Here is a 57,671-nt window from a genome sequence, read left to right as displayed (position 1 = left end):
CGGCCTGGGTTGAACCTGTGACGCGTGAACGTGTGGAAAAAGCCATGCGTGAACTCAACTATCGACGCAATGCAGCGGCACTGGCACTGGCCAGACGCAGTGGCAAAATGCTGGGGTTATTAACGGGAAATCTGGCAGATCCCTTCTTTGCTCATCTTGCTAAAGGTGTTGAAGCTGTTGCGCGCAAGCATGATTACAAACTATTAGTTTGCAGTGGCGGACACGATGCCAGAAAAGAAAAAGCCGGTCTGGATTTTTTAATCAACCAGGGTTGTGAAGCGATGGTGGTGCATGCCAGCCAGCTAAGCGACGCAGAGTTGATTCGCTATAGCGCGCACTTTCCCGCATTAATAATACTTAATCGTTATATCGCCGCATTTTCGCATCGTTGTGTCTGGCTTGAAAACTACCAGGCTGCGCTAACCGCGACTCAGTATCTTCTTGACAAAGGACATCGCTTTATCGCGTGCGTGACCAGTGATATTCCTATTACGGATCGGCAGGAAAGGCTTAATGGCTATATTGATGCCATGAACAGGCAAGGCATCACACCTGAAAAAGAGTGGATCATCAGCGCGCCTTTTACAGAGAAAGGGGGAGAGCAGGCCGGATATCATTTGTTAAATAGCCACGTCCCGTTCACTGCTGTATTTACCTTCAATGATGTTATGGCTGCCGGTATTTTGCGGATATTGCATCAGGAAGGCTGGTTATTGCCGGGTCAGATGTCGGTGATGGGATTTGACGATGTGGCACTTGCCCGATACTTATATCCGGCGCTGACCACGATGCATTATCCGATTGAATCAATGGCCCGCCGTGCAGCATTACTGGCTATTCGTTATAGCCAACAACTGACGGTCAAGCCGGTCATGAATGCCTTTACCGCCAGGCTGGTGCGCCGTCAGTCTGTTTGTGACATATCCCTGAATTAAGCCTAAATATGTGATTTACATCTCGACTTTTAATCTCATGTAAGCGCTTACATGGGGTGCTTGCCGCCATCACGTTTATTTCGGCTTAACGTCTTTAATCTAAAGTCTCCTTTCTTATCTGGAGAGTTAATATGAACGTAACGCAACCCAGGAAGACGCTAACCTTTGGCCTGGCTTTAATTCCAATAGTGTCGATGCTTACATTACTGATTATTGGTTATGGCGTCATGGGATTAAGGATTGAACCTTTACTTCTTTTTTCTGCTGCAATCACTGCTGCTATAGCCTTATGGCAAGGTTACGGATGGGAAGACATTATCAACTCTGTCGTTGATAAGCTGGCTAAGGCGATGCCGGTTATTCTGATTTTAATCTGTGTAGGTGGATTAATAGGGACCTGGATGTTTAGCGGTACGATTCCTTATATGGTTTATTGGGGGCTGAAACTTATTAGCCCGCAATACATCCTTATTGCCGCATTTTTTCTGACCAGCGTGGTGTCGGTCTGCACCGGAACTTCATGGGGCTCAGCCGGAACGGTAGGGGTGGCACTTATGGGGGTAGCCGCTGGCCTGGATGTGTCTTTGGGCGCTGCTGCTGGCGCGGTGGTTTCAGGTGCCTATTTTGGCGATAAAATCTCTCCGCTATCTGATTCAACTAATTTTGCCGCCATCGTAGCGGAAACGACTTTATTTGAGCATATTCAGCATTTGCTCTGGACGACGATCCCTGCCTTTATTCTCGCTGCCATTGTTTACCTGATCGCTGGACACAGTGGCATAACGAGTGAAATCGCTACCCCGCAGCGGGTGGCGGATATTATTAATACGTTGGAGAACTATTATAGTTTCAATTTGTTGTTAATCATTCCTCCGATAGTGGTTTTATGGGGGGCAATTCGCAAGATGCCAGTTATCCCTTTAATGCTGAGCGCCTGTTTGCTGGCCGTTGTTCTCGGGGTGATATTCCAGGGATTTAGTCTCAAACAGGGACTGGATGCGTTCATGGGGGGCTTTGCGATGAACATGTTTTCAACTGACCATTCACTTATCGTTGCTGATGTTCCCCGATTACTTGAGCGTGGGGGGATGTTGTCGATGATGTCTACTATTCTGCTGGTCTTTTGCGCCTTCTCCTTTGCGGGGGCGCTGACATTAACGGGGGCGTTAACGGTCATCATTACACGTTTGTTGACGGTGATTCATTCTGTTGGTCATTTAATTGCAGCCACCATTGCCACCACCATTTTGGTTACCGGGGCCACGAGTGATGGAAAATTGGCTTTACTGGTACCCGCTGAACTGTTCAAAGATGCCTACCGTAAAATGGCGTTGGATACTAAAAACCTGTCCAGAACCATCGAGGATGCTGGCACCGTAATAGAGCCTTTGCTGCCCTGGACATCTGCCGGCGTTTACATGGCGACCACCCTCGGGGTAAGTACGTTAGAGCTACTGCCTTGGGCTGTTCAGTGTTATTCCGCTCTCTTTTTCGCGCTGTTTTATGGTTTTACCGGGATAGGTATTGCCAGGCTGGCTGGTCCATCAACTGGCGATACTGAGGCAAAAAAGGAGAATAGTGATGCCATTTAACCAAATAATAAACCGGCGAAATACAGGTTCAGTGAAGTGGGACTTTGCCGCAAAACATCTTGGTGAAGACGCTGAAGAAATGCTTCCTATGTGGGTTTCAGATATGGATTTTGCTGCTCCGCCGCAGGTCATTAATGCGCTGGTGCAACGTTGCCAGCATGGTGTGTTTGGATACAGCGACCGTGATCAGACTTACTTTGACGCAATGCTTAACTGGTACGCAACCCGACACCATCTTCATCTGAAGCAGGAGTGGATATGCACTACGGAAGGCGTGGTTCCCGGATTATCTCTACTGGTACAGATGCTCAGCAATGAACAAGATGGTGTAGTGGTTCAGGGGCCCTTTTATGGCTCGTTCGAGAAAATTATTAGTCTGAATCATCGTCAGTTACTGAATAACCCGTTAATCAAGACGGGAGAATCAGAATACCTCATGGATTTCGAGCACCTTGAGTCGCTGTTTAAACAGCATCGGCCACCTTTAATGATTCTGTGTAATCCGCATAATCCTACGGGACGCTGCTGGCGCAAAGCAGAGTTATGCCAGTTGCTGACGCTGTGTGAGGCTTACAACGTTATATTATTATCAGATGAAATCTGGGCGGATTTGGTGTTACCGGGCCACCAATTTACCTCAGTTTTACATCTTGGCGCTCGCTGGCATAGCCGGGTTATCTCGGCCACTTCTGCCAGTAAAACGTTTGGCCTTTCCTCGTTACGGCTCTCAAACTTTGTCATTCCCGATGCGCAGATACGTGACAGGTTTGCTGCGCGTCTCAACGCCCATGGCCTTGACGTGTTTAATGCCCTGGCATTATGCGCCTCAACGGCGGCCTGGCAGTCAGGTGCTGACTGGCTTAATCAATTGCTTATCTGTATTGCCGCAAATCGCGCGTGGTTTGCCGAACAGGTGGCAGAGCATCTGCCCTGGGCAAGGGTTATGCCCGCTGAAGCAACCTATCTGCTGTGGATTGACTGCAATGGGGCAGGACTGGATGACCAGCAGCTCAGAGCGGTAATGATGCATACCGCAGGGATTGCCCCCTCCATGGGCTACCAGTTTGGGCCGCAGGGTAAGGGATTCATCCGGTTAAATCTCGGCTGTCCACGAGATTATCTGCGGCTGGCGCTGGAAGGATTAAAGAAAATCCGGCTTTGACATCCCGTCAGGCCAGTGGTCATCATTAATCCGCTGGCCTCAACCTCGCCTCACCCAGACCGCCTAAAAAAATTGTCCTGCCGTTTCTTCCCGACCACCGGCGACTGGCGTAAAATCGGCGAACCAAAGTGGATTGTCTTGCAGAGTGGGCATTATGCTAATCAGCACGGAAACCGAACGGACGTATATCGCTGACAGCCGTCTCGCCTGCACCCTTGCCGCCGTGGCGGGCGCGTTAAACACCGCAGCATTTGAAATTGTGGGATTCTTTTCCGCCAATATGACCGGCAATGTCTCTTCGCTGTCCGATTTTCTGGCGAAGGCAAACCTCCACAGCGGCCTCTTTTTCCTGTTTATCCTTTGTATGTTCATTGTGGGGGCGCTCGTTTCCACAATGATTATCAATGCCGGGCGCAGACGCAAAATTCGCACGATTTACGCGGTGAATATCCTGATAGAGGGCATTGCGTTGGTGGCGCTGGGCGTGATTGAAGCCCGCTTCCCCATTGCCGCGTCAGGCGTCCTGCTTATCCTGAGCCTGAGTTTTTTGATGGGGCTTCAAAATGCGGTCGTCACGCGCATCTCCAATGCGCGCGTCAGAACTACGCACGTGTCCGGTACCTCCACAGATATCGGTATCGAACTCGCCATGCTGTTCGATGTGCTGCGGCGCAAAGAATCCCCCAAAGATGCGCCGCTCTATCTGGAGCGCCTGCGTCTGCATACCTATACCATTCTTGCTTTTCTGGCGGGCGGCGTGGCGGGCATCTGGCTCTGGCATGCGCTGAACTACTATTTTCTGGTGCTGATCGGTCTGGGGCTGATGAGCCTGGCGCTGGCCGCCATGCTCAAGCCTCAGCCTGCTGATGTGGTCCGTTAAGGATGCCGGTGTTCGGGAGCCAGCACCTTAAGCGCATTATTGATAAGGCGAAAGTGGGCGGGCGTTTGCCCAATAATCTCGCCATCGGCATTAATGGAGTGCGGGCGGCGTGTATGCAGCGTCAGTGCCGTGGTGCTAAAGGCGCGAACGTTACGCCAGCGGCCATGTGTCCCGCGACGCAGAGCGGGGAACAGCGCCAGCAAATGCCAGCTTCTTTTCAGTTCAAGGCTGTAAACATCCAGTAGCCCGTCATCCGGTGCCGCGCTTTGCTCAACGGTCATACCGCCGCCATAGAAACGGCCGTTGCCAACTGAAACCTGCACGGTTTTGATCGCGATAGCCTCTCCCTCATGATGTAAGGTCGCCCTAAAGGGCCGGCTTTGCCGCAGAATACGCAGTGCGGCAAAGGCATAGCCCAGAACGCCCCAACGCTTTTTGGCCTGGGCGGTGAGATTGCGCGCCAGCTCCGCCGAGAAACCAATGCTGGATACGTTCAGGAACAGGTGATCGTTTACCTCGCCCAGGTCAACAAAACGGGTCTGTCCCTGGCTAATGATGCTGACAGCCTGCTCCAGTTGAGGCGGAATCCCGAGCGTACGGGCAAAATCGTTGGCGGTGCCCAGGGGTAAAATGCCCAGAGGTAAACCGGTTAGCAACAGGCCTGATGCTGCGGCATTTAATGTGCCGTCGCCCCCGCCGACGATCACCAGCTCAACACGATGGGCATACGCGATGATAAGCTCGGTGTAGCTGCGGCTGTCGTCAGGATCGGGTTGCAGCAGGGTAAAACCGGATTGCTGCAGCAACTGCGTGGCGCGAGTGGCATCAATACGACCTTTACGTGAGCGTTGGTTGATCAAAAGTAACGCTGTCTTTACCCTTTGCGACATGCTTCGTCCATTTTTTGATGAAGTAATAATGATGAAGTAACCAGAAAGTAAACATGCGGGATTATCCGTTACAACCTTGCTTGCGCTACTTTACGTAAGTGCAGCACGGCAGGGGAACCTGACAAACTGGGTCGAGGTTGTCTACACTGCCAGAAACGGCACGACTCATGGGAGCAACGATGACAGAACAACAATTTAGAAGCCTGTTGGCAGAAAAAGGCTTTGCAGAGCCGGTGATGGTAGAGCGGGGGGCAAACAGCGAACTGGATCACCATGAGCACCCGTTTGAGGCAATGGCACTGATCCTGAGTGGTGATATCACCCTGTACACAGAAAATCAGGCTGCCACCTATCGGGAAGGCGATGTCTTTCATCTGCAGGCAGGGCAGCCGCACCGCGAGACGTTTGGTGATCGGGGCGTTCGCTATCTGTCAGGCAGAAAAAGCTGATCCGGTCGATGACTCTGCGATGAAGACTTTCGACGTGCTTTTTCAGCGATTAGCCCAATCCCCTTTCCGTCAGCGCTTCCGTCTGGGGCGGAATGAATATGATTACTGCCTGACAAAGGGCGAAGCCGATGTGGCGGCGCATGCGGCTGCGTTTGTTCAGCAACGACTGTCTGCCATGGCTCCCCAGAACGACGGCAAGCAAACGCCGATGCGCGGGCATCCGGTTTTTATCGCTCAGCATGCCACGGCGACCTGCTGCCGTGGCTGTCTGGCGAAATGGCACGGTATCGCCCAGCATCAGGCGCTGGACGATAAACAACAGGCTTATGTGGTGGCGGTGATCATGCACTGGATACACAGGGCAATGACGCAACCTGCTCCGGCACCGCGTGCGCGCAAAACCAGGGCAAACACAACATCGTGTTTGCCGGACAGCCCGCAACTGGACTTGTGGTAGAAAAAGATTATCTGGCTGATGGACTTTTAACCAGTCAGGTTAGCCATATTTCATTTCAGGTCTATTCTTAAATCGTTCTTTGGTCTCCTGTGCCAGGATAATCACGTAAGACGACAAATTTCACACAAGAGGGAATTACGATGAAGAAAGCAATTATTGCACTGTCTGCTGTTTTACTGGCCTCGCCAGTTTTCGCTGCTACCACAACGGATGAAACTGTCGCTGAAGCGCATAAAGGCGCAGATACCGCGAAAGAAAAACTGCATCAGACCGAGCACAAAGGCGAAGAGCTGAAGCTGAAGTCTGAGCACGCCGCGGAAGGTAAGAGTAATTCGACCTCCAGCAAAATCTCTGAAAGCACCCAGAAAGGCTGGCACAAAACGAAAGAAGGCACCGAGAAAGGCTGGGATAAAACCAAGCAGGGTGCTGAAGACCTGAAAAATAAAGCGACTAACTAAGCCGCTTTACTATGAGAAAACCCACCGTTGGTGGGTTTTTTTATGACCTGTTTTTATTCTGGCTGGGCCGGCAGCGTTTTCGGCTCTGATGACCTGGCCTTTGCGGCTTCCGTTTTAGCACTTGATGACTCAGCCTTCGCGGTTTCTGCATCTGCCGCGTCCTGTTGTGCGGTATCAGACTGTTTTTTCCCTTCTTCGATAAACTCTTCATCGATCTCTTCGATGTTTTCACGGTTATCGCGTCCGGACAGCAAATTCCAGCAGGCAATAAACAGGGCGGCAATCACCGGACCAATCACAAAGCCATTGATCCCATAGATTTCCATGCCGCCCAGCGTCGTAATCAAAATCATGTAGTCGGGCATTTTGGTGTCTTTGCCCACCAGCAACGGGCGCAGGATGTTATCCACCAGACCGACAATCACCACAAAGAAGCCGACGAGGAACAAGCCTTTCCACAGTGCACCGGTGGCAAAGAAGAAGATCGTGGCCGGCACCCAGATGATGGCGGAACCAACGGCAGGAACCAGTGACAGGAAGCCCATCAATGCACCCCACAGCAGACTGCCGTCAATGCCGGTAAACCAGAAGGCCAGACCGCCCAGAATCCCCTGTACCACGCCAACGACCACCGTACCTTTGACGGTTGCACGCGATACGGCGGCAAACTTCATAAACAGATGATGTTTAACGTAGGTGGACAGCGGTAGCGCTTCCAGAATCAGATGCACCAGATAGGAACCATCCTTCAGCAGGAAGAACAGCAGATAAAGCATGATACCGAAGCCAACGGTAAAGCTGAACGTGCCTTTACCGATGATAAACGCGCTGCCCGCCAGGTACTGGCCACCTTTAAGGGCAAATGCCGACAGCTTTTGCTGAATCTGCGTGGCATTGTCCAGGTTATTTTCAGCCAGGTAGTGTTTGGCCCAGCCCGGTAAATGCTGTAACAGATCGGCGAAGACGACAGGGAACTGGGCGGAGTTGGTCTGCAGTTTGTGATAAACCGTGTTCACCTCCACCACCATCGATGAGGCGATGATCGCTAACGGGGTAAAGACGATGAGGCAGATGCAAAACAGCGTCAGCAGCGCGGCAATACCGTTACGATCGCCCAGCTTGCCACGCAAAAACGTTTTAAGCGGATGGAAGATCACAGCCAGCACCGCTGCCCACAAAATGGCAGAGAAGTAGGGCGATAGTACCTCGAAAAAGGCAACGGTAGTCATTGCCAAAATCAGAAGGAAAAACCCGACAGTAAGTCCTTTAAAGCGCATTGGATAACCTCATGTAAACATCCCTTGATAAGCACGCATGCCGATGCGGGCATTCGCAACCCGAGAGTGTATGAATGTTGCATCGGTAATCAACGATCAATTCTGTTTTTAATCATCGCCAGACGGCATTTCTGCGGCAAAGCGCCCGATGCCATAAGCAGGCCCTTTAATACCACAGTCAGGTAATACCTTGTTATTTGTTGATAACATCTGCCAGTCCTACCTTAGCGTAGCGGGTTCGGCCGTTTTTGCCGCCAACGATCGGCGGTTTATTTGAGGAATAAAGTAAACCCAGGGTAAACTCCTGGCAGAACGGCTGAAATAAAACTGTCATACGGCAATGCTAGCGTGAAATCCGGCAAGATCAGAGATAATCAGAGACCAAAGGAATAATAATGAAAATGAAATTCACCCTGATTGCGGTAGCACTGCTGGTGGCGCAACAGGCACAGGCAATGACGTTGTCCGAGGCCAGTGCACTGGCGAATCAAACGTCACAGGGATCGTCCAGTCCGGCATTTAACGCACTTGAATTACAGGCGCTGACCGCAGAGCGGGCGGCGATACAAAAGGGCGCGCCAGCGCTCAGTCGCGATCAGCTTAAGCAGGCTAAGCAGAGTGACAGCATTGCCGACTATCAGTGGCTAAAAGCCAGTGGTTATGATTTCCAGAGTGATGCGTTGCAGAAGGCGGGCATTGCGCTGTTGTCAGGATTCAGCACGCTGCCGGATAAGGTTCTGGAAGCCAATCGGGCCACGGTTACATCAATCAACCTCAATGCAACCCAGGGCGAACGCCATCAGGCGCTGGCAGACGCAGAAGGAATCAGCTACCTCTATTTTCTTGCCGACGCATTGGGACCTCGTTTAGGTAAAGCCTTTCTGGCGGCCTATGATAAAGGCGAGATTAACAAGGCGGCGGCCCTGATCAAAGCCAGTGAAGTCAGCACCGGTGCGGCGAAAAAACACTTTAACTATCCGCGTCCTTTCCTGCACACAGGCAATACGATTCATCTGGTGCCGGATGATACGGTGATCAAAGACAATCATCCTTACACTGCCGATGGCGGTTCGTTCCCCAGCGGACACACCAATACGGGTTATACCGATGCGTTGTTGTTAGCCGAGATGGTCCCGGAGCGGTTTGAAGCCTTACTCCAGCGCGGCGCACGCTACGGCTATTCGCGACTGGTTCTGGGTGTGCACTATCCGCTCGATGTAATGGGTTCACGCATGGTGGCGCAATATAACGTTGCACATTATCTGAACGATGCCGCTTATCGCGCGTTATTCAATGATGCCCGCCAGCAACTGCGCAGCGCGCTGGAAAAAGAGTGTGGAACAACCGTAGCGGCGTGCGCAAAACCCGCCGGTAGTGATGATCCCTACGGCACAGGCAGCATGAAGCCGTTTTATCGCTTCACGATGAGCTATAACCTGCCGAAGCTGGCAGACAACAAAGCCAGATTCACGGTGCCGGATGGCGCAGAAGTATTGCTGGAAACGGCTTTGCCGCATCTGTCAGTAAAGCAGCGACGTGAGCTGATGGTGAAAAGTGCATTATCCGCCGGTTATCCACTGGGTGGACCGGGGGCGGACCAGGCGTTCTGGCAGCGACTGGATCTGGACGCGGCCTACGCACAGGCTAAGTCGCACTGATAAAAAAACGGGCGGGACATCTCGCCCGTCTCGCTGACAGCGTCGCCTGGGTTGGCATCATGCCAGGCACCAGAATTGTGATGGTCGCGGGCCTGATTGCCATTTCTGCTATTTTCTATTCGCTCCTCAAGGCCTGATCGTCGACGCTTCCGGCGTGCCGTCCTGTCTTTAGCCGGGGCGGTCTCAAGCTGAGGCGAGGGCTCAGACGTATTCATTAAACAAAGGTTTATATTTGTTACGAATTAGCATGTTAAAGTTAACGAGAATAATTCTTATTTCTTAACAGGGTTAACAAACATGAAATTCGGTATTTTTGCAGCAACGTTGCTGGCGTCAGCGGTTTGCTCGGCGACCACCTATCCTCTGACCGTCACGGATGTGGATGGGCAGACTATTACGCTGCAGAAAGAGCCTCAGCACATCATTTTACAGGATGGGCGAGATATCATGGCACTGGCGCTGCTGGATCGTAACGATCCTTTTAAACGTGTTGTGGCATGGAACAACCTGCCCAAAAAACAGGACACGCAAACCTGGGCGCTTCTGAAGAAAACCTGGCCACAGGCTGAAAACATTGTGGATATGGGGTTCAACGATCAGGGGCAGGTGAATCTTGAAAGCGTACTGGCTAAAAAGCCGGACATGATGATTGCGCAGTTACGTGCTAAACCTGCTCTTATGCAGTCTGGTGTTCTGACCACGCTCAAAAGCCTGAATATCCCGGTCGTGTTTGTTGACTACGAACTGCATCCTAAAGAAAACACCGTGCCCGGGATTACCCTGCTGGGTAAAGTGCTGAACCGCGAAGCCGAGGCGAAGGCTTACACCGATTTTTATCAGCAGCACTGGCAGAACCTGCAGAAGGGCATTGACCAGGTAAAAACCAAACCCACCGTTTTTATTGAGCCGATAGCCGGTAACAGCGACAGTTGCTGCTTTACCCATAGCCATAGCGGTTGGGGTGGACTGGTTGAAGCGGTAGGCGGCAAAAATATCGGATCAGCGTTGCTGCCGGGTAACGCTGGCTTTGTTTCCCTGGAAAAAATCATCGCCATGAAACCGGATGTTTACATCATGACCGGCTCAAAACGTCCAAACAGCAATGTGCTGCCATTTGGTTACGGGGCGGACAGGAAAGACGTGGCGGCAACCTTTACGACTTTATTAAAGCGCACCGGCTTGTCGCAAATAGAGCCGGTCAAACAGGGACGCACGTACGGTATTTATCACCACTTTTATAACCATCCTTACAACATTATCGGGATGGAGATTCTGGCCAAAGACCTCTACCCAAAACAGTTTAGTCAGCTCGATCCGGTTGCGGATTACCATCAGATCATCCGGCAGTTTACAAAATTACCGGACGCGCCTGTGCTGTTGAGTTACCCGTAATTCTCATCAAGGTCAGGCGCGAATGACGCCTGACCTTGATGGCGCAGACCACGGTATTAACCGCTTTAGCTTGTCTGTCAGTCATCTGCACTGGGTTATTTTTCTTAACGATAAAGCGCCTTGTTAAAAATAAGCGTGCCATTTTTCATCGAACTGTCACTAACGCAGCGTTATTATTTCATCGCGACACTGGTGATGTGGTGTTGTCTGCTTTGCTTTTCCCTGATGCATATTAAGGGGCATTTTCCAGTTAACTGGTTTTAAAGACGACTTCCCGATCTGCGGATCGGGGCTTTATTTTTTATTGGCTTTTATGTCACGCCTGCCCTGATTTCCTTAATACCCGCAGTCTGTTATGTCATCAATACGGTATCTCTGTTTCACGCGGTTTACTGCATGCCTGACGAAAGGATGAAGGCCAGACCGCGCTGGTTTACAGGCGCTGACTTTTAAGAGTTTTGGTGATTCTTATTTTTTGCTGCCGCGACAATAGTAGTGGCAACGGTGCGTAAGCGCCGTTACCACTGGAGGCAGTACCATGAAAAAAATAAAATCTGGTTTGATTATCGCCCTTTTAGCATACAGCACGATGTACAGCAGTTCCGCTCTGGCACAAGGGCCAGGCGGCCCAGGTGGACCCGACGGGCCGTGGCATCACCCCGGTCGCGGTCCCGACGGCGACGGCCCGCCCGGCCTCGATCGCGATGGGCCTCCCGGCCGTCGGCCAGGCCCTGGCGGACCGCCACCGCCCGATGTGCGCCGTGACTATCACCCGGATCGTTTTGCCTGGCGTGGTCATGAGTTCCGCCGTGGCGGCCCGGCTCCACGGGAATATTGTGGCGAGGATTACCGTATTGACGACTGGCGTGAGCGCGGCCTGAGAGAACCGCCTCCGGGCCAGCACTGGGCCGACATTGACGGTAACTATGTGCTGATTGCCGCCGCCACCGGCATTATTACCTCACTGATACTGAATAACGCCTTTCAGTAGAGACACAGGGATGGCATCGGCCATCCCTTTTTTTTGTGCACCCTGTTGCCCGTTACCAGGCTATTCTGACAGTAAATTCTGAACGTTTACCGGCTAAGGAGTTCTGATGACCACGGTTAAGATGGTGGCTGTTGATATGGATGGCACATTTCTGGATGACAAAAAACAGTACAACCGCTCGCGTTTCCTCGCCTGTTACCACCAGCTCACTCAGCGAAATATCAAATTTGTCGTTGCCAGTGGTAACCAGTATCACCAACTCCGATCGTTTTTTCCTGAAATCGCCAGCGAGATCGCCTTTGTGGCAGAAAACGGCGCATTAATTATCGATCGTGATGAGGAGCTGTTCTGTGGCGCGTTTACGCGTGATGACATAGATGCGGTACTGGATACGTTAAAGAATGGTCACTATCCCGACCTGCGCTATCTGCTTTGCGGGCGTGACAGCGCCTATTATTTTGAAGGAATGGATGAGAAGTGGCTGGTCAAGATGCGACATTATTGCCATCGCCTCCGACCCATTCGTTCTCTTGATGAGGTTGCCGGGGACAAGATACTTAAGTTTGCGCTTAATCTGTCAGACGATTATGTGGAACCCCTGATGGCAGATATTCAGCGCCTGCATCAAGGTGCGGCGGCGGCCACTTCCAGCGGTCACGGTTCGGTAGATTTAATCGTTCCTGGTCAGCACAAAGCAAACGGCCTGAACCTGCTGGCGCAGCGCTGGGGCATTTCTCACGATCGGGTGCTGGCATTCGGTGACGGCGGCAACGATCTGGAGATGCTGGAGCAGTCCGGCTTCAGTTTCGCTATGAGCAATGCCCCGCAGCGGGTAAAAGAGACCGCGCGTTTCCTGGCACCTGCCAACAATGATGAAGGTGTGTTACAGGTCATTGAGCAGATGCTGGCAGGCGAACCGCCCTTTACGCAGGCATAGTGACGAGCACCAGGCTACAAATACCGGGAGTCAACTGTGCGGGCGGTAGATAAGCCCGCATAAGGACTATGCGCTAACCGGCCAGGCACGAACCATCATGTCGCGCATTTCATCTTTGCTGTAACTCACCAGGCTGTTTTTACTGTTAGCCCGGGCCAGTACCCAGTCGATGTCAGACGGGCTGAGCGCTGGACCGTCCTGCCAGAAAGCCGTAATGGCTGAACGCTGTAGCCAGGCTTTCAGGTAGTGCGCCGGAGAATCGGTGTGCGCGTCAAAAAGCTGTTGATGCATGTCGGCCATCAACTGACACTGTTGCGGGTGCTGACTGTCTGCCAGATGATCCAGAAACGTAAAGAGCAGTCTTCCGCATACTTCACCGTGGTGGAAGGGCTTAATCGCGCCCAGTTCGCCCGCAATCCCGTGAATGACGCCCAGCCCCGCGCTGCTCAGGCTAATCCCGCCCAGCCAGGACGCCATCATCATCGCCTCACGCGCGCGATCGCCAGCCTCATCTTGCTGATTTTGCGCAGGCCAGCCCTGAATGAACTGACGCAATCCGGTGAGGGCTAACTGGCGGGTAAAGAGGTTGCCCTTGTTGGACAAATAGGCTTCGAACAGGTGGGTAAATGCGTCGATTCCGCAGGTAGCCAGCACCTTGTCGGGGGCGCCTTTCAGCAAATCGGGATCGAGGATGGCGACCTGTGGCACAAATACCGGATGACGCAGCGACGCTTTGATCTGAATATCCCGCTGATCCGTAACAACGGCGTTTTGCGTAACTTCACTGCCGGTGCCCGCCGTGGTAGGGACCGCAATCAGGGGCAATGTGATGGCACTGACCGCCGTATCCCCGACCTTTTCCAGATAGCGTGCTGTCGGTAACGGATGCTGAATCATGGCGCTAAAAGCCTTAGCGGCATCCAGAACGCTGCCGCCGCCCACCGCCACGACTCTGTCAACATGACCACGCCAGCGCGCGACCCAGGCATCAATATCGCCGGGTGAGGCTTCGTTATTCACAATCTCATAACCGACAATATGATCGTTGAGCGTGGATTTGAGCCGGGCGTAAGCTTCGCCCTGTAAAAATGAACGACCGCAAAAGAGCAGGGTAGCCTGGGGTTGGGCAGCCAGCAGGGGAATCAGCTTATTGAGGCTTCCCCGGCCAAAAAAGGTTTGTTGATTGCTGTACAGCTCACTCAGATTCTCACTCACCAGCGCATCCTTTTATATCTTCGCTAAAATCTGAGTGTAACCAAAAGCCGGCGATCGGCCCCGCGAAACTTTCTTATTCCGCAGGGAGGAAAAGTTGATCGCCTTCGCAAAACGCAAATTCATCCACGGTGGGGTGATGCTTTAACCAGGATGTTACCCTTAACATGTTATCGGTAACAGGGGTTGTCAAAATGTTACGACTCTTGCAGAACCCCGGTTTTACATGTCCTCAGGGACCACGATAACAAAGCGGCACTGAAACTATTCAGGGCATCAGGTGGAGAAAAATTATGCCATTACTCTATGTGGCGATTGGCGTGGCATTACTGTTACTGCTGATGATTCGCTTTAAACTCAATGGCTTTATCGCGCTGATTTTAGTCGCCCTGGCAGTTGGCGTCATGCAGGGCATGCCGGTCAACAAAGTGATTCTTTCGATTAAAAATGGCGTCGGTGGGACGCTGGGCGGCCTGGCGCTGATTATGGGCTTTGGCGCAATGCTCGGTAAGTTACTGGCCGACTGCGGTGGCGCGCAACGTATCGCGACCACGCTGATCGACAAGTTCGGCACAAGGCACATCCAATGGGCACTGGTGCTGACCGGATTTATTGTGGGTTTTGCCCTGTTCTATGAAGTGGGCTTTGTCTTGATGCTGCCGCTGGTCTTCAGCGTTGCCGCATCGGCACGCGTACCGCTGCTGTTTGTCGGCGTTCCTATGGCGGCGGCATTGTCCGTGACCCATGGTTTTCTCCCGCCTCATCCCGGCCCCACGGCAATTGCCACGCTGTTTAATGCCGATATGGGCAAAACACTGCTGTTTGGAACCTTACTGGGCATCCCAACGGTGATTCTCGCCGGGCCAGTCTATGCACGTTTCCTGAAAGGGATTGATAAACCTATTCCAGAAGGGCTTTATAACCCCAAAACGTTTAGCGAAGCGGAAATGCCCAGCTTTGGCGTCAGCGTCTGGACATCCCTTGTTCCCGTCGTCCTGATGGCGCTGCGTGCGGTAGCCGAAATGGTGTTGCCCAAAGGCCATGCGTTGTTGCCTTATGCCGAGTTCTTTGGCGATCCCATTATGGCGACGCTGATTGCCGTGCTGATTGCGATTTTCACTTTTGGTCTGAACCGTGGACGCAGCATGGAACAGGTGATGGATACGCTAAGCGACTCCATCAAAATTATCGCGATGATGCTGCTGATTATCGGTGGCGGCGGTGCCTTCAAGCAGGTTCTGGTGGACAGCGGCGTAGATAAATACATTGCCAATATGATGCATGCCACCAATCTGTCGCCGCTGTTTATGGCCTGGTCTATTGCTGCCGTGCTGCGCATTGCCCTGGGTTCTGCAACCGTGGCGGCGATTACCGCAGGGGGGATTGTGGCTCCGTTAATTGCAATCAGCGGGGCGAGCCCGGAGTTAATGGTGATCGCTGTGGGTTCTGGCAGCGTGATTTTTTCACACGTGAATGACCCCGGTTTCTGGTTGTTTAAAGAGTATTTCAACCTGACGATTGGCGAAACTATTCGGTCATGGTCGGCACTGGAAACCATTATTTCGGTATGTGGTTTGGTGGGATGCTTACTGCTTTCCTACGTGGTGTAAGGGTGCCTGCATAAAGCAGTAGGGCCGCGCAGGACCGGCGGCCCGTACTGTTAATCTGAATCTTCAAATCCCGCTTTTACCATCTGTTCTCGCAATGCGCGGGCAATTTCACGGTTACCGCCCGTCACCGGATAAATGACGTTATTAACCACATCGTCAAGATAGTGCACCGCAAACTCCTGTCGGGTAAGTTGCGTGCCGCCTTCATCATTGATGGCGAAAAAACCTTTGATTTGATCACCGCTGTATTTTGCCTTGAGGCTATAGCGGCCCATACTGGTATTTATGCTACTCATAAGGTCTCTCCCTGCTTTGCATTTTTACTGTCAAAACCGACGAGTTGTCCTGTCCGCATAAATTTTAGCCAGGATTAATCCGCAAAACGAAGCGGCAAGGCAGGTAAAAACCTGCTATGCGATGCTTCTCACAGAAAATAACCATTAAAGCTGAATGTTGCTTCGATAGATGAGATCGCAATAAGCAAAAAGCACAGCCTCAAATCTTGCCTATACTGTTATGGGAATGTTTTTTTAGGTAAGGGAGAGGAAATGAAAATAATTCTGTGGATTATCGCCATTATTTTTATCGTGGGACTACTGACCCTGACAGGGGTATTTAAACTGATTTTCTGATTCTATGGGCACCTCAACGGTGCCCAAATCATTTCTGACAACCCCTATCAAGCCGCGCTATTTACTCTCTTCCCTGTAAGCCTGCAAACCTGTAAGTTCTACCTTCATCGCTATCTCTCTGGCGTCTTTGCTCGTCAGCCGCGTCTACGCAGGTTCGTCCCTGATGCAATAATTTACATCCCAAACTATTAATTATTTCTTTATTAATCGAGTGATTAAACGGCGTTTATTCGTGCGCCGATTGCGCCCGTTTTTTGTTTTTTAGCGGGCACAGCGCGCAACTGGTGGCATTAAATAAAGGCAGGATAATCACCTCATTTAGCGAGAATGTGGCAAGTGCTGGTTGTTTGGCTCTGGTTCATCTTCCCTGTTTTAAAATCCCTCACGCTTTAGCTCGTTAAGCATAACGACATGCCGAACAGACTCCAGAAGGGTTTCGCTCTCTCTGCAGCAGGCGGGTTTTTACGTTGTTGTTTTCAGTATGGAACGCTGGATTTAGCCAATACAATAAAGGTAATACCGAAGTGAACAGGTCTTTTATCGCACGCTTATCAGCGCCCTTACTGGCGCTATTTTTTTCATTTTCTCTCCAGGCGGTCATGCTGACCCAGCAGATAAAATCGGGCTGGGACACTTTCACTGATAATGTCCAGCAAACCTGGCAACAGCCTGACTCCATTGATGTTTATGTGCCCGCCATCACCTGGCATAACCGCTGGACGTATGATGATGAGCATATCCACAGATATAACGAACGTCCCTGGGGAGCGGGTGGTGGGGTTTCACGTTACGATGAGAAAGGTAACTGGCACGGCCTTTACCTGATGGCGTTTAAAGATTCCTTTAACAAGTGGGAACCCTTTGGCGGCTATGGCTGGGAAGCAACCTGGCGACCACTGGCGGATCAGAATTTTCACTATGGTTTGGGCTTTACCGCTGGCATCACGGCGAGGAATAACTGGGGATACTATCCTGTGCCGGCTTTATTGCCGTTAGCATCAGTAGGTTATGGGCCGGTTAATTTTCAAATGACTTATATTCCAGGTACTTACAACAACGGTAACGTGTATTTTGCCTGGCTGCGCTGGCAGTTTTAAGCCTCAGAACCCCTGAATAAGTCACTAAAGGGAAAATAATAGCGATATTTATCACTTTTTCATCAATTCAGGCTGGACAAAACCCTCAGCAATTGCTGTACTAGATGGCGACACAGTTTAGTGTCCATTTTTCATGTAAAGGTAATATAGATGTCTAAGATTAAAGGTAACGTTAAGTGGTTTAATGAATCTAAAGGATTCGGTTTCATTACTCCTGAAGATGGCAGCAAAGATGTATTCGTACATTTCTCTGCGATCCAGAGCAATGGCTTCAAAACTCTGGCTGAAGGTCAGCGTGTAGAGTTTGAAATCACTGACGGCGCAAAAGGCCCATCTGCTGCTAACGTTATCAGTCTGTAAGTTAACAGTCAGAATTCTAAAAACCCGCCTTCTGGCGGGTTTTTTTATGGCTGCACGCAACCATACCGTTGGTTTTCAGCCCGGCCTCAGGCGGAACACTTACACAATGGCTTCGCTCTTATCCCACCGTACTTCCCCTCGCATCATCACGTTCTCGCCTTAACCCGGGCCGCACCTGGTTCTACTGCTACATCGGACTCAGGCCCATTCTGCAGCGCCACAACGACTGGCAAACTGCGGAGCGAGTCACAGATAATCCCCGTAACATAATCATAACAACTCGCAGGAGCAGCATTTTACGGCGTCTCGGGTTATAACTGACTCTCCGCATCGCAGAGAAAGAGGTGACAGGATGAATATTCGTCCAGCTCAGGCGAAGGACAGCTTCGTGTTGAGCGCGTTGTTAAGTGAACTTGGTTATGGCGGTACAGAGCATTTTATTGAGCAACGCCTTGCTCAACTGATGACCGATCCGAATGAAAAGCTGCTGGTTGCAGAGCACGGCAATCAGGTGCTGGGATTTATCTCTCTCCATTTTATTCCTCAGCTGGCGCTGGCGGGTGATTTTGCTCGCATCAGCTACGTGTGCATTGCCGAAGGTGAGCGTAGCAAAGGCGTCGGACAGAAACTCCTGCAGCACGCAGAAGCGCTGGCGGCTCAGCACGGCTGTGATCGCATGGAAGTGCACTGTCATGCCTCGCGCCTCAAAGCAAACCAGTTTTATGGCCGTGAAGGTTATGTTGAATCGCCACGCTATCATGTGAAAGCATTACAGCCTCTGTAAGATGACAGGCTCACCATTGGGCTCACAGAGCGACACGGCGTCGCTGGAGAAGGGATAATGAAAGTCGCGCTAGGGCAATTTGCAGTTAAGCGTGAATGGCAGGAAAACGCCACAACCTGCCTGAGCATGATGGATCAGGCCAGCCGTGCTGATGCCGACCTGTTAGTCCTGCCTGAGGCGGTGCTGGCCAGTGACATCACAAACCCCGATTTAATTCTGGAAGCCGCACAGCCGCTGGATGGACCATTCCTGTCGCAATTGCTGGTCGCCAGTAAGGGCACCAGACTGACGACGGTCCTGGGAATGCATGTACCCGGTAATAACCATAAAGTCTTTAACGTGCTGGTGGTGATTCGCGACGGGAAGCTCGTGGCAGAGTATCGCAAGCTGCATCTCTACGATGCCTTTGCCATGCAGGAATCAACGCGCGTTGAAGCGGGTGAACAGGTTCCACCTCTGGTGGACGTGGCGGGCATGAAAGTAGGGCTGATGACCTGTTACGATGTGCGTTTTCCTGAGCTGGCACGGCGGCTTGTGCTGGATGGTGCCGACGTGCTGGTCTTACCTTCAGCCTGGGTCAAAGGGCCGTTAAAAGAGATGCACTGGGATTTACTTACCCGCACGCGTGCGCTGGAAAATACCTGTTATGTGGTCGCCGTCGGAGAGTGCGGGACGCGTAATATTGGCAACAGCATGGTGGTTGATCCGCTGGGTGTGCCAATAAGCCGTGCGGCCGAGTCTCACGCACTGATCTTCGCCGAGCTTGACCCGCAAAGAATCGCTACGGCACGCGCAATGTTACCGGTGCTGGATAACCGCCGGTTTAGTCGGCCTGAACTGGATGCGTCGCGCTAAGCGTTATTCGGCAGGACGGGGCCTGGGACCTGAAGGAGGGCCACCGCGATCTTACTCTGTTACAGATTACGCTTGAGGTTAGGGCTAAACTGCGCCTAAATAGGGGTTACCGTTATTCGCCAGATTATAAAGGTTAAATATGGAAGGTATCAGTATTGCCAAGCTGCTGATTATCGGTGCGCTTATCGTACTGCTTTTCGGCACCAATAAGTTACGTTCTCTGGGTGGCGATCTGGGCTCTGCAATCAAAGGCTTTAAAAAGGCCATGAAAGACGAAGATTCCAGTGCAGCACGCACCACAGCGGAAGAAACACCTGCAGAACGCGTTTCTCACAAAGACTAATGCCACGTCAGTTTTAGAAAAGTGTTAATTTTTATTTCTGACCGCAGTAAAAAAAACCAGATTGCGGACAATCTGGTTTTTTTGTTTTTTAATGACGGCGGGTGAGCGAACGCTATTTGACTTCCAGGCCTTTTGCCTGCATATCGGCGTGGTAAGACGAGCGGACAAAAGGACCACAGGCCGCATGAGTAAAGCCCATCGCCATCGCCTCTTCTTTCATCTCATCGAATTCCGCTGGACTGACATAGCGCTGAACGGGCAGATGGTGACGGCTGGGCTGCAGATACTGACCCAGCGTTAACATCGTCACACCGTGACGACGCAGGTCGCGCATCACCTCAACGATTTCAGCGTTGGTTTCACCCAGACCTACCATCAAACCGGATTTCGTCGGCACCTCTGGATGGGCTTCTTTAAAGCGCTCCAGCAGTTTCAGCGACCATTCATAGTTTGCGCCCGGGCGCACCTGGCGATACACGCGCGGCACGTTTTCAAGGTTGTGGTTAAACACATCCGGCGGAGTTGCAGTCAGAATCTCAAGCGCACGATCCATACGACCACGGAAGTCAGGCACCAGGGTTTCAATTTTAATGCTGGGGCTTTTTTCCCGGATGGCGGTGATACAGTCGGCAAAATGCTGCGCGCCGCCATCACGCAGATCGTCACGATCCACCGAGGTGATAACGACATAGCGCAGGGCCATATCGGCGATGGTCTGGGCGAGTTTACCCGGCTCGTTCGCATCAGGCGCGTTAGGACGACCGTGTGCAACATCGCAGAACGGGCAGCGACGGGTACAGATCGCGCCCAGGATCATAAAGGTTGCCGTACCGTGGTTAAAACATTCGGCAAGGTTAGGGCAGGAGGCTTCTTCACAAACGGAGTGGAGTCCGTTTTTACGCATTGCCGCTTTTATGCCCTGAATACGACTGGAGTCCGCAGGCAGTTTGATTTTCATCCACTCCGGCTTGCGTAAAATCTCTTGCCGGTCGACGGCCACGGTTTTCACCGGGATCAGCGCCATTTTGTCTGCGTCACGATATTTGACGCCGCGTTCCATCTGAATTGGTTTACTCATAAATCAGCAGGTTCCGGTCGGATTGCGATTTGAAAGCTGTCTCACTCAACCCGAGAAGGCGGCTTTCAACTTTATTTGAAAAAAGTGCAAAAATTATATCATCTCATCGACCAGGAAGCAGCCAAAGACAGAGCCGATAAGTTACATATTTGTAAATACGCATTCACAGTTAACTCAGTCCGAGGTCTTAACCGGGTGCCATTCGACCTGTTGATAACCCAACTGCTGGGCAAACGTCTCCGCCAGCAACGGCTGGACATCGGCGAGCGTGACCTCAGGCCGAAAGTGTTGCAACTGCGTCATATTCATTCCGGCATAGCCACAAGGATTGATACGTAAAAAAGGTGACAAGTCCATCGCCACGTTTAACGCCAGTCCGTGAAAAGAACAGCCCTTACGAATACGCAGTCCCAGCGAGCAGATTTTCTCGTCACCCACATAGACGCCAGGCGCATCGGGACGGGCTCGGGCAGCCACGCCAAAGCGCGCCAGCACGGCAATCACGGTTTCCTCTAAGGCGGTAACCAACTGACGCACACCGGTTTTGCGGCGTTTAACATCAATCAGTACGTACATAATCTGTTGTCCGGGGCCGTGGTAGGTCACCTGGCCGCCTCTGTCGCTCTGTACCACCGGAATATTGCCGGGCATCAGCAGGTGCTCGGCTTTTCCTGCCTGGCCCTGAGTAAATACCGGGTAATGTTCAACCAGCCAGACTTCATCCCGGCTTTCGGCGTTGCGCTGGTCGGTATAGTGGTGCATGGCGTCTGAGGTCGATTGCCAGTCACATAAACCAAACTGGCGAATAAGAAGCGTGTCAGCTGACAAAACGAGTATCCGTTAAAAGGCGAGAGGCTGAGTATAACGCTGGCGGCGCTGAAGTTAAACGCCTTCGCGATGAGGCGGTTATCGTGGCGCAGAGAGGTTTAAGGTGGGATCGGTGCTGGCATATCGCCAGCCAATAAAAATGGGTCAGTGCGTTACCCGCAGCCTGACCCGTTTACCCTTTTTTGAGGAGGTTACAGCACCATCCGCACGATTTCGATTTTGCCCAGTTCTTCATACAGGGTTTCAACCTGTTCGATATGGGTGGCGTTGATCGTGACATTGACCGAGTGATAGTTACCTTTGCTGCTGGGTTTCACTTCTGGGCTGTAATCGCCGGGTGCATGGCGTTGCACTACCTCAAGCACCAAATCAACCAGCTCCGGCTGTGCCAGCCCCATCACTTTGTAGGTAAACGGGGTAGGGAATTCGAGCAGTTCATTCAGTTTGGTTTTCATAATCACTCCGGTACATAAAAAACAGGCTCCCGCCGAAGCGGGAGCATCATATTAACCTGTAATGGGGGCAAGGTGGCGGTTTTTCAACCGCCCTGCGCCATTAACCGAACCAGTGATGGAACATCAGTTTGATGTAGTCAACGATACGGCTGAAGAAACCGCCTTCAGAAACTTCGTTCAACACCACCAGAGGACGCTGATCGATTGTTTTGCCATCCAGCTGGAAATTGATACTGCCTACCACCTGATTTTTCTTCAGCGGTGCATGCAGTTCAGTATTGGTCAGCACATAGCTGGCTTTCAGATCTTTCATGCGGCCGCGCGGAATCGTCAGATAAGCATCTTTCTCGACGCCCAGCTGTACGCGATCGCTGTTACCAAACCATACCGGTTCAGAAGCAAACTCTTTTCCGGCTTTCAGCGGCGCGACGGTTTCAAAGAAGCGGAAGCCCCAGGTCAGCAGCTTTTTACTTTCGGTTTCGCGGCCTTTATAGGTATGACCGCCCATCACGGCTGAGATCAGACGCATCTGGCCTTCTGTCGCCGAGGCGACCAGGTTATAACCTGCTGCCGCGGTATGGCCGGTTTTGATGCCATCGACCGTCAAACTGGTATCCCACAGCAGACCGTTACGGTTCATCTGACGGATATTGTTAAAGGTAAACTCTTTCTCTTTATAAACCGCGTACTCTTCCGGCACATCACGGATCAGCGCCTGGCCGATCAGTGCCATGTCACGTGCCGAGCTGTACTGTCCTTCCGCATCCAGACCATGAACCGTCTGGAAATGGGTGTTTTGCAGACCCAGCGCTTTGACGTAGTTGTTCATCAGGCCAACAAAAGCATCCTGGCTACCGGCGACATAGTCCGCCATCGCTACGCAGGCATCGTTACCAGACTGCAATACGATGCCACGGGTGAGCTGAGAAACCGGTACGCGGTCGCCTGGTTTCAGGAACATTAACGATGAACCCTTGAACACCGGATTGCCGGTTGCCCACGCATCCTGACCCACAGTGACGATGTCGTCCTGATGGATTTTTCCGGCTTTCACTGCCTGACCGATAACGTAGCTGGTCATCATTTTCGTCAGGCTTGCTGGGTCGCGACGGGCGTCCGCGTTTTTCTCTGCCAGCACTTTTCCTGAGTTGTAGTCGATGAGAACGTAGGCTTCGGCATCAATGTCCGGTACGCCCGGAATCATGGTCTTGAGATTAACATCATCAGCGATAGCAACATGGCTGAGAGAGAAAGCGATCAGTGATCCCACTGTCAGGCGTTTTAACAAACGAGAAGGTTTCAGCGTGTTCATGTGTGGGACGACAACATCCATGGGTTTAGGGTTTAAAAAAGTCACTCATCATAACAAATGCCTGATTTACAGGCATCCGGCTTAATGACTGGGTTGTTAGCAGACGTTACCAATCAGAGCATCCCTGTCGGTTAACGGCCTGCTGTGGTCACGAAGGCCGCGCTCTGGCCTTCACTGCTCAGGCGTTGCTGTAAAGCAACGGCTTCAGCACGGGTTTTATAACCACCAAGTTGTACGCGGTAGACATTGCCTGCATTTTCCACTGCACCAGGGACACCGAAGCGCTGGCGCAGACTGGTGAGCAACTGCCGGGCACGTGCAGCATCATTGATGGCACTGACCTGAACCACATAGCCTGAAAGCGATGATCCGCCCTGAGCCGCGGGTGCCGGGTGAGAGGTCGCGGCACTGGCCGTAATCGGTGCAGCGGCTGCCGGAGCCGCTGCAGCAGGTGCGCTGGCGGCAGGCTCGCTACCTTCCAGCACGCCGCTCGCTAACGGCTGTGGGGCACCCAGAAAACCGCCGCTCTGCACTGGTGCGCCCATGGCATCATGACTTTGCAGAGTGGCATTGCTCACCGGCGAGACATCCTGCGCATCGGGTTCAGTCGTCGGCGCTGTCTGCTGCTGACTGCCACCGCTCATCACTGGCTGGCTGCTACCGTTCATCATCGGCTGGCTACCACCACCGTTCATCACGGGTGGGCTGCTCATGACCGGGCCGTTCAAATCGGGACGCGAAGGCAGGGCATAGCTCTGTTTGGCGACCACGGTGCCGATGGTGCCGGGACCGGAGAGCGTGCCGTCTGGCGCGACGCTGATGTAATCAACGCGCACGCGGGAATTATTGGAGATGTTCAGGCGGTCACCCGCGGCACGAGACAGATCGATAATGCGCCCTGGCGTATAAGGGCCGCGATCGTTAACGCGCACGACAATCTGACGTCCGTTTGCCAGGTTAGTGACGCGCACATAGCTTGGCAGAGGAAGCGTCGGGTGGGCGGCGGTCAGGGCATCGGGATCAAAGGTTTCCCCCGTCGCAGTACGATTACCCTGCGCTTCTTCACCGTACCAGGTGGCCAGACCCACTTCGCTGTAGTTGGCCGGATTTTTAATGATGCGGTAGTTTTTACCGTTGACGCTGTAGTCCTGATTGGTCGACGGATTGACCGGCTCATAACGAGGCTCAACGCCAGGAATTTCAACCACCGGGCCGTTATAGGCAGGCTGGGGTGGCGCACTTTGTTGTTGCGGTTCCTGGGTAGAACATGCAGCTAAAACCAATGAAGCCAATACAACGCCAAGCCAGTCCTTACGCATCTGCGACCTCTTAAACACTTTTAGATAACATTTTTCGGTGTGTGTGGATCGACATGACGATGCCAAATCCTGCCATAAGTACAATAAGCGCCGATCCGCCGTAACTGACCAGCGGCAGCGGAACGCCAACCACCGGTAAGATACCACTAACCATGCCAATGTTAACGAAAACATAGACGAATAAAATCAACATTAACCCCCCGGCCATCACGCGGCCAAAGGTCGTCTGTGCGCGGGCAGCCACAATCAGTCCGCGCATAATTAACAGCAGATACAGCACCAGCAGCACCAGTACGCCTACCAGTCCCAGCTCTTCTGCCAGCACGGCAAAAATAAAGTCGGTATGGCGTTCCGGTAAGAACTCAAGCTGTGACTGGGTTCCATGCAACCAGCCCTTACCGCGCAAGCCGCCAGAGCCGATGGCAATTTTCGACTGAATGATGTGATAACCCGCGCCAAGCGGATCGGTCTCGGGATCGAGCAGCATCATCACGCGGTCTCGCTGATAATCATGCATCAGAAAGAACCACAGAATAGGAATAAAGGCTGCGACCAGCAGTACGGCGATACCAATCAGTTTCCAGCTCATCCCGGACAGGAACAGCACAAACAAACCCGATGCCGCCACCAGAATAGAGGTACCAAGGTCAGGCTGCGCCGCGACTAACAGGGTAGGAAGAAAGATCAGCACCAGCGCAATCGCGGTGTTTTTTAACGTCGGCGGGCACACGTCGCGGTTGATAAAGCGGGCCACCATCAAGGGAACCGCGATTTTGGCAATTTCAGAGGGCTGAAAGCGGACAAAACCCAAATCCAGCCAACGCTGTGCGCCTTTACTGATTTGCCCAAAGGCATCCACGGCAACGAGCAGGATGACACAGACAATATACAAATAGGGGGCCCAGCCTTCGTACACCCGGGGCGGAACCTGTGCCAGCACCAGCATGATAACCAATCCCATGGCGATCTGACCCAGCTTACGCTCCATCATACCGGGGTCCTGGCCGCTGGCACTCCAGATAACAATGGCACTAAAGGTCAGCAGCGCGAGGATAATCAGCATAAAGAGCGGATCAATGTGCATGCGCATCCAGATTGTCCGCTTCTGCGGGCTGTCATTCATCGACATGATTATTCACCTTCATAGCCTGGCGGTGTAGGAGCCGCATCTGGCAGGACAGTATTATTGTCACCTAACATTATGTGATCCAGTATCTGACGCATTACCGTACCCACGGCCGGTCCGGCCCCACCGTTTTCCAGAATCATCGTCACGGCAACACGCGGTTTATCATATGGCGCAAATGCGGTCATCAGCTTATGGTCACGCAGGCGTTCTGCGATTTTGTGCGCGTTATAAGTTTCGTTCTCTTTCAGACCAAAGACCTGAGCCGTACCTGATTTGGCGGCAATTTTGTAAGGCGCATCGGCAAAGCTTTTGTGGGCCGTACCGTTAGGGCGATTGGCAACGCCATACATGCCGTCTTTGGCAATTTCCCAATAGCCTGAATGGATGTCACCAATCGGTTGGGAAGGGGGCTGACGGTAAGGCACCAGGGTGCGGCCCTCGCGGGTAGCGCGCAGCATATGTGGCACTTTGATAACCCCGTCATTGATGAGAATCATCATCGCTTTATTCATCTGCAGCGGTGTTGCCGTCCAGTAGCCCTGACCGATACCGACAGGAATGGTATCGCCCTGATACCAGGGCTTTTTAAAGCGGCGCATCTTCCAGTCGCGCGTCGGCATATTGCCCGCACTCTCCTGCGGTAAATCAATTCCCGTACGCGATCCATAGCCGAATTTGGTCATCCATTCGGACAGACGATCGATGCCCATGTCATAGGCAACCTGATAAAAGAACGTATCCGCAGACTCTTCGAGCGAGCGGGTGACGTTCAGACGACCGTGGCCCCATTTTTTCCAGTCACGATAGCGCTTCTCGGAGCCGGGCAGTTGCCACCAGCCGGGATCGAACAGGCTGGTATTTCGATTGATGACGCCAGCGCTTAGCGCGGACACGGCGACATAAGGTTTAACCGTTGAGGCAGGCGGATAGGCGGCCTGGATGGCGCGGTTATACAGCGGACGGTTCTCATCTTCCAGCAATCCGCGATAGTCTTTGCTGGAGATGCCGTCAACGAACAGGTTCGGATCGTAGCTGGGCGTTGACACCATCGCCAGAATTTCCCCGGTGCGGGGATCGCTCACTACCACGGCGGCACGGCTACCGGCTAACAGCGTTTCAATGTACTGCTGCAGTTTCAGATCAATGGTCAGATAGATATCGCGCCCGGCCTGCGGGGATTGCTCGTGCAACTGACGGATCACCCGACCACGGTTGTTTACCTCAACCTCTTCATAACCGGTTTTACCGTGAAGCAGGTCTTCGTAATAGGCTTCGATACCGAGTTTACCGATATCGTGCGTAGCCGCATAGTTTGGCCATTTCCCTTCTTTATCCAGACGCGCCACATCCCGATCGTTGATTTTCGAGACATAGCCCACAACATGGGTCAGGGTTTGCCCAAAGGGATAGTAGCGGCGCTGATAGCCTTTGACTTCTACGCCGGGGAAGCGGTACTGGTTCACGGCAAAGCGGGCAACCTGCACCTCATTAAGGCCGGTTTTTACCGGGATAGAGGTAAAGCGACGTGAGCGCTTACGCTCTTTTTCAAACGCCTCAATATCGTCATCGGTGAGGTCGAGCACCGGGCGCAAATTTTGCAGCGTTTGCTTGAGATCGTCGACTTTTTCCGGCACCAGTTCGGCCTGATAAATCGTGCGGTTCAGGGCCAGTGGCGTACCGGTACGGTCATAAATAATGCCGCGGCTGGGCGCAACCGGCACCAGCTTTATACGGTTTTCATTTGACCGGGTACTGTAGTCGTCGAAACGGAGAATCTGCAGATGATAGAGATTGACCACCAGCACGGAGGAGAGCAGTAAGATGCCGACAAAAGCGATAAAAGCCCTGCGGACAAAGACTTTTTGTTCGGCGCTGTAATCGCGAAAGGCGTTGCTTTGTAATTTCATCCGCTACTTGTAATGTCTGGAGTGAGCTTATCGGTTATTCACGATGATAAGGATGATTTGTCGTAATGCTCCATGCACGATAAAGGCTCTCTGCAACCAGCACGCGCACCAGCGGATGAGGCAACGTTAACGCCGAGAGAGACCAACTCTGTTCCGCCGCCGCTTTACAGGCTGGCGCTAATCCTTCAGGGCCGCCAATCAGCAGGCTGACATCACGTCCATCCTGCTTCCAGCGCTCCAGCTGCTGCGCCAATTGCGGGGTTTCCCAGGGTTGTCCGGGAATATCCAGCGTCACTATACGGTTGCCTTTACCTGTCGCTGCCAGCATCGCTTCGCCTTCCTTTTCCAGAATGCGTTTGATGTCGGCATTTTTCCCTCGTTTACCCGCAGGCACTTCCGTTAATTCAAACGGCATGTCTTTGGGAAAACGACGCAGGTATTCCATAAAACCGGTCTGAACCCAGTCAGGCATTTTGGTACCGACGGCAACAAGCTGCAATTTCACCGCTTAACCCCAGAGCTTTTCCAGTTCATACAACTGACGGCTCTCTTCCTGCATCACGTGCACAATCACTTCACCGAGATCCACAACGACCCAGTCGGCGGCCGTTTTGCCTTCTACGCCCAGTGGCATCAGACCGGCAGCACGGGATTCCTGCTCGACGTGTTCTGCGATAGAGGTCACGTGACGGGTGGAGGTACCGGTACAGATGATCATGAAATCAGTGATGCTCGATTTACCCTGTACGTCGAGGGTAACGATGTCCTGACCTTTCAAATCATCAATCTTATCAACAACGAACTCTTGGAGTGCTTTACCTTGCAAAAGGTTCCCCTTTAAAACTGGATGAGAGCGGGCTGGCTGAAACCCGGAAGACAGCCGAAAAATTTAGCGGCGCAGTATATCACGCCCATATCAGTCGCGATATAAGCCGGCGCGGTCTATGTAGGTAATCACGGAGGCGGGCAGTAAATCGTCACAGGCGAGATGTTGATGGCGACGCTGCCTGATCTCGGTGGCAGAGATGGCATACAGCGGGGTTTCTGCCAGCCAGATCGCCCCAGCCGGGCGTTGCCTGAGCTGTTGGCTGTCCTGAATGACGTGGCGATCCAGCCAGCGCTGCATGTCTGGCGACGCCATTTCCGTCGGATAGCCTGGCCGCTTACACACTAAAAGATGGCACAGGCTGAGCAGGTCCTGCCAGCGGTGCCATTTGTTCAGCGACAGCAGGGAGTCCTGACCGATAATAAAGCCCAGCGGTTGTTCGCCCCGTTCGGCCCGCAGCGCTTCTAAGGTGTCCACCGTCCATGAGGGCGTATCACGTTGTAATTCCCGCGTATCAATGTCAAAAAGTGGCAACGTTTTTATGGCGCACTCAAGCATTTCAACCCGCTGTTGCGGGCTGGCTTCGGGCTGTGGCCGGTGCGGTGGCACATTATTGGGCAGCAGGGTAACCCGGGACAGGCCAATCTGTTCGGCCAGTTTTTCTACCGGGCGGAGATGACCAAAATGAACCGGATCGAAGGTGCCGCCAAACAGAGCATGTAAGTCAGACATGGGCAAGGCTCGCAGGGAACGCGCGATTCGCGATCAGCATTGACAGCGTCTGCAACTGTGGCCAGACCGATTGACCATAATCCTGTTTCAGCGTGATCTCGATTTGCATCAACAAGTGAATAGCCTGCTGTAATCGCGCTGCATCCAGGCGTTGCAGTGCCTCGGTAAACAGGTTGCGGCGATTCTGCCAGATACGCTGCTGATCCATTAGTGTACGCAGCGGCTGTTGTGACTGATGGCGCTGCAGATGCAACAGGGTCAGCAAATCGCGCTGCAGGGTGCGCAGTAATATCGCGACTTCGCTCTCTTCTCTTTCAAGCTGCTGCAGAATATGCAGTGCGCGTCGGCTTTTGCCGCCAAGCAGCGCATCAACCCAGTGATAAGGGGTAAAGTGAGCGGCATCGCTGACGGCGGCTTCAACGCGTGGCAGCGTTAGTTTGCCATCGGGCCACTGCAGTGACAGTCGTTCAAGCGCCTGGGACAACGCCAGCAGGTTACCTTCATAGCAGTAGCAGAGTAGCTGGACGGCAGCATCATCGATGTCGAGCTTAAGGGCTTTTGCACGGCTGGCGACCCAGCGTGGGAGCTGAGCCTGTTCTGGCGTCTGGCAGGGGACCAGCACGGCATGGGCCGAAAGCGTTTTAAACCAGGCGCTGTTTTCCTGCGCTTTGCTGAGTTTTGCCATTCGGCAAATCAGTAGAATATCGGCGTGGAGCAGCGGGGCCAGCTTGATGAGTTGCTCAGCGATAGCCGCATTCGGTCCATTTTCAGGAAACTGTAACGTTAGCGTCTGGCGTTGAGCAAACAGGCTCATTGACTGACAGCTAACAAACAGGCTGTCCCAGTCCGTTTGCGCATCGAGCGTAAAACTCAGATGCTCTTCAAAACCCTGCGCCACGGCGCTGGCACGAATCGCATCTGCACTTTCCTGCAACAGCAAGGGTTCATTACCGGTTAATAAATAACAGGCGCGCAGCCCCTCACGGAGCTGCGCGCTGAGTTGTTCCGGGTAAATCCTGATCATTGCGGCATTTGCGTGGCGGAAGAAGAAACCTCCGCAGCAGGTTGAACCGGTTTGGAAATCGTCGATTTGGACGACATTTGCTGAGATTCCATCTGCGCAGCATGAACAGTAAGCAGCTTACGCACCAACTGTTCGCCTGCGCGCTGGCGCATCTCCTGAATAATCATGTCCTGCTCAGCGTCTTTCGCCAGTGCCGCGTTCGGGTTATCAAAGAACGAGCGGTAAACGGTTGCACTGATAGGGTAGATCCCTTTATTCGGGATCAGCACCTGAGCAGAGACCGTCATCGTCAATTGATACTCAGCTGTTGTACCGCTGATAAATACGGAGGCGGTACTACGGCTTTGTCCCTCTCCGCCAAGACGTAGCGTTGGCACGGTCATGCTGTTTTTCTGCGTAGTTTCAACAATATTCACGTTGTTGAGACGCAACTGCTGACGTACGGTACGCGCCAGAGGGCCGTAAGGGTCACCACTGTCTAAAACCAGCGTTCTCAGTTCGGTTGGCACCTGAGTGGTGCCGCGCGGATGAAAACCACAGCCAGCGGTGATGACCACCGCCAGCATGACAAACAACCTGATAATCGGATGTCGCACAGTTCCTCCTGAACTTAACCCACAACCAGGTTAAGCAGTTTGCCCGGTACATAAATGACTTTACGAATGCTAACACCATCAAGGTATTTCGCTACTAATGGTTCCTCAGCCGCACGCGCCTGAACCTGTTCCTGGGTTGCATCGGCGGGTACGGTAATTTTACCACGGACTTTACCGTTAACCTGAACGACGACCAGCAGAGAATCTTCAACCATCGCGGCGTCATCGGCCACCGGCCATTCCGCATTGTCGATAGTGCCTTCACCACCCAGCGTTTGCCACAGTACGTAGCAGGCATGTGGTGTGAACGGATACAGTAAACGCGTCACGGCCAGTAACGCTTCCTGCATCAGGGCACGATCCTGTTCGCTGTCCTGCGGCGCCCGCGCCAGCTTATTCATCAGCTCCATCACGGCCGCAATCGCGGTGTTGAAGGTCTGACGACGGCCAATATCATCGGAAACTTTGGCAATGGTTTTGTGCAGATCGCGACGCAAGGCTTTCTGATCATCGTTCAGGCTGGCAACGTCCAGGGCAACGGTAGCCCCTTTCTGCGAATGGTCGTAGGCCAGTTTCCAGACGCGTTTCAGGAAGCGGTTAGCGCCTTCAACACCGGATTCCTGCCACTCCAGCGTCATATCAGCCGGGGAAGCAAACATCATGAACAGACGTACGGTATCTGCGCCATAGCGCTCAACCATCAGCTGTGGGTCAATGCCGTTGTTTTTCGACTTCGACATTTTGCTCATGCCCGCGTAGATCACGTCACGGCCCTGCGTGTCTACTGCTTTCACGATGCGGCCTTTCTCATCACGATCGACAGTCACATCAACAGGAGAAACCCAGTTACGTTCACCGTTAACACCCACGTAATAGAACGCATCCGCTAACACCATCCCCTGACACAGCAGACGTTTGGCGGGCTCATTCGAATTCACCAGGCCGGCATCGCGCAGCAGTTTGTGGAAGAAACGGAAATACATCAGATGCATGATGGCGTGTTCGATACCGCCCACATACTGATCCACCGGCAGCCAGTAGTTCGCCGCCGCCGGGTCCAGCATGCCGTCTTTATAATCGGCGCAGGTGTAGCGCGCGTAATACCATGAAGACTCCATAAAGGTGTCAAAGGTATCCGTTTCGCGCAGTGCGGGCTGACCGTTTACGGTGGTTTTTGCCCACTCTGGATCGGCTTTAATCGGACTGGTAATGCCGTCCATCACCACATCTTCAGGCAGGATGACCGGAAGCTGATCTTCTGGCGTGGGCATCACGGTGCCGTCTTCCAGCGTGACCATAGGAATCGGTGCGCCCCAGTAACGCTGACGGGAAACACCCCAGTCGCGTAAGCGGTAATTAACTTTGCGCACGCCAACGCCTTTCGCGGCCAGCGCATCAGCAATGGCGTTGAACCCGGCGCTGTGATCCAGACCGCTGCACTCGGCTGAGTTAAACAGCACGCCTTTATCGGTCATCGCGGCAGCGCTGACATCTGGCTCGCTGCCGTCCAGGTTAAGGATAACCGGTTTGATCGGCAGATCGTATTTAATGGCAAACTCCCAGTCACGCTGGTCATGGGCCGGCACCGCCATGACGGCACCCGTGCCGTACTCCATCAGCACAAAGTTAGCGACCCAGACAGGAACAGGCTCACCCGTTAATGGATGCACAGCAAACAGCCCGGTAGCCATCCCTTTCTTTTCCATGGTGGCCATGTCAGCTTCAGCCACTTTGGTGTTGCGGCATTCGGCAATAAAATCAGCCAGGGCAGGGTTGCTTGCGGAAGCCTGCAGTGCCAGCGGATGGCCCGCCGCGACGGCAACGTAGGTTGCGCCATAGAAGGTGTCCGGACGCGTGGTATAAACCGTGACGTTTTCGTTGCTGTCCGCTACGTCAAAGGTGATTTCCACCCCTTCAGAACGGCCAATCCAGTTACGCTGCATGGTTTTGACCTGCTCAGGCCACTCTTCCAGCGTATCCAGATCGTTCAGCAGCTCTTCAGCGTAATCCGTAATTTTGATAAACCACTGCGGAATCTCTTTGCGCTCAACTTTGGTGTCACAGCGCCAGCAGCAGCCATCGATAACCTGTTCGTTAGCCAGAACGGTCTGGTCATTGGGGCACCAGTTCACCGCCGAGGTTTTTTTGTATACCAGGCCTTTCTCATAGAGTTTGGTAAAGAACCACTGCTCCCAGCGGTAATACTCTGGCTGGCAGGTGGCGAGCTCTCGGCTCCAGTCATAGCCAAAACCCAGCAGTTTAAGCTGGTTTTTCATGTAGGCGATATTGTCATAAGTCCAGGGCGCCGGTGCGGTATTATTTTTTACCGCCGCGCCTTCCGCAGGCAGACCGAATGCATCCCAGCCGATAGGCTGCAGCACGTTTTTGCCGAGCATGCGCTGATAACGCGCGATGACGTCGCCGATGGTGTAGTTACGAACGTGGCCCATATGGAGGCGGCCAGAAGGATAGGGCAACATGGACAGACAATAATATTTCTCTTTGCCTTCCTGCTCAGTCACTTTAAACGTTTCGTCTTCATCCCACTGCTGCTGAACGCGGGATTCAATCTCTTCCGGGCGGTATTGCTCTTGCATGGCTGCCTGTGGTCCTTAATAAATGACACTTTGCTGACTTTACGATCCGCATAGCATACCCATAAGGCCGCACATCAACAACACTTCCCACTTTATGCAGGGGCGATTTATCGCTAAAGCGTCAGCGTTTTCACTCTTTTACCATTCCTTACCCAGTGAACCGGGCAAATGTGACAAAGTAGCTAAACTTAGTACAGGTACTGAGCGCAAAAAGGAGAATAAAATGAATAAAGTGGCACAGGAGTATCACGATTCGTTGGCGGTATTAACCGAACGTCTTCGCCACGGCGATCGCGATCTGGATACATTGGTGGAAGATCGGCGTCGTCATTTACGTGCGCACTCAGATCTGACACCAGATGAAGTTGATCGGGCACTGGCCTCGGTGCGTCGCGATTTAGCCGAGTTCGGTCGTAACTATGCAGAAGCGGAAGAACCGGTGGCGGATTCGGTCTTTATGCGCGTGATTCGCGAAAGTATCTGGAAAGAGCTGGCAGACATCACGGATAAAAGCCAGCTGGAGTGGCGCGAAGTCTTCCAGGATTTACAACATCACGGCGTTTACCAAAGCGGTGAGGTGGTGGGGCTGGGCAATCTGGTGTGCGAAAAATGTCACTTTACTCGCGCGATTTATACGGCGGAAACCCTGTCACGCTGTCCGGAATGCAATCACGATCAGTTTTATCGCCAGCCATTTGAGCCCTGACAGAAACAGGCGGGCACGGTGCCCGCCTGGTTTTTAGTGCAGAATTTTTGCCAGGAAATCCTTCGCCCGTTCAGACTGCGGATTATTAAAGAAGTCCTCTTTTTTGGTGTCTTCGATAATTTTGCCTTCGTCCATAAAAATGACCCGGTTCGCCACCTTACGAGCAAAGCCCATTTCATGGGTGACGACCATCATGGTCATGCCTTCCTGCGCCAGTTCCACCATGACGTCCAGCACTTCATTGATCATCTCAGGATCGAGCGCCGATGTCGGTTCATCAAACAGCATGGCAATGGGGTCCATGCAGAGCGCCCGGGCAATCGCCACGCGCTGTTGCTGACCTCCCGAGAGTTGTCCGGGAAACTTGTCGGCATGAGCAGACAGACCCACGCGGGTCAGAAGCTTCAGACCTTTATCGCGGGCAGCCGCCTTATCCCGCTTCAGCACTTTTACCTGTGCCAGTACCAGGTTGTCGATAATGCTCAGGTGAGGGAACAGCTCGAAGTGCTGAAACACCATGCCGACTTTGCTGCGCAGCGTAGCCAGGTTGGTTTTTTTATTGTTCACTTCGGTGCCATTCACCGTAATGCTGCCTTGCTGGATCGGCTCCAGACCATTGACGGTTTTAATCAGGGTTGATTTGCCTGAACCCGACGGCCCGCATACCACCACCACTTCACCTTTTTGTACCTCGGTAGAGCAGTCGGTCAGCACCTGAAATTGACCATACCACTTGGAAACGTTTTTCAGGTTAATCATTTAAACCGTCCTTTTTCTTTTTAGATAGCTGACCAACAGTGATGCGCTCAGGCTGATCACAAAGTAGACCAGACCAGCAAACAAAATCATTTCTACCTGGGTACCGTCACGTTCGCCAATAGTGGACGCGGTGCGGAAGAAGTCAGCCAGACTCAGGACATAAACCAGCGAGGTATCCTGGAACAAGACGATGCCCTGGGTCAGTAACAGCGGGACCATGGCGCGAAACGCCTGGGGTAAAATAATCAGTCTCATCGACTGCCACTGCGTCATTCCCAGCGCCAGCGCAGCGCTGGACTGCCCCCGTGCGATGCTGATAATCCCGGCACGAATGATTTCAGAGTAATAGGCGGCTTCGAACAGGGAGAATGCCACCATGGCTGAGATCAGACGGATATCGGTCTTGGGCGAAATCCCCAACACCTGCTGTAAAAAGCTGGGTACAACCAGATAGAACCACAGCAGCACCATCACAAGCGGCACCGAGCGGAACAGGTTGACATACAGCCTGGCAAACCAGCTGATGGGCTTGAAGGTGGACAGGCGCATTACCGCCAGCAGCGTGCCCCAGAGGATGCCAAACACAACGGCGGTTATGGTGATCTTGAAGGTGATGACCAGACCACTAAGCAGATAGGGCAGGCTGGGAGGAATAGAACTCCAGTCAAATGCGTACATCATTTGCCTCCCGCGTTGCCAGGCAGACGCACTTTGCGTTCAACCAGGCCCATCAGCAACATAATCACCAGATTAATTGCCACGTAAGCCAGGGTAATTGCGGTGAAGGATTCATAGGCGTGCGCGGAATAGTCCAGCAGTTTTCCTGCCTGTGCCGCCATATCAACCAGACCGATCGTCGAGGCAATCGCCGAGTTTTTAACCAGGTTAAGCATCTCTGACGTCATCGGCGGCACGATAACCCGATAAGCATTGGGCAACAGCACGTAGCGATAGGTTTGTGGCAGCGTCAGCCCCATGGCCAGCCCGGCGTTCTTTTGGCCGCGCGGCAGCGACTGAATGGCGGCACGTACCTGCTCGCAAACGCGTGCAGCGGTGAACAAGCCCAGACAGATGACTGAGGAGATAAAGAACTGCAGGTTAGGGTCCAGTTCTGACTTGAACCACATACCGAGATTCTGTCCCACCAGCTCTGGCGCAACCAGATACCAAAAGAAGAACTGAACGATAAGGGGGATATTACGAAACAGTTCTACATAGCAGGTTCCTATCGTGGATAACAGGCGATTAGGAACAGTACGCAGAATGCCAAAAAATGAACCTACACAGAAAGCAATAATCCAGGCACAGCAGGAGACGGCTATCGTCACCTGAAAACCGGACCACAACCAGCCGAGATAGGTGGTATTACCGAACGGGGCCTGTTCGAGAAATATGCCCCAGTTCCAATCGATACCCATAACGAGCTCCGGTAAAAAAGGGTAGCAGAGCTACCCTGAAGATTGATGAGCGACTTAATTCGCCTGATTCGGGGGAACGACCCGTGCAGGCTGTCTGTCCACGTCGCAGTTTCAGCAATCGAGAGGGCGACAATGCCGCCCTTGTTATCGTTGTTAATTCAGTGCCTTGTCATTAGGCGTTTTGAACAGCGTTTTCATGTCATCAGACAGTTCAAAGTTCATGTTCAGGTTTTTAGGCGGGATAGGCTGCTTAAACCAGATATCAAACCATTTTTCTGCCTGGCCTGAGGTCTGGGCTTTCGCAATGGTGTCATCCACCAGGGTTTTGAACTGTGGATCGTCTTTGCGCAGCATACAGCCATAGGCTTCTTTAGACTGCGGCGTACCCAGGATTTCCCAGTCGTCAGGCTTTTTGGCTTTGGCACGTTCGCCAGCCAGCAGCGCATCGTCCATCATAAAGGCCACGGCACGGCCGGTTTCCAGCGTGCGGAACGAGTCACCATGGTCTTTCGCGCTGATAATGCGCATATCCATTTTTTTCTCGTCGTTCAGTTTGTGCAGCAGCACTTCTGAGGTGGTGCCTGAGGTCACGACGACAGTCTTACCTTTCAGATCGTCGAAATCTTTAATCGGACCGCCTTTCTTGACCAGCAAACGGGTGCCGATAACAAAAATGGTATCGGAGAATGCCGCCTGTTTCTGGCGCTCAAGGTTATTGGTGGTGGAACCGCATTCGTAATCGTATGTGCCGTTCTGCAACAGCGGAATACGGTTTTGCGATGTAATAGGGATCATTTTAATTTGCAGATCGGGCTTATTCAGTTTGGCTTTAATCGCGTCTGCAATGGCATTGGAATAAGCCTGAGAATAACCAACCACTTTTTGCTGGTTGTCGTAATAAGAAAAGGGAACTGATGATTCACGATGCCCGATGACAATGACGCCATTGTCATTGATTTTCTTCAGGGTACCGCTCAGATCTTCCGCCTGGGCCGCTCCCGCTGCTGCGCTTAACAGCAGAAGAGATAATGCCACTTTGCGTAATTGCATGTTCCAACTCCTTCATGTGGAAATTGCACAGGATCTACCCCTGTACTGATTGTGATGTTGTGTGTATTTTGCGCTGCTTTTCTTGTTATCCCTTCGCGCTTAAGCGCTGAGAATATTCACTAACATAGCGGATTGTTAACTCAATGAAACAAAAAAGTTTCTTTTTTGCGATGTCATTCGCACCAAAAAAAGGCAAATAAAGGCCAATGCACATAAAGGGTGCGCATCAGGACTCTTTTTGGTGCGCCGCGTCCGCTAACAGGCCTGAATGCCGGTGAATACAGAAACATTTTGCAATCATCGTGCCAAAATAAAATGACAATCCGGTGAAACGTTAGTTTTATTGCAGAAGCAGAAGCAGAAGCAGAAGCAGAAGCAGAAGCAGAAGCAGAAGCAGAAGCAGGGAGAGCAGGGAGAGCAGGGAGAGAAGATGTGGCGAAGCCGCGCTTCGCCACAGGGAATTAGCGGTGACGCCTGATAAAGGCGATCAGCCCGGCCAACAGGGTGGCTAACCATACCGGCCAGAGACCGGCTCTGGAATAGGGGGTTTCACCCCGCGTGGGCGTTACCTTGTCCACTAAAACATCCCGGGTGAACTGCGGCAGAACTTTCTCCACATCGCCATCGGCATTCACCACGGCAGTCACACCGTTATTCGTGCCGCGCAGCAGTGGCCTGCCCAGTTCGAGTGCGCGCATGCGCGCCATCTGGAAATGCTGCCAGGGGCCGATCGAGTGACCAAACCAGGCATCATTCGAGACGGTTAACAGAAAGTTGGTATCCGGACGGAAGTTGGCGCGCACCTGCTCCCCTAAAACGATCTCATAGCAAATGGCCGTCGTCAGATGATAATTTGCCACGTTGAGCTGAGGCTGCAGATAAGCGCCGCGACTAAAGGCGGACATCGGCAAATCAAAGAAAGGGGCCAGCGGTCGCAGCAGGTCAGCCATGGGAACGAATTCACCAAAGGGCACCAGGTGGTGTTTCTGATAGCGGTTGGTGCTGAAGTAGTTATAAGGCTTCGGTCCGCCCAGAACGATTACCGTGTTGTAGTCATGGTAGCGATTCTGCTCCAGACGCGAATCCACGATACCGGTGACCAGCGAGCTGCCGCGCGCGCGTAATTCATTATCCAGTGAACGCAGGAAAGGTTGCTGGTTACTTTCCAGGTCGGTAATGGCCGACTCCGGCCAGATAATAATGGGGGCTTTGCCCATTAGTGGCTGGCTCAGATCGCTGTAAATACGCAGGGTATTCAGCAGCTGTTGCGGGTCCCACTTCATTGACTGGGGAATGTCGCCCTGCACCAGCGCCACATTGACTGCCCGCGCTGGCAGCGGTTGATACCACTGCAGATAGCGTAATGGCCAGCACAGGGCCAGTAATGCCAGCGCACCCACCAGGCTTTTAATATTGCGCTGCTGCAGGGCGTACACCAGTAACCCGGCAACGATCATCATCAGGAAGGTGATGCTTTCCACACCCGCCAGAGGCGCAATACCTTTCAACGGGCCGTTGATCTGGCTATAGCCAAACTGTAACCACGGAAATCCGGTCAATATCCAGCCGCGTAAAAACTCCGTGACCTGCCATAATGCGGGGGCCGCCAGTGCCAGCCGCCACAAGGTGGTTCGTGGCCAAATGCGGTTAAGCACCCCGGCAAACAGGGCCGGATAAATCGCCAGATACGCCGCCAGCAGCACGACCAGGAATACGTTAACCGGCCCCGGCATTCCGCCGAAGGTGGCAATACTGACATAAACCCAGTTGATACCGCTGCCAAAAAGGCCAAATCCCCAACTGAAACCGATGGCGCTGGCTTGTGGGCTGGTACGGTTTAAGGTCAGGATTTGCAACCCGCAGAGCGAGAGCAGAGCGGCAGGCCAGAAATCATAAGGGGAAAAGGCAAGCGTGCCACAGGCGCCGCTGAGTAAAGCCAGCAGCAGACGTACCCGCTGCCGCTGGTAAAGTGAGGCTAATGCCATAAAATTATTCGTCATCCAGTTGAGGTAGCGCCGAATTTTCCGGAATTTTTACATGAACCTGGATGATACGACGGCTGTCAGCCATGGCAACTTTGAACTGGTAACCATCGATGTCGATGCTTTCGCCACGCGCCGGTAGATGACCAAAGCCCTGCATAACCAGCCCGCCAATGGTGTCCACTTCATCATCGCTGAACTGGGTGCCAAACACCTCGTTGAAATCTTCAATCGGCGTGAGTGCACGAACGGTATAGGTCTGACGGTTAAGCTGACGGATATCACGATCTTCTTCATCATCATATTCGTCTTCGATTTCGCCAACGATCAGCTCCAGAATATCTTCAATCGTGACCAGCCCGGACACACCACCAAACTCATCAATCACAATCGCCATATGATAGCGCTGCGAGCGAAACTCTTTCAGCATGCGATCAACACGCTTGCTCTCAGGGACAACCACCGCCGGTCGCAGGACTTTTTCCACGCTGAAAGCTTCAGATTCACTGCTCATAAACGGCAGCAGATCTTTCGCCATCAGGATGCCTTCAACATGGTCTTTGTCTTCGCTGATCACCGGAAAGCGAGAGTGTGCTGAATCGATAATTACACTCAGGCACTCTTCCAGGTTCTGATTTCGTTTTAACGTAATCATCTGGGAGCGTGGGATCATGATGTCCCGCACGCGCTGTTCTGCAATATCCAGCACGCCCTCGAGCATGTCCCGGGTATCCTGATCAATCAGGTCTTTTTGATTGGAGTCGCGGATAAGACCCAGTAGCTCATCACGGTTTTTAGGTTCACCGTGGAACAGTTGGTTGATTAGTAGGGAAAAAAATCCCTTTTTACTACTGGGTGCATCGCTGTTTTGAGAATGGTCGTCGCTCATGGCGGTTTTTAAAGATCTCTCTGGTAAGGAAATTACGCTGCCGGCCTGTTCGCCAGCAGCAGGATGGCCTGAATCACAGCTTCAGGTGTTTTCTTTCTCCGAAATGTACGGATCAGGATAACCAAGAGCAAGCATTATCTCTGTCTCAATACCTTCCATCTCTTCGGCTTCGCCGTCTTCAATGTGATCATAACCCAACAGATGCAGCGTGCCATGGATCACCATGTGCGCCCAGTGGGCTTCTGTGGTTTTTCCCTGTTCCTGCGCTTCCTGCTCAACCACCTGACGACAAATGATCAGGTCGCCTAGCAGCGGTAATTCGATGCCGGGCGGGGCTTCGAAGGGAAATGACAGCACGTTGGTCGGCTTGTCTTTGCCACGGTAGGTCAAATTAAGCTCATGACTTTCGGATTCATCCACCACACGAATAGTCACTTCACTTTCCGGCTGAAAGGGCATGACTGCCGCTTCCAGCCAGTGTTGAAACTGACTTTCCGTCGGTAAATTATCGGTCTGCTCGCAGGCCAGTTGCAGATCGAGGATCACGTCGCTCATGAATTCTCCTGGGCGCTGTGTTGGGCCGCAAGGGCGTCGCGTTTACGCTCTTCAGCTTGCTGGTCACGACGTTTTTGATCGGCTTCTTCCCAGGCTTCATAGGCGGTAACAATACGTGCCACAACCGGGTGACGCACGACGTCTTCGCTGTGGAAGAAGTTGAAGCTGATCTCTTCAACCTCGGACAGCACCTCTATTGCATGGCGTAAACCGGACTTGGTATGGCGCGGCAGGTCGATCTGCGTCACGTCACCGGTAATGACCGCTTTAGAGTTGAAGCCAATACGCGTCAGAAACATCTTCATCTGTTCGATGGTGGTGTTCTGGCTTTCATCCAGAATAATAAACGCGTCATTCAGCGTACGACCACGCATGTAAGCCAGCGGAGCCACTTCAATCACGTTGCGCTCCATCAGTTTCTCAACCTTTTCGAATCCCAGCATCTCAAACAGGGCGTCGTAAAGGGGGCGCAAGTACGGGTCCACTTTCTGGCTCAGGTCGCCCGGCAGAAAGCCGAGTTTCTCACCCGCCTCTACGGCAGGGCGCGTCAGAAGGATGCGGCGAATCTCCTGCCGTTCCAGCGCATCGACCGCGGCTGCCACGGCCAGATAGGTTTTACCGGTACCCGCAGGACCGACACCAAAGGTAATGTCATGGTCGAGGATATTCGCGATGTACTGTGCCTGGTTCGGCGTGCGCGGCTTAATCACGCCACGTTTGGTCTTAATGTTGACCGCTTTGCCGTAGTCCGGCACGCTTTCCGCTGTTTGTTCCAGCACCCGGCTCTCTTTGATGGCCAGATGAATCTGTTCAGGTTCGATATCCGGGATCGCGCCGCGCACGGGCGCGGTATCGACATAGAGCGTTTTCAGGATATCAACGGCGGCATTCACACACAGCACCCGACCAACCAGTTTGAACTGGTTATCGCGGCGATTAATCTCAATGCCAAGACGACGTTCCAGCTGTTTTACATTGTCATCAAACGGACCACACAGGCTCATCAGACGGCGGTTATCAGCCGGTTCAAGGGCGATTTCACGGGTTTCAATATTCAAACGAATCCTTTGGGTCACTCAGGGCCAGTTGAGAGGGTTTGCTGCTGCATCAAACGCCTTAAGCGGATGCATCGTAACGAAATTATTTATGCGGTAGCGCCGGGGCGCAAGCGTATGAAGTGATATTTGGGCGGCACAGGCAGAAACCAAGTGCAAAACAGCAGAATGTGCGGCAGCCAGTGCTGCGCCGCCGCACATAACGAGGGATCAGGGCTGGAAGACCCCGACGCCGATGTCATTTTCTTTACGGGTACGGGCAATAACAGACGCAGGGCTTTCCGCAACGCGTAAACCGAGTTCATCTTCCGTGCGAATCAGCTTCCCACGTAAGGAGTTGGTATACACGTCCACGATTTCGACGTCGGCAAATTTGCCAATCATCTCTACCGACCCTTCAAAGTTCACCACGCGGTTGTTTTCGGTCCGGCCTGTCAGCTCCATCACGTTTTTACGTGAGATGCCTTCCACCAGAATCCGCTGCACGCTGCCCATCATGCGGCGGCTGATCGCCATCGCCTGCTGGTTAATGCGTTCCTGCAGAATATAGAGACGCTGCTTCTTCTCTTCTTCGCTGACGTCGTCAGGCAAGTCCGCCGCTGGCGTACCAGGGCGTGCTGAGTAGATAAAGCTGTAGCTCATATCAAAGTTGATATCGCCAATTAGCTTCATGGTTTGCTCAAAGTCCTGCTGGGTTTCACCCGGGAAGCCAATGATAAAGTCAGAGCTGATTTCAATATCAGGACGCGCCGCACGCAGTTTACGAATGATGGCTTTGTATTCCAGCGCGGTATGGGCGCGCTTCATCAGCGTCAGAATACGGTCAGCGCCGCTCTGCACGGGCAGATGAAGGAAGCTCACCAACTCTGGCGTATCGCGATAAACTTCAATGATGTCGTCAGTGAATTCAATCGGATGGCTGGTGGTGAAGCGAATACGGTCAATGCCATCAATGGCCGCGACCAGGCGCAACAGTTCAGCAAAGGTGCATACGTCGCCATCAAAGGTTGCGCCACGATAGGCATTAACGTTCTGACCTAACAGATTGACTTCGCGTACGCCTTGCGCGGCAAGCTGCGCGATCTCCAGCAGAATATCGTCGGAGGGACGGCTGACTTCTTCACCGCGGGTGTAAGGCACCACGCAGAAAGTACAGTATTTGTTGCAGCCTTCCATGATGGAGACAAACGCGGTAGGCCCATCGGCGCGCGGTTCAGGCAAACGGTCAAATTTTTCGATTTCCGGGAAGCTGATATCGACAACCGGACTTTTGCTGCCGCGCACGGTGTTGATCATTTCGGGCAGACGGTGCAGGGTTTGTGGACCAAAGACAATGTCCACGCAAGGCGCACGCTGGCGAATATGATCCCCTTCCTGCGACGCGACGCAGCCGCCAACACCGATGATCAAATCCGGGTTGCGCTCTTTCAGTTTTTTCCAGCGCCCCAACTGGTGGAAAACCTTCTCCTGCGCTTTCTCGCGGATAGAGCAGGTGTTGAGCAGCAGAATATCCGCCTCTTCAGCTTCCTCTGTCAGGGTGTAGCCGTGCGTGCTGTTCAGCAGGTCAGACATCTTAGATGAATCGTACTCATTCATCTGACATCCCCAGGTTTTGATATGCAGTTTTTTTGTCATCGAGCTAGCCATTAAATCAGTGCAGTGAAGTGCTGGGGGCGTATTGTAATGCTTTGCTGCGGATGTGACCAGCCTGAGGGCTTTTCTGATCGTGCCTGATTTTTCCGGTACACTTTGCAGTAAGACAACCGCGCTGAAAAGTGACGGCATATGAGAGGGATACAAGTTATGCAGGATAACCAGTTTGATGTGGTGATTGTGGGCGGTGGCATGGTCGGTGCCGCGCTGGCATGTGGGCTGATGCAGCACAAGTTCCGTGTGGCGGTCGTGGAGCGGGCAACGCCGCCGCCTTTTGATCCACACAGCCTGCCCGATGTGCGTATCTCCGCTGTCGGTTCCTCTTCTGTGGCACTCCTGAAGCAACTGAATGTCTGGCAACGTGTTGAAGCGATGCGCTGTGCGCCTTATCGCAAACTTGAAACCTGGGAGTGGCAAACGGCGCAGGTGAACTTTGACGCCGAGTCGCTGGGGCTGCCTGAACTCGGCTATATGGTTGAAAATAACGTGTTGCAACGCGCCCTGTGGGAAGAAATGGAGCAGCGCGGGATTACGTTACTCTGTCCGGCGACCATGGACGATCTCCAGCCCTGCAATGGCGGCTGGACGTTGTCTTTAAGCGATGGGAACGCGGTGACGGCCGCGTTGGTGGTGGGCGCAGACGGCGCTAACTCGCAGGTGCGACAGATGGCCGGCATCGGTATTCATGGCTGGCGCTATGCGCAGTCCTGTTTACTGATCAGTGTGACCTGTGAACATCCTGCGGGTGACGCCACCTGGCAGCACTTTACCCCTCAGGGCCCTCGCGCTTTTCTGCCGCTGTTTGGTCATCATGCTTCTCTGGTGTGGTATGACTCTGCTGCACGCATTCGTCAGTTGCAGGCCATGCCGATGCCGCAGTTAGAAAAAGAGATCGCCAGCCACTTCCCGGCACGGCTGGGGCGTTTTCAGGCACACGCAGCAGGCGGCTTTCCACTGGTCCGTCGTCACGCCTTACGCTATGTCTTGCCAGGGCTGGCTTTAGTGGGCGATGCCGCGCACACCATTAATCCGTTAGCAGGGCAGGGCGTGAACCTGGGTTATCGGGATATCGACGCACTGATGGATGTGCTGATTGACGCGCGTGGTAAAGCAGAAGCCTGGTCATCGGAACGGGTGCTGCTGCGTTATCAGCGCCAGCGTCGCAACGATAACCTGCTGATGCAGAGCGGGATGGACCTGTTCTATTTTACCTTCAGTAACCGCATTGGGCCGTTAAAGCTGGTACGTAATCTGGGATTGATTGCCGCTGAACATTCGGGCGTGCTGAAGCGCCAGGTATTACGATACGCGTTAGGATTGTAAGCGCTCGCCACGCGTTGCACTGACGTGATGCGTGGCTGTATCAGCAAATGCCAGATGCCAGATGCCAAAAACAACAAAGCCCGCAAAAGCGGGCTTTGTTGCTTAATTTGGCTGGGGTGCAGGGATTCGAACCCCGGAATGCTGGTATCAGAAACCAGTGCCTTACCGCTTGGCGACACCCCAATGGTGTCAAATCAAATTGTCTTAAAATGGCTGGGGTGCAGGGATTCGAACCCCGGAATGCTGGTATCAGAAACCAGTGCCTTACCGCTTGGCGACACCCCAAAAAAATGGTGGCTACGACGGGAATCGAACCTGTGACCCCAGCATTATGAGTGCTGTGCTCTAACCAGCTGAGCTACGTAGCCAAATTGTACTGCCTTTCGATGATGGCTGGGATACCTGGATTCGAACCAGGGAATGCCGGTATCAAAAACCGGTGCCTTACCGCTTGGCGATATCCCATTCGTCCCACTCGCAGCCACGAGATTCATCGAAATTGGCTGGGGTACCTGGATTCGAACCAGGGAATGCCGGTATCAAAAACCGGTGCCTTACCGCTTGGCGATACCCCATCCATGCTGCCGAATCATGAAATGGTGCGGGAGGCGAGACTTGAACTCGCACACCTTGCGGCGCCAGAACCTAAATCTGGTGCGTCTACCAATTTCGCCACTCCCGCAGAAAAAAGATGGTGGCTACGACGGGAATCGAACCTGTGACCCCAGCATTATGAGTGCTGTGCTCTAACCAGCTGAGCTACGTAGCCATCTTTTTTTCGCGCAACCTTCATCGGCGTTGCGGGGCGCATTATGCGGAGTTGACTACACAGCGTCAACAAGTTTTTTGCCGTTTTTTGCCTTCAAACGCCTGTTTGTCTGGCTTATAACCAGGCTGATGCTTTATTCGGCAATTTTTCAGTGAATACAACGCCAATAACAAAAAAAATGGGCCGTATTCGGCCCATTACGCACTCAGTATAGCACTTATTTATAAGCGGACTGGTGCACGCCTACGGCGCGTCCTGACGGGTCATCCATGTTTTTGAATGCCTCATCCCACTCAATGGCTTTCGCCGATGAACAGGCAACAGACGGGCCGCCCGGGACGCATTCAGCCGCGCTCGGCAACGGGAACAGTTCTTCAAAGATTTCGCGATAAAGGTAGGCTTCTTTTGAGCCCGGCGTGTTGTGTGGGAAACGGAAGTGCGCCGTCGACAACTGCTGATCGCTGACCTGTTTCGCCGCCACTTCTTTCAGCGTGTCGATCCAGCTGTAGCCAACGCCGTCGGAGAACTGCTCTTTCTGGCGCCATGCCACACTTTCTGGCAGGTAGGACGAGAAGCATTCACGCAAAATGTGTTTTTCCATCTTACCGTTACTGCCGCACATCTTGTCCTGTGGGTTGATGCGCATAGCCACATCAAGGAATTTCTTATCCAGGAAGGGCACGCGGGCTTCAACGCCCCAGGCAGACATGGCTTTGTTGGCGCGTGCGCAGTCAAACATGTGCAGGGCCAGCAGTTTGCGAACGTTTTCCTCGTGGAACTCTTTTGCGTTCGGTGCCTTATGGAAGTACAGATAACCGCCAAAGACTTCGTCAGCACCTTCGCCTGACAGCACCATTTTGATGCCCATCGCTTTGATTTTACGCGACATCAGGTACATCGGCGTAGAGGCGCGAATCGTCGTCACATCATAGGTTTCGATGTGGTAAATCACGTCACGAATGGCATCAAGGCCTTCCTGCACCGTGAAATGAATTTCATGGTGAACCGTACCTAAATGCTCGGCCACCAGCTTTGCAGCTTTCAGATCCGGTGAGCCTTCCAGGCCGACGGCAAAGGAGTGCAGCTGCGGCCACCAGGCATCGCTCTTATCCTGATCTTCCACTCGCTTAGCGGCAAAACGCTTGGTCACCGCTGAAATGATGGAGGAGTCCAGACCGCCTGACAGCAGAACACCATAAGGCACATCTGACATCAGGTGGCTTTTTACGGATTCTTCCAGCGCATGTTTCAGCTCGGCTGCATCAGTCACGTTGTTTTCAATGTTCTGGTATTCCATCCAGTCACGCTGCCAGTAACGACGGATTTCACCATCGGTGCTGGAAAGGTAGCTTCCTGGCGGGAATTCTTTGATTGAACGACACACCGGCACCAGCGCTTTCATTTCAGAGGCGACAAACAGGTTACCGTGCTCATCGTTGCCCATATAAAGCGGGATGATGCCGATATGGTCACGGCCAATCAGATAGGTGCGTTTTACGCTGTCATACAGGATAAAGGCAAACATGCCTTCCAGCTCGTCAAGGAAATCGACGCCTTTCTCCTGATACAGCGCCAGAATCACTTCACAGTCTGAACCGGTCTGAAAAGCATAACGATCGCTTAATTTTGCGCGCAGAGCCTGATGGTTATAGATCTCGCCATTCACTGCCAGTACGTGGGTGTGGTCAGCGTTATACAGCGGCTGTGCACCGTTGTTCACGTCAACAATTGAGAGGCGCTCATGAGCAAGAATGGCATGATCGTCAGCGTAAACGCCTGACCAGTCCGGCCCACGGTGACGCATCAAACGTGAGCTTTCCAATGCTTTTTTGCGTAACTCAACGGGATCGCTTTTCAGATCCAGCACACCAAAAATAGAACACATATCTGACTCCTGAACTCACCTGCGGCGATGTAATTTTACGTTTGTCCGGCAGCCTGTCGCTGCGTGATGTATAAGAAAATGCGTTATTTCCCACCCTTAATGCAAGAGGAATCGTCTTTTGCTGATGAAAATGTTGGTGGCGAGCGGCTAATATTGAATTTCATCTAATGAAATAAGGTTTTTATTGCTGGATCGGCAACGAAATGGAATTTCAGCACGCTTTTTGAACGCTGATAATGGCTTTAACGGGCCAGAAAGGGGAGACGCACCGCCTGTTTTGCCAGTGCGTCATAAGAGAAAGGCATTAAAACAGGTCGATATCCGCGACAGACGGGAAGATCCAGTCAGGGCGGAAAGGCATGGCATCGATATCGGTAAGGGTAGAAACCCCTGAAAGCACCAGAATCGTTTCCAGACCGGCCTGAAAACCGGCCAGGATATCGGTGCGAAGATTATCGCCCACGATGACCGTTTCCTCTGAATGGGCCTGCATCTTGTTCAGCGCGGCACGCATAATATAGGGGCTGGGTTTCCCGACATAAAACGGTCTGCGACCGGAGATCTTCTCGATACCGGCACAGAGTGCGCCGCAGGCTGGCACGAAGCCCCGGGCATGCGTATCCGGGTTCGTTGCGATGAAACGCGCACCGTTTGCCACGAAGAAGGCCGCCTTATGCATCATATCCCAGTTAAATGAGCGGGTTTCACCGACAATCACGAAGTCCGGGTTGACATCAGTGATGGTAAAACCGGCTTTATACAGCTCGTGTACCAGCGCGCCCTCGCCAATCACATAGGCTTTTTTGCCTTCCTGCCGACGCAGAAAGTCAGCCGTAGCCATAGCGGAGGTGTAAAACACCGAATCCGGTATTTCAATGCCTGCCGAGGAAAACCGGTTCGCTAAATCGCGCGCCGTCTGTGAAGGATAATTAGTCAGCACCACCAATGGCATATCTTTCGCCAGAATGCGCTGCAAAAACTCCTGCGCGCCGGGTACCGCCGTATTGTCGTGCATCAGCACGCCATCAATGTCACAAATTACATTTTTAATCGTCATAAATGGGTTCCGATGCGCGCAGCCATGCGTCAGGCTGCGCTTAGTCTTCCAAAAGATGTTGCAGCAGAATGCCGTTTAACATCGCCCGTTTTGCCAGGGCAAATGCGCCGATGGCGGAGCGATGATCAAGTTGAGAACGCACCACAGGCAGATTTTTACGAAAGGCTGCCAGCGCCTGCGTATTAATGCAACTTTCAATGGCCGGCAGCAACACGCGTTCAGCTTCAGTGATTTCGCCGGCCAACACAATTTTTTGCGGATTAAACAGGTTAATAGCAATGGCAATGGCTTTACCCAGATAGCGGCCGACATGCTCAATGACCTCACTTGCCAGCGCATCGCCCTGATTAGCCGCCTGACAGATTTGTGGCATCTGGCAGGCGTCCTGCGTCAGTACGCTGGGATAACCTTTATTCAGCAACTCTTTGACGCGGTGTTCGATGGCACCGTTAGCCGCGAGGGTTTCGAGACAGCCAAAGTTACCGCAATGACAGCGCTCGCCCAGCGGATCGACCTGAATATGACCGATTTCACCGACGTTGCCATTACTGCCCAGAAAAATCTGTCCATTGGCAATAATCCCCGCGCCGGTTCCCCGATGCAGCCGCACTAATATCGAGTCGGCGCAGTCACGCGTTGCCCCAAAATAGTGCTCAGCCAACGCCAGGCTGCGGATATCATGCCCAACAAAGCTGGTAACGTTAAAGCGGTTTTTCAGGTTTGCCACCAGGGGCCACTGATCCACATTAATGTGCGGCATATAGCGAATAACGCCATTAAGGGGATCGACCAGGCCTGGCAGGATCACTGAAATGGCGATCAGCTCACGAATTTTGGCTTCGCTCTGCTGAATAAAATGCGCGATGGCCTCGAACAGCGCCAGCTCCAGCGTTTCCTGCGTGGTTTGCGGCAGGGGATAATCCTGCTGAGCCAGTGATTTACCGCTCAGATCGAACAGCGTTAAGGTCGCATCGTTGCGGCCAAGGCGCACACCAATGGTATGGAAGTGACGGGTTTCAGTGACGATGGAAATGGCGCGGCGACCGCCGGTGGATGCCTGTTGCTCCACCTCTTTGATCAGACCGCGCTCAATAAGCTGGCGAGTGATTTTCGTCACGCTGGCGGGAGCGAGTTGGCTGAGATCCGCAATCTGAATGCGTGAAATCGGTCCCTGTTGATCGATTAACCGATAGACGGCTGCGCTGTTCAGTTGCTTGACAAGATCGACATTTCCAATTTGTGTCTGGCCGCCAGTGGTCATTCAGTGCTTACTCGCTCAGGACGTTATCTCCATTGACTAACGTCTTTATAATTTTAAAGTCGCGTGTAAAGACGGTCAGGTTGGCGATTTTTCCTGCCTGAAGGGAGCCTGACTGCTTTTCTACGCCCATTGCCCGTGCCGGATAAAGTGAGGCCATACGCAGCGCTTCATCCAGTGGAATGCCGGCATGCTCAACGCTGTTTTGCACGGCTTCGATCATGGTCAATGCTGAACCGCTTAGCGTGCCATGCTCATCAACGCATAATCCATCACGATAATATATTGTTTTACCAGCAAAAATAAATTTATCGATTGCGGCACCTGCGGGGGCAGTGGCATCGGTCACCAGAACTAGCTTGTCACCCTTGATGCGCTTGGCATTACGAACGTTAGCGTAATGGACATGTAAACCGTCTGCAATAATGCCGCAGTATACATCAGGCGCATCAAACAGCGCACCGATAAGGCCGGGTTCACGTCCTGCAAAGGTCGGCATAGCATTATAAAGGTGCGTGGCAAAGCGAATACCGGCAGCAAAACCCGCCTTGGCTTCTTCAAAGGTAGCATTAGAATGGCCCGCTGAAACCACAATGCCGGCTTCGCTGAGTTGACGAATCACGGCGCTTCCGACAACTTCCGGTGCCAGCGTAACCTTACTAATCACATCAGCATTGTCACACAGGAAATCCACCATTCGCGGATCTGGCTTACGGATGAGCGCAGGATTGTGCGTTCCCTTTTTGACCACATTCAGCCAGGGACCTTCCAGATGTAATCCCAGCAGATGGTGGGGATATTTCTGCAAAAAGGTGCGCATGGTTTCCACGGCGCGCACCATCAGTTCATCACTGCTGGTAATCAGCGTCGGCAGAAAACTGGTGCAGCCGGACTTTACGTTGGCCCGGTGCATAGTTTCCAGCGTTTCCACGCTAATGGCATCGATGTCGTCATTAAACTGCACGCCTCCACAGCCGTTGAGCTGCAGATCAATAAAGCCGGGCGCGATAATTGCGCCTCCGACATCCTGCTGTTCAATGCCTGGCGGCAACGCTGCCAGGGGGCAAACGCGCTCAATTTTGCCGTCAGCGATGACGACGGCATGATTATCAAAAATGTCATCGCCGCTATAGATACGGCCGTTCACTAATGCGTACATCTTATTCTCCCGGCTTGCCTGCCGTTAATGCGTCTAACCGCAGGTGACGTAATGACTGTATTAAACGCCCTGCATGTTTTCCGCTTCCATTTCACGGAAGTATTTCACCGTTTTGACTTTCAACTCCATGGTGGCGGGTTCATCACAGACCACCACGGATTTAGCATGAAGCTGGAGACAGCTGATCGTCCACATGTGGTTGACATTACCTTCCACGGCTGCCTGCAGCGCCTGGGCTTTAACATGACCCGTGACCAGGATCATCACTTCTTCGGCATCCAGCAGCGTGCCAACGCCTACGGTAAGCGCGTACTTTGGCACCTGATCCACATCACCGTTGAAAAAGCGCGAATTTGCTACGCGCGTATCGTGAGTCAGGGTTTTGATTCGGGTCCGGGAAGACAGAGAGGAGGCCGGTTCATTGAACGCAATATGTCCATCATTGCCAACGCCACCCATAAACAGGTGAATTTTACCCAGTGTCCGAATTTTATCTTCGTAACGGCGACATTCTGCGTCAATATCTGGCGCATTACCATTCAGCAGGTTGATATTTTCTGGTTGTATATCAACGTGGTCAAAGAAATTACGGTACATAAAACTGTGGTAGCTTTCCGGGTGCTCTTTAGGCAAGCCAACGTACTCATCCATATTGAAGGTCACGACGTGTCTAAAGCTAACCTGGCCCGATTTGTGCATGTCAATCAGGTGTTTATAGGCTTCAAGTGGGGTTCCGCCGGTTGGCAATCCCAGGATAAAAGGCTTGTCAGCGCTCGGATTAAACGCATTAATACGATTCACAATATGGCGCGCTGCCCATTTGCCGACCTGCGTGGGTGTGGATAAAGGAATCAGTCTCATGTTGCACCTCGAATGTGAGTTAATGATCTGACGCGCAGTAAACATGTGGGTGAAGCCTAAAATGCAGGCTCAAAGGCAGAGGAATCAGCGCGTCTTGATATTTCGCATCATAAAATAAGTCGGTCTTTAAAGCCAGTAAGAACGTCCTTAAAAATCGATTTTTGGTGATAATTGTCACAGATAGTAGCTATTAATTTGTGAAGCGAATTAAATTATTATTACACTCTACAGCATTGAGTGTAATGCCGTCAGAGGCTTGCTGCTGACATAACAACATTAAGCGGCAGCAAAGCTATAGAGTCAGTTTAAAGGGGGATGGGTCAATGTTAAGTTACTTACAACGAGTGGGGCGGGCGCTAATGGTGCCGGTCGCCACTTTGCCTGCTGCAGCAATATTAATGGGGATCGGCTACTGGATAGATCCGGACAGTTGGGGGGCGGGTAATGCCTTTGCCGCACTGCTGATCAAGTCCGGTGGTGCGATTATCGAAAACATGTCGGTCCTGTTCGCGATTGGCGTGGCGTATGGCATGTCAAAAGACAAAGATGGCGCGGCCGCGCTCACTGGCTTTGTCGGCTTCCTGGTGGTCACCACGCTGTGTTCACCTGCTGCTGTGGCGATGATCCAGAAAATACCGGTGGCTGAGGTACCGCCTGCCTTCGGTAAAATCAGTAACCAGTTTGTCGGTATTCTGGTCGGGGTACTGTCGGCAGAAGTGTATAACCGCTTTAGCCATGTTGAACTGCCGAAAGCGTTCTCGTTCTTCAGTGGTCGTCGCCTGGTGCCCATCCTTGTGTCTTTCCTGATGATCCTGGTGGCGTTCATCCTGATGTACATCTGGCCATTAATTTTTAATGGTCTGGTCAATTTTGGTGAGCACATTCAGAAGCTGGGATCGGTGGGCGCGGGGGTTTACGCCTTCTTTAACCGCCTGTTAATTCCGGTCGGCTTACACCATGCGCTGAACTCCGTTTTCTGGTTTGACGTGGCAGGGATTAACGATATTCCTAAGTTCCTCGGCGGCGCTCAGTCGCTGGCGAATGGTACGGCAATACCTGGGATCACCGGTCGTTATCAGGCAGGTTTCTTCCCAATCATGATGTTCGGTTTGCCTGGTGCCGCGCTGGCGATTTACCACTGCGCGCGTCCAGAAAATCGGGTGAAAGTCGGGAGTATTATGCTGGCTGCGGCCTTCGCCGCGTTCTTTACCGGTATTACCGAGCCGCTGGAATTCTCCTTTATGTTCGTTGCACCCGTGCTGTATGTGATTCATGCCGTGCTGACAGGCATTTCCGTGTTTATTGCGGCCAGCATGCACTGGATTGCAGGCTTTGGCTTCAGCGCGGGGCTGGTGGATTTGGTGCTGTCTACCCGGAACCCACTGGCAACCCACTGGTACATGCTGATTCCGCAAGGTCTGGTGTTCTTCGTCATCTATTACGTTGTGTTCCGTTTCACCATCAAAAAATTCAATCTGATGACGCCTGGCCGTGAGCTGGCGGTTGCCGGGGATGAAACCGATGGTTATGACGTGAATGTCGACACCACCGATAATGGCGAAAGTGCGACCGAATCGCTGGCGCGTCGTTATATCGGTGCGGTGGGCGGTTCAGAAAACTTAACCGCTATTGATGCCTGTATTACTCGTTTGCGCCTGAATGTGAAGGATGCCAGCCAGGTCAATGAAGGCGTGGCAAAACGCCTTGGCGCATCAGGTGTAATCCGCCTGAACAAGCAGAGTGTCCAGATTATCGTGGGTACGCAGGCGGAAAGCATTGCCATGGCCATGAAAAAAGTGCTGGTGAAAGGTCCGGTCGCGGCAGCAGCAGCCAGTAGCGCCAGCGCGCCAGCAGCGACCAGCGACGTGAAACCGCAGGCCGTACTGAACAGCGAAAAACGCGTTATCGCGACTTTAGTGGCGCCCGTGAGCGGTGAAGTCGTGTTGTTGGATGCGGTACCGGATGACGCCTTCGCCAGCAAAGCGGTCGGCGACGGTGTAGCGATCAAACCGAGCGATAAGCGCGTCGTTGCCCCGATTGCGGGCACGGTGGTGAAAATCTTCAACACCAATCACGCCTTCTGTCTGGAAAGCGAAAACGGCGTAGAAATCGTGGTGCACATGGGGCTGGATACCGTTGCGCTCGGCGGTCAGGGCTTTACCCGTTTAGTGGAAGAGGGCGCTCAGGTGACGGCAGGCCAGCCGGTACTGGAGATGGATCTTGACTACCTTAATGCGAATGCCCGCTCGATGATCAGTCCGGTGGTGGTCAGTAATATCGAAGACTTCTCGGGTTTGACGCTGTTGACCCAGGGCCAGGTCGTAGCAGGCGAAACGCCGCTGTATGAAATAAAAGGCTAATTCGCTGTATCCACAACAAAAGGCAGGAAGCGATTCCTGCCTTTTTTATTTTAAACGCCCAACAAACGGTTGTTTCTCTGCAACGCTTTGTGGATCATACCCGGATATTACGTGGTATAAACCACCCATTCTACGCGTTGAGGATTTTGAGATGAGTGAGGCTGAAGCCCGCCCAACTAACTTTATTCGTCAGATTATTGACGAGGATCTGGCAAGCGGGAAGCACAGCACTGTGCACACCCGTTTCCCGCCAGAGCCAAATGGTTATCTGCACATCGGTCATGCTAAATCAATCTGCCTGAATTTTGGAATTGCTCAAGATTATCAAGGTGAGTGCAATCTGCGTTTTGACGATACCAATCCGGTTAAAGAGGATATGGAATTTGTTGAATCCATCAAGCGCGACGTGCAGTGGTTGGGTTTTACATGGAGCGGCGACGTTCGTTATTCATCTGACTATTTTGATCAGCTTTACCACTATGCGGTAGAACTGATTGGCAAAGGCCTGGCCTACGTAGATGAACTGACCCCGGAAGAAATCCGTGAATACCGTGGCACCTTAACCGCACCGGGCAAAAACAGCCCTTACCGCGATCGCAGCGTGGAAGAAAACCTCGCCCTGTTTGAAAAGATGCGCAACGGTGAATTTGCAGAAGGCAAAGCCTGTCTGCGTGCAAAGATCGACATGGCCTCAAGTTTTATCGTCATGCGCGATCCGGTGCTGTACCGCATTAAGTTTGCCGAACATCATCAAACCGGCAACAAGTGGTGCATCTACCCGATGTACGACTTTACCCACTGTATTTCCGATGCGCTGGAAGGCATTACGCATTCGCTATGTACGCTGGAATTCCAGGATAACCGCCGCCTGTATGACTGGGTGCTCGATAACATCACGATTCCGGTTCATCCGCGTCAGTACGAATTTTCGCGTCTGAATCTGGAATATGCCGTGATGTCAAAACGCAAACTCACGCAACTGGTCAGTGAAAAGCATGTGGAAGGCTGGGACGATCCGCGTATGTTAACGGTATCCGGCCTGCGTCGCCGTGGTTATACCGCGGCTTCGATTCGTGAATTTTGTCGCCGTATTGGCATCACCAAGCAGGACAACATTGTTGAAATGGCCTCGCTGGAATCCTGTATCCGCGACGATCTCAACGAAAATGCACCACGTGCGATGGCGGTGTTGGAGCCGGTGAAGCTGGTGCTGGAAAACCTGCCTGCGGGTCATAACGAAGTGCTCAGCATGCCTAACCATCCGAACAAACCTGAAATGGGTACACGTGAAGTGCCATTCAGCCGTGAGATTTGGATCGATCGGGCCGATTTCCGTGAAGAGGCGAACAAGCAATATAAACGCCTGGTTCTGGGTAAAGAGGTTCGCCTGCGTAATGCCTACGTGATCCGTGCTGAGCGCGTTGCAAAAGATGAAGAGGGCAATATTACCTGCATCTATTGCACCTGTGATGTGGATACGCTGAGTAAAGATCCGGCTGACGGCCGTAAAGTTAAAGGCGTTATCCATTGGGTTTCTGCTGAACATGCGCTGCCTGCAGAGTTTCGTCTCTACGATCGCCTGTTTAGCGTGCCCAATCCCGGTGCGGCAGACGATTTTCTGACCACAATCAATCCGGATTCGCTGGAAATCAAACAAGGTTTTGTTGAGCCCGGCCTGCGTGACGCGGCAGCCAGTGCACCTTACCAGTTCGAGCGTGAAGGCTATTTCTGTGCCGACAGCCTGTATTCCACGCCGGCGCAGTTAGTGTTTAACCGTACCGTCGGTTTACGCGATACCTGGACGAAAATCGGCGAATAACCGACGCGTCATTTTCATCACTGGTGACTAGTCCTGGCATAGGTTGACACTTTTTTTATCTTTTAAAACGCCTGATGTACCTCATCAGGCGTTTTGTATTTTAATGACAGATGAGGACGCTGGCTGTTATAGATCCTGACTGACTCACTGACCATCCTGCCTGCCTGCACCACGTCTGCCGGACGCGTAATCAGTAATTCATTTTTCAGTATGCCGTTAACCCTTTCTGCCAGCGCATTCTGATAGCAGTCGTAGCCGTCCGTCATTGAACAGACAAGACCGTGTTTTTTATGCACTGACTGATACATTGCCGAACAGTACTGAAGTCCGCGATCTGAGTGGTGGATCAGGCGGCCCTTTCCCTGCCGCTCCCTCAGTGCCATTTGCAGCGCCTTAATAACGTGTTCCGTATGCAGACTTTCATGAACATGATACCCCACGATTTTTCGTGAGAAAGCGTCCGTTACCAGACTGATGTAGGCCATACCTGTTCTTACCGGAAGCCAGGTGATGTCGGCAACCCATACCTGCTCCGGACCGGAGATTACCGTCTGCTCCGGCCCCGCTTTCAGCAGATTCGGATGTCTGTAAAAATGATGACGGCTGTTCGTTGTTTTATGATAAGCCCTTGCCGGATGAACCAGTAACCGGGCTTCCCGCAGCACAGCGAACAGACTGTCCCGCCCGATATGCAATGCGGCATCTTCCCGCTCGTTAAGAATATGCTGCAGTTTCCGGGTACCCAGGCGGGGCTGCTGTAACCTGATAAGTCTGACTTCTTCAGTAATGCGGTGTGCCTTTTCAGCCCTGCGCATTTCACGCCGGCATCCCTGATACCAGGCCTGACGGCTTATCTTTAAATACCGGCAGACCCTGACGACAGTCAGTTTCAGGGATTGTGTCTGTGCTTTCGCGATAAGGACGCTAACTGCTTCTTTGTGAGTGTGGCACCGAATTCGGTGTTCATCACCTTCACGACAGCTTCAAAAAACTGCGCTTTAACTTCGGATTCAGCCAGTTGCTGCTCAAGCTCTTTGATTCGCTGTTCAGGTGTGAGGGGGAGAGATTTTGTCATGTTTCCTCCACGGGTGGTGCGCTGCCGGGATGACTGCCAGTCCAGATGACCGTATTTACGTAACCACATGAGCACGGTGGAACATCCCTGGATGCCGTAGCGTTCCTGAGCCTGGCGGTAAGTCATCTCGCCTTTTTCAACCTGCTCCACGACTGCCAGCTTAAAAGACAGAGAGTAATCCCGCTGAGTGCGTTTAACATACTGTTTCATCACATTCTCCTCAAAACCAGTGGAAAATGTGTCAACGCTATTCAGGACGGGACA

General features: G+C 52.6%; 54 protein-coding genes and 7 tRNA genes (1 of these 61 running past the window's edge). 22 read left to right on the top strand and 39 right to left on the bottom strand.

All coding sequences use genetic code 11. The annotated features are described in order from the left end of the window. The 4 genes from CMR03_RS15270 to CMR03_RS15255 form a co-directional block, all read left to right on the top strand. Window positions 1–935 carry the 3' portion of a LacI family DNA-binding transcriptional regulator gene (locus CMR03_RS15270; protein WP_096011924.1) on the top strand. Its footprint begins 73 nt before the window's first position, so only the last 935 of its 1,008 coding nucleotides appear in the window; its start codon lies beyond the left edge, outside the window; the stop codon is at window positions 933–935. A 131-nt stretch (window positions 936–1,066) separates the two neighbouring features. Further along, window positions 1,067–2,527 (top strand): Na+/H+ antiporter NhaC, encoded by a 1,461-nt coding sequence (nhaC, locus tag CMR03_RS15265; RefSeq protein ID WP_096011923.1) that lies wholly within the window; start codon window positions 1,067–1,069, stop codon window positions 2,525–2,527. Further along, window positions 2,517–3,689, top strand: a complete 1,173-nt coding sequence (locus tag CMR03_RS15260) for a MalY/PatB family protein (protein ID WP_096011922.1) — start codon at window positions 2,517–2,519, stop codon at window positions 3,687–3,689. The genes nhaC and CMR03_RS15260 overlap by 11 nt, the downstream gene beginning before the upstream one ends. Window positions 3,690–3,843: 154 nt before the next feature. Next, window positions 3,844–4,569 (top strand): YoaK family protein, encoded by a 726-nt coding sequence (locus CMR03_RS15255; protein ID WP_096011921.1) that lies wholly within the window; start codon window positions 3,844–3,846, stop codon window positions 4,567–4,569. Here CMR03_RS15255 and CMR03_RS15250 read toward each other — a convergent pair. Next, complete coding sequence (locus CMR03_RS15250; protein ID WP_096011920.1) at window positions 4,566–5,459, bottom strand: lipid kinase; 894 nt, start codon at window positions 5,457–5,459, stop codon at window positions 4,566–4,568. The genes CMR03_RS15255 and CMR03_RS15250 overlap by 4 nt on opposite strands. Before the next feature lie 179 nt (window positions 5,460–5,638). On the opposite strand from CMR03_RS15250, the gene CMR03_RS15245 reads away from it, so the two are divergent. The 3 genes from CMR03_RS15245 to CMR03_RS15235 all read left to right on the top strand — a co-directional run bounded on the left by CMR03_RS15245 (window position 5,639) and on the right by CMR03_RS15235 (window position 6,823). Then, a complete protein-coding gene (locus CMR03_RS15245; protein WP_063878727.1) occupies window positions 5,639–5,908 on the top strand; it encodes a cupin domain-containing protein in 270 nt (89 codons plus the stop codon). A gap of 19 nt (window positions 5,909–5,927) precedes the next feature. Continuing rightward, entirely contained in the window at window positions 5,928–6,365 is a 438-nt protein-coding gene (locus CMR03_RS15240; RefSeq protein WP_096011919.1) for a DUF4186 domain-containing protein, read from the top strand. A gap of 140 nt (window positions 6,366–6,505) precedes the next feature. Beyond that, entirely contained in the window at window positions 6,506–6,823 is a 318-nt protein-coding gene (locus tag CMR03_RS15235) for a hypothetical protein (RefSeq protein WP_013024991.1), read from the top strand. Between the two features lie 53 nt (window positions 6,824–6,876). Here the strand turns inward: CMR03_RS15235 and CMR03_RS15230 are convergent, their stop codons facing one another. Next, complete coding sequence (locus tag CMR03_RS15230) at window positions 6,877–8,100, bottom strand: AI-2E family transporter (RefSeq protein ID WP_096011918.1); 1,224 nt, start codon at window positions 8,098–8,100, stop codon at window positions 6,877–6,879. Between the two features lie 395 nt (window positions 8,101–8,495). On the opposite strand from CMR03_RS15230, the gene CMR03_RS15225 reads away from it, so the two are divergent. The 4 genes from CMR03_RS15225 (at window position 8,496) to CMR03_RS15210 (ending at window position 13,078) form a co-directional block, all read left to right on the top strand. Further along, a complete protein-coding gene (locus CMR03_RS15225) occupies window positions 8,496–9,758 on the top strand; it encodes an acid phosphatase (RefSeq protein WP_096011917.1) in 1,263 nt (420 codons plus the stop codon). Window positions 9,759–10,055: 297 nt separating this feature from the next. After that, window positions 10,056–11,150 carry an ABC transporter substrate-binding protein gene (locus CMR03_RS15220; RefSeq protein WP_096011916.1) on the top strand — a complete coding sequence of 365 codons (1,095 nt, stop codon included), beginning with the start codon at window positions 10,056–10,058 and terminating at the stop codon, window positions 11,148–11,150. 538 nt (window positions 11,151–11,688) lie between these two features. Beyond that, window positions 11,689–12,141 (top strand): RcnB family protein, encoded by a 453-nt coding sequence (locus CMR03_RS15215; protein WP_063878732.1) that lies wholly within the window; start codon window positions 11,689–11,691, stop codon window positions 12,139–12,141. A 106-nt stretch (window positions 12,142–12,247) separates the two neighbouring features. Continuing rightward, the gene (locus tag CMR03_RS15210) at window positions 12,248–13,078 is read left to right on the top strand and encodes a Cof-type HAD-IIB family hydrolase (RefSeq protein ID WP_096011915.1); all 831 of its coding nucleotides are present in this window, start codon (window positions 12,248–12,250) and stop codon (window positions 13,076–13,078) included. A 66-nt stretch (window positions 13,079–13,144) separates the two neighbouring features. Here the strand turns inward: CMR03_RS15210 and CMR03_RS15205 are convergent, their stop codons facing one another. Then, window positions 13,145–14,293: an iron-containing alcohol dehydrogenase gene (locus tag CMR03_RS15205; RefSeq protein ID WP_063878734.1), complete on the bottom strand. Its 1,149-nt coding sequence runs from the start codon at window positions 14,291–14,293 to the stop codon at window positions 13,145–13,147. Between the two features lie 290 nt (window positions 14,294–14,583). Between CMR03_RS15205 and gntT the strand changes: the two genes are divergently transcribed. Continuing rightward, window positions 14,584–15,900, top strand: coding sequence for a gluconate transporter (gene gntT / locus CMR03_RS15200; RefSeq protein WP_096011914.1), 1,317 nt, complete (start codon window positions 14,584–14,586; stop codon window positions 15,898–15,900). A gap of 50 nt (window positions 15,901–15,950) precedes the next feature. On the opposite strand, the gene CMR03_RS15195 is transcribed toward gntT, so the two are convergent. Beyond that, window positions 15,951–16,196 carry a hypothetical protein gene (locus CMR03_RS15195; protein WP_063878736.1) on the bottom strand — a complete coding sequence of 82 codons (246 nt, stop codon included), beginning with the start codon at window positions 16,194–16,196 and terminating at the stop codon, window positions 15,951–15,953. 252 nt (window positions 16,197–16,448) lie between these two features. On the opposite strand from CMR03_RS15195, the gene CMR03_RS25995 reads away from it, so the two are divergent. From CMR03_RS25995 to tatE, 6 genes are all read left to right on the top strand, one after another. After that, window positions 16,449–16,532, top strand: a complete 84-nt coding sequence (locus CMR03_RS25995; RefSeq protein ID WP_019105993.1) for a small membrane protein YohP — start codon at window positions 16,449–16,451, stop codon at window positions 16,530–16,532. Between the two features lie 524 nt (window positions 16,533–17,056). After that, on the top strand, window positions 17,057–17,629 hold the full coding sequence (pagP, locus tag CMR03_RS15190) for a lipid IV(A) palmitoyltransferase PagP (protein WP_096011913.1): 573 nt from the start codon (window positions 17,057–17,059) through the stop codon (window positions 17,627–17,629). Between the two features lie 150 nt (window positions 17,630–17,779). After that, window positions 17,780–17,989: a transcription antiterminator/RNA stability regulator CspE gene (gene cspE, locus CMR03_RS15185; RefSeq protein WP_006118399.1), complete on the top strand. Its 210-nt coding sequence runs from the start codon at window positions 17,780–17,782 to the stop codon at window positions 17,987–17,989. 352 nt (window positions 17,990–18,341) lie between these two features. Continuing rightward, entirely contained in the window at window positions 18,342–18,773 is a 432-nt protein-coding gene (locus tag CMR03_RS15180; RefSeq protein WP_063878738.1) for a GNAT family N-acetyltransferase, read from the top strand. Between the two features lie 57 nt (window positions 18,774–18,830). Next, entirely contained in the window at window positions 18,831–19,628 is a 798-nt protein-coding gene (locus tag CMR03_RS15175) for a deaminated glutathione amidase (protein ID WP_063878739.1), read from the top strand. A gap of 139 nt (window positions 19,629–19,767) precedes the next feature. After that, entirely contained in the window at window positions 19,768–19,971 is a 204-nt protein-coding gene (gene tatE, locus CMR03_RS15170) for a twin-arginine translocase subunit TatE (protein WP_063878740.1), read from the top strand. Window positions 19,972–20,083: 112 nt separating this feature from the next. On the opposite strand, the gene lipA is transcribed toward tatE, so the two are convergent. From lipA to leuS, 13 genes are all read right to left on the bottom strand, one after another. Beyond that, window positions 20,084–21,049, bottom strand: coding sequence for a lipoyl synthase (lipA, locus tag CMR03_RS15165; protein WP_063878741.1), 966 nt, complete (start codon window positions 21,047–21,049; stop codon window positions 20,084–20,086). A gap of 174 nt (window positions 21,050–21,223) precedes the next feature. Next, window positions 21,224–21,877 (bottom strand): lipoyl(octanoyl) transferase LipB, encoded by a 654-nt coding sequence (gene lipB / locus CMR03_RS15160; protein WP_096011912.1) that lies wholly within the window; start codon window positions 21,875–21,877, stop codon window positions 21,224–21,226. 191 nt (window positions 21,878–22,068) lie between these two features. Further along, window positions 22,069–22,332, bottom strand: a complete 264-nt coding sequence (gene ybeD, locus CMR03_RS15155) for a DUF493 family protein YbeD (protein ID WP_006118404.1) — start codon at window positions 22,330–22,332, stop codon at window positions 22,069–22,071. A gap of 100 nt (window positions 22,333–22,432) precedes the next feature. Then, the gene (gene dacA, locus CMR03_RS15150) at window positions 22,433–23,644 is read right to left on the bottom strand and encodes a D-alanyl-D-alanine carboxypeptidase DacA (protein ID WP_063878743.1); all 1,212 of its coding nucleotides are present in this window, start codon (window positions 23,642–23,644) and stop codon (window positions 22,433–22,435) included. Window positions 23,645–23,775: 131 nt separating this feature from the next. After that, a complete protein-coding gene (gene rlpA, locus CMR03_RS15145) occupies window positions 23,776–24,963 on the bottom strand; it encodes an endolytic peptidoglycan transglycosylase RlpA (RefSeq protein WP_096011911.1) in 1,188 nt (395 codons plus the stop codon). Between the two features lie 10 nt (window positions 24,964–24,973). Beyond that, window positions 24,974–26,086: a peptidoglycan glycosyltransferase MrdB gene (mrdB, locus tag CMR03_RS15140; protein WP_063881129.1), complete on the bottom strand. Its 1,113-nt coding sequence runs from the start codon at window positions 26,084–26,086 to the stop codon at window positions 24,974–24,976. 8 nt (window positions 26,087–26,094) lie between these two features. Then, window positions 26,095–27,999 (bottom strand): peptidoglycan DD-transpeptidase MrdA, encoded by a 1,905-nt coding sequence (gene mrdA / locus CMR03_RS15135; RefSeq protein ID WP_063878745.1) that lies wholly within the window; start codon window positions 27,997–27,999, stop codon window positions 26,095–26,097. A 34-nt stretch (window positions 28,000–28,033) separates the two neighbouring features. Further along, window positions 28,034–28,504: a 23S rRNA (pseudouridine(1915)-N(3))-methyltransferase RlmH gene (gene rlmH / locus CMR03_RS15130; RefSeq protein WP_006118409.1), complete on the bottom strand. Its 471-nt coding sequence runs from the start codon at window positions 28,502–28,504 to the stop codon at window positions 28,034–28,036. A gap of 3 nt (window positions 28,505–28,507) precedes the next feature. Beyond that, the gene (rsfS, locus tag CMR03_RS15125; RefSeq protein WP_063878746.1) at window positions 28,508–28,825 is read right to left on the bottom strand and encodes a ribosome silencing factor; all 318 of its coding nucleotides are present in this window, start codon (window positions 28,823–28,825) and stop codon (window positions 28,508–28,510) included. A 90-nt stretch (window positions 28,826–28,915) separates the two neighbouring features. Next, window positions 28,916–29,557: a nicotinate-nucleotide adenylyltransferase gene (nadD, locus tag CMR03_RS15120; protein ID WP_063878747.1), complete on the bottom strand. Its 642-nt coding sequence runs from the start codon at window positions 29,555–29,557 to the stop codon at window positions 28,916–28,918. Further along, the gene (gene holA, locus CMR03_RS15115; protein ID WP_063878748.1) at window positions 29,550–30,581 is read right to left on the bottom strand and encodes a DNA polymerase III subunit delta; all 1,032 of its coding nucleotides are present in this window, start codon (window positions 30,579–30,581) and stop codon (window positions 29,550–29,552) included. The genes nadD and holA overlap by 8 nt, the downstream gene beginning before the upstream one ends. Continuing rightward, window positions 30,578–31,177, bottom strand: a complete 600-nt coding sequence (gene lptE, locus CMR03_RS15110) for an LPS assembly lipoprotein LptE (RefSeq protein ID WP_096011910.1) — start codon at window positions 31,175–31,177, stop codon at window positions 30,578–30,580. The genes holA and lptE overlap by 4 nt, the downstream gene beginning before the upstream one ends. 14 nt (window positions 31,178–31,191) lie before the next feature. Then, window positions 31,192–33,774, bottom strand: coding sequence for a leucine--tRNA ligase (gene leuS, locus CMR03_RS15105; protein WP_096011909.1), 2,583 nt, complete (start codon window positions 33,772–33,774; stop codon window positions 31,192–31,194). A gap of 223 nt (window positions 33,775–33,997) precedes the next feature. On the opposite strand from leuS, the gene CMR03_RS15100 reads away from it, so the two are divergent. Continuing rightward, window positions 33,998–34,480, top strand: a complete 483-nt coding sequence (locus CMR03_RS15100; protein WP_063878751.1) for a zinc ribbon-containing protein — start codon at window positions 33,998–34,000, stop codon at window positions 34,478–34,480. A 33-nt stretch (window positions 34,481–34,513) separates the two neighbouring features. Here the strand turns inward: CMR03_RS15100 and CMR03_RS15095 are convergent, their stop codons facing one another. The 9 genes from CMR03_RS15095 to miaB all read right to left on the bottom strand — a co-directional run bounded on the left by CMR03_RS15095 (window position 34,514) and on the right by miaB (window position 43,823). Beyond that, complete coding sequence (locus tag CMR03_RS15095; RefSeq protein WP_063878752.1) at window positions 34,514–35,239, bottom strand: amino acid ABC transporter ATP-binding protein; 726 nt, start codon at window positions 35,237–35,239, stop codon at window positions 34,514–34,516. Beyond that, window positions 35,240–35,917, bottom strand: a complete 678-nt coding sequence (gltK, locus tag CMR03_RS15090; protein WP_063878753.1) for a glutamate/aspartate ABC transporter permease GltK — start codon at window positions 35,915–35,917, stop codon at window positions 35,240–35,242. Next, window positions 35,917–36,657 carry an amino acid ABC transporter permease gene (locus tag CMR03_RS15085; protein WP_063878754.1) on the bottom strand — a complete coding sequence of 247 codons (741 nt, stop codon included), beginning with the start codon at window positions 36,655–36,657 and terminating at the stop codon, window positions 35,917–35,919. Before CMR03_RS15085 ends, gltK begins: the two co-directional genes overlap by 1 nt. Before the next feature lie 153 nt (window positions 36,658–36,810). Then, window positions 36,811–37,707 (bottom strand): amino acid ABC transporter substrate-binding protein, encoded by an 897-nt coding sequence (locus CMR03_RS15080; protein ID WP_063878755.1) that lies wholly within the window; start codon window positions 37,705–37,707, stop codon window positions 36,811–36,813. Window positions 37,708–38,168: 461 nt separating this feature from the next. Then, window positions 38,169–39,692 (bottom strand): apolipoprotein N-acyltransferase, encoded by a 1,524-nt coding sequence (gene lnt / locus CMR03_RS15075; protein WP_096012056.1) that lies wholly within the window; start codon window positions 39,690–39,692, stop codon window positions 38,169–38,171. Between the two features lie 4 nt (window positions 39,693–39,696). Further along, window positions 39,697–40,578 (bottom strand): CNNM family magnesium/cobalt transport protein CorC, encoded by an 882-nt coding sequence (gene corC / locus CMR03_RS15070; RefSeq protein WP_063878756.1) that lies wholly within the window; start codon window positions 40,576–40,578, stop codon window positions 39,697–39,699. Window positions 40,579–40,659: 81 nt separating this feature from the next. After that, window positions 40,660–41,133 (bottom strand): rRNA maturation RNase YbeY, encoded by a 474-nt coding sequence (gene ybeY, locus CMR03_RS15065; protein ID WP_063878757.1) that lies wholly within the window; start codon window positions 41,131–41,133, stop codon window positions 40,660–40,662. Next, window positions 41,130–42,191, bottom strand: coding sequence for a PhoH family protein (locus CMR03_RS15060; RefSeq protein WP_063878758.1), 1,062 nt, complete (start codon window positions 42,189–42,191; stop codon window positions 41,130–41,132). Before CMR03_RS15060 ends, ybeY begins: the two co-directional genes overlap by 4 nt. A 207-nt stretch (window positions 42,192–42,398) precedes the next feature. Beyond that, window positions 42,399–43,823, bottom strand: coding sequence for a tRNA (N6-isopentenyl adenosine(37)-C2)-methylthiotransferase MiaB (miaB, locus tag CMR03_RS15055; RefSeq protein WP_063878759.1), 1,425 nt, complete (start codon window positions 43,821–43,823; stop codon window positions 42,399–42,401). A 168-nt stretch (window positions 43,824–43,991) separates the two neighbouring features. Between miaB and ubiF the strand changes: the two genes are divergently transcribed. After that, a complete protein-coding gene (ubiF, locus tag CMR03_RS15050; RefSeq protein WP_096011908.1) occupies window positions 43,992–45,164 on the top strand; it encodes a 3-demethoxyubiquinol 3-hydroxylase in 1,173 nt (390 codons plus the stop codon). Between the two features lie 108 nt (window positions 45,165–45,272). On the opposite strand, the gene CMR03_RS15045 is transcribed toward ubiF, so the two are convergent. The 12 genes from CMR03_RS15045 to nagB form a co-directional block, all read right to left on the bottom strand. Then, window positions 45,273–45,347: transfer RNA gene (locus CMR03_RS15045), tRNA-Gln, on the bottom strand. A 27-nt stretch (window positions 45,348–45,374) separates the two neighbouring features. Beyond that, window positions 45,375–45,449, bottom strand: a tRNA-Gln gene (locus CMR03_RS15040). A gap of 6 nt (window positions 45,450–45,455) precedes the next feature. After that, a tRNA-Met gene (locus tag CMR03_RS15035) sits at window positions 45,456–45,532 on the bottom strand. A 22-nt stretch (window positions 45,533–45,554) separates the two neighbouring features. Then, window positions 45,555–45,629 (bottom strand) — tRNA-Gln (locus CMR03_RS15030). Between the two features lie 35 nt (window positions 45,630–45,664). After that, window positions 45,665–45,739 (bottom strand) — tRNA-Gln (locus CMR03_RS15025). Window positions 45,740–45,761: 22 nt separating this feature from the next. Further along, window positions 45,762–45,846, bottom strand: a tRNA-Leu gene (locus CMR03_RS15020). 10 nt (window positions 45,847–45,856) lie between these two features. Continuing rightward, window positions 45,857–45,933 (bottom strand) — tRNA-Met (locus tag CMR03_RS15015). A 217-nt stretch (window positions 45,934–46,150) separates the two neighbouring features. Then, on the bottom strand, window positions 46,151–47,818 hold the full coding sequence (asnB, locus tag CMR03_RS15010; protein ID WP_096011907.1) for an asparagine synthase B: 1,668 nt from the start codon (window positions 47,816–47,818) through the stop codon (window positions 46,151–46,153). 304 nt (window positions 47,819–48,122) lie between these two features. Continuing rightward, window positions 48,123–48,875, bottom strand: coding sequence for an HAD-IIA family hydrolase (locus tag CMR03_RS15005; RefSeq protein WP_063878762.1), 753 nt, complete (start codon window positions 48,873–48,875; stop codon window positions 48,123–48,125). A gap of 40 nt (window positions 48,876–48,915) precedes the next feature. Further along, a complete protein-coding gene (gene nagC / locus CMR03_RS15000) occupies window positions 48,916–50,136 on the bottom strand; it encodes a DNA-binding transcriptional regulator NagC (protein WP_096011906.1) in 1,221 nt (406 codons plus the stop codon). Window positions 50,137–50,143: 7 nt separating this feature from the next. After that, window positions 50,144–51,292 (bottom strand): N-acetylglucosamine-6-phosphate deacetylase, encoded by a 1,149-nt coding sequence (nagA, locus tag CMR03_RS14995; protein WP_096011905.1) that lies wholly within the window; start codon window positions 51,290–51,292, stop codon window positions 50,144–50,146. Between the two features lie 60 nt (window positions 51,293–51,352). Then, on the bottom strand, window positions 51,353–52,153 hold the full coding sequence (gene nagB, locus CMR03_RS14990; RefSeq protein WP_063878765.1) for a glucosamine-6-phosphate deaminase: 801 nt from the start codon (window positions 52,151–52,153) through the stop codon (window positions 51,353–51,355). Between the two features lie 323 nt (window positions 52,154–52,476). Here nagB and nagE point away from each other — a divergent pair, with 323 nt between their 5' ends. After that, window positions 52,477–54,513, top strand: a complete 2,037-nt coding sequence (gene nagE / locus CMR03_RS14985) for an N-acetylglucosamine-specific PTS transporter subunit IIBC (RefSeq protein WP_096011904.1) — start codon at window positions 52,477–52,479, stop codon at window positions 54,511–54,513. A gap of 151 nt (window positions 54,514–54,664) precedes the next feature. Next, on the top strand, window positions 54,665–56,332 hold the full coding sequence (gene glnS / locus CMR03_RS14980; RefSeq protein WP_096011903.1) for a glutamine--tRNA ligase: 1,668 nt from the start codon (window positions 54,665–54,667) through the stop codon (window positions 56,330–56,332). 62 nt (window positions 56,333–56,394) lie between these two features. On the opposite strand, the gene CMR03_RS14975 is transcribed toward glnS, so the two are convergent. After that, a protein-coding gene (locus CMR03_RS14975) for an IS3 family transposase (protein WP_425270632.1) occupies window positions 56,395–57,617 on the bottom strand; the annotation gives its coding sequence in 2 pieces (ribosomal slippage) (window positions 56,395–57,270 and window positions 57,273–57,617; 1,221 coding nt in all). Between the last annotated feature and the right edge of the window lie 54 nt (window positions 57,618–57,671).

This window comes from Pantoea allii, assembly GCF_002307475.1.
In the GTDB taxonomy this organism is placed as follows: Bacteria; Pseudomonadota; Gammaproteobacteria; order Enterobacterales; family Enterobacteriaceae; genus Pantoea; species Pantoea allii.
The sequence above is the reverse complement of the archived record's forward strand: the minus strand, read 5'-3'. Positions and strand labels throughout refer to the sequence as shown.

Bases quoted from the DNA above. Each gene is read 5' to 3' on its own strand.
- nhaC (WP_096011923.1), top strand. From the start codon at position 1,067: ATGAACGTAACGCAACCCAGGAAGACGCTAACCTTTGGCCTGGCTTTA.
- CMR03_RS15260 (WP_096011922.1), top strand. From the start codon at position 2,517: ATGCCATTTAACCAAATAATAAACCGGCGAAATACAGGTTCAGTGAAG.
- CMR03_RS15255 (WP_096011921.1), top strand. From the start codon at position 3,844: ATGCTAATCAGCACGGAAACCGAACGGACGTATATCGCTGACAGCCGT.
- CMR03_RS15250 (WP_096011920.1), bottom strand. From the start codon at position 5,459: ATGTCGCAAAGGGTAAAGACAGCGTTACTTTTGATCAACCAACGCTCA.
- CMR03_RS15245 (WP_063878727.1), top strand. From the start codon at position 5,639: ATGACAGAACAACAATTTAGAAGCCTGTTGGCAGAAAAAGGCTTTGCA.
- CMR03_RS15240 (WP_096011919.1), top strand. From the start codon at position 5,928: ATGAAGACTTTCGACGTGCTTTTTCAGCGATTAGCCCAATCCCCTTTC.
- CMR03_RS15235 (WP_013024991.1), top strand. From the start codon at position 6,506: ATGAAGAAAGCAATTATTGCACTGTCTGCTGTTTTACTGGCCTCGCCA.
- CMR03_RS15230 (WP_096011918.1), bottom strand. From the start codon at position 8,100: ATGCGCTTTAAAGGACTTACTGTCGGGTTTTTCCTTCTGATTTTGGCA.
- CMR03_RS15225 (WP_096011917.1), top strand. From the start codon at position 8,496: ATGAAAATGAAATTCACCCTGATTGCGGTAGCACTGCTGGTGGCGCAA.
- CMR03_RS15220 (WP_096011916.1), top strand. From the start codon at position 10,056: ATGAAATTCGGTATTTTTGCAGCAACGTTGCTGGCGTCAGCGGTTTGC.
- CMR03_RS15215 (WP_063878732.1), top strand. From the start codon at position 11,689: ATGAAAAAAATAAAATCTGGTTTGATTATCGCCCTTTTAGCATACAGC.
- CMR03_RS15210 (WP_096011915.1), top strand. From the start codon at position 12,248: ATGACCACGGTTAAGATGGTGGCTGTTGATATGGATGGCACATTTCTG.
- gntT (WP_096011914.1), top strand. From the start codon at position 14,584: ATGCCATTACTCTATGTGGCGATTGGCGTGGCATTACTGTTACTGCTG.
- CMR03_RS15195 (WP_063878736.1), bottom strand. From the start codon at position 16,196: ATGAGTAGCATAAATACCAGTATGGGCCGCTATAGCCTCAAGGCAAAA.
- CMR03_RS25995 (WP_019105993.1), top strand. From the start codon at position 16,449: ATGAAAATAATTCTGTGGATTATCGCCATTATTTTTATCGTGGGACTA.
- cspE (WP_006118399.1), top strand. From the start codon at position 17,780: ATGTCTAAGATTAAAGGTAACGTTAAGTGGTTTAATGAATCTAAAGGA.
- CMR03_RS15180 (WP_063878738.1), top strand. From the start codon at position 18,342: ATGAATATTCGTCCAGCTCAGGCGAAGGACAGCTTCGTGTTGAGCGCG.
- CMR03_RS15175 (WP_063878739.1), top strand. From the start codon at position 18,831: ATGAAAGTCGCGCTAGGGCAATTTGCAGTTAAGCGTGAATGGCAGGAA.
- tatE (WP_063878740.1), top strand. From the start codon at position 19,768: ATGGAAGGTATCAGTATTGCCAAGCTGCTGATTATCGGTGCGCTTATC.
- lipA (WP_063878741.1), bottom strand. From the start codon at position 21,049: ATGAGTAAACCAATTCAGATGGAACGCGGCGTCAAATATCGTGACGCA.
- ybeD (WP_006118404.1), bottom strand. From the start codon at position 22,332: ATGAAAACCAAACTGAATGAACTGCTCGAATTCCCTACCCCGTTTACC.
- dacA (WP_063878743.1), bottom strand. From the start codon at position 23,644: ATGAACACGCTGAAACCTTCTCGTTTGTTAAAACGCCTGACAGTGGGA.
- rlpA (WP_096011911.1), bottom strand. From the start codon at position 24,963: ATGCGTAAGGACTGGCTTGGCGTTGTATTGGCTTCATTGGTTTTAGCT.
- mrdB (WP_063881129.1), bottom strand. From the start codon at position 26,086: ATGAATGACAGCCCGCAGAAGCGGACAATCTGGATGCGCATGCACATT.
- mrdA (WP_063878745.1), bottom strand. From the start codon at position 27,999: ATGAAATTACAAAGCAACGCCTTTCGCGATTACAGCGCCGAACAAAAA.
- nadD (WP_063878747.1), bottom strand. From the start codon at position 29,557: ATGTCTGACTTACATGCTCTGTTTGGCGGCACCTTCGATCCGGTTCAT.
- holA (WP_063878748.1), bottom strand. From the start codon at position 30,581: ATGATCAGGATTTACCCGGAACAACTCAGCGCGCAGCTCCGTGAGGGG.
- leuS (WP_096011909.1), bottom strand. From the start codon at position 33,774: ATGCAAGAGCAATACCGCCCGGAAGAGATTGAATCCCGCGTTCAGCAG.
- CMR03_RS15100 (WP_063878751.1), top strand. From the start codon at position 33,998: ATGAATAAAGTGGCACAGGAGTATCACGATTCGTTGGCGGTATTAACC.
- CMR03_RS15095 (WP_063878752.1), bottom strand. From the start codon at position 35,239: ATGATTAACCTGAAAAACGTTTCCAAGTGGTATGGTCAATTTCAGGTG.
- gltK (WP_063878753.1), bottom strand. From the start codon at position 35,917: ATGTACGCATTTGACTGGAGTTCTATTCCTCCCAGCCTGCCCTATCTG.
- CMR03_RS15085 (WP_063878754.1), bottom strand. From the start codon at position 36,657: ATGGGTATCGATTGGAACTGGGGCATATTTCTCGAACAGGCCCCGTTC.
- CMR03_RS15080 (WP_063878755.1), bottom strand. From the start codon at position 37,707: ATGCAATTACGCAAAGTGGCATTATCTCTTCTGCTGTTAAGCGCAGCA.
- lnt (WP_096012056.1), bottom strand. From the start codon at position 39,692: ATGGCATTAGCCTCACTTTACCAGCGGCAGCGGGTACGTCTGCTGCTG.
- corC (WP_063878756.1), bottom strand. From the start codon at position 40,578: ATGAGCGACGACCATTCTCAAAACAGCGATGCACCCAGTAGTAAAAAG.
- ybeY (WP_063878757.1), bottom strand. From the start codon at position 41,133: ATGAGCGACGTGATCCTCGATCTGCAACTGGCCTGCGAGCAGACCGAT.
- miaB (WP_063878759.1), bottom strand. From the start codon at position 43,823: ATGACAAAAAAACTGCATATCAAAACCTGGGGATGTCAGATGAATGAG.
- ubiF (WP_096011908.1), top strand. From the start codon at position 43,992: ATGCAGGATAACCAGTTTGATGTGGTGATTGTGGGCGGTGGCATGGTC.
- asnB (WP_096011907.1), bottom strand. From the start codon at position 47,818: ATGTGTTCTATTTTTGGTGTGCTGGATCTGAAAAGCGATCCCGTTGAG.
- CMR03_RS15005 (WP_063878762.1), bottom strand. From the start codon at position 48,875: ATGACGATTAAAAATGTAATTTGTGACATTGATGGCGTGCTGATGCAC.
- nagC (WP_096011906.1), bottom strand. From the start codon at position 50,136: ATGACCACTGGCGGCCAGACACAAATTGGAAATGTCGATCTTGTCAAG.
- nagA (WP_096011905.1), bottom strand. From the start codon at position 51,292: ATGTACGCATTAGTGAACGGCCGTATCTATAGCGGCGATGACATTTTT.
- nagB (WP_063878765.1), bottom strand. From the start codon at position 52,153: ATGAGACTGATTCCTTTATCCACACCCACGCAGGTCGGCAAATGGGCA.
- nagE (WP_096011904.1), top strand. From the start codon at position 52,477: ATGTTAAGTTACTTACAACGAGTGGGGCGGGCGCTAATGGTGCCGGTC.
- glnS (WP_096011903.1), top strand. From the start codon at position 54,665: ATGAGTGAGGCTGAAGCCCGCCCAACTAACTTTATTCGTCAGATTATT.